Annotated in this window: 36 protein-coding genes; 25 read left to right on the top strand and 11 right to left on the bottom strand. The window is 72.6% G+C overall.

The genetic code is table 11. From position 1 onward, the window contains the following. A partial coding sequence (locus ACFV0T_RS25610; RefSeq protein WP_385783466.1) for a hypothetical protein occupies positions 1–781 on the top strand: 781 nt, incomplete at its 5' end. A 117-nt stretch (positions 782–898) separates the two neighbouring features. On the opposite strand, the gene ACFV0T_RS25605 is transcribed toward ACFV0T_RS25610, so the two are convergent. Both ACFV0T_RS25605 and ACFV0T_RS25600 read right to left on the bottom strand, forming a co-directional pair. Then, positions 899–1,219, bottom strand: coding sequence for a PqqD family protein (locus tag ACFV0T_RS25605; protein ID WP_385783463.1), 321 nt, complete (start codon positions 1,217–1,219; stop codon positions 899–901). Next, positions 1,216–2,001 carry a hypothetical protein gene (locus ACFV0T_RS25600; RefSeq protein WP_385783460.1) on the bottom strand — a complete coding sequence of 262 codons (786 nt, stop codon included), beginning with the start codon at positions 1,999–2,001 and terminating at the stop codon, positions 1,216–1,218. The genes ACFV0T_RS25605 and ACFV0T_RS25600 overlap by 4 nt, the downstream gene beginning before the upstream one ends. Before the next feature lie 1,118 nt (positions 2,002–3,119). Here ACFV0T_RS25600 and asnB point away from each other — a divergent pair. Genes asnB through ACFV0T_RS25585 form a run of 3 tightly spaced genes read left to right on the top strand, consistent with a single transcriptional unit; the run spans position 3,120 to position 7,749 of the window. After that, positions 3,120–5,288, top strand: a complete 2,169-nt coding sequence (asnB, locus tag ACFV0T_RS25595) for an asparagine synthase (glutamine-hydrolyzing) (RefSeq protein ID WP_385783458.1) — start codon at positions 3,120–3,122, stop codon at positions 5,286–5,288. Next, positions 5,285–6,508: a diiron oxygenase gene (locus ACFV0T_RS25590; protein ID WP_385783455.1), complete on the top strand. Its 1,224-nt coding sequence runs from the start codon at positions 5,285–5,287 to the stop codon at positions 6,506–6,508. Before asnB ends, ACFV0T_RS25590 begins: the two co-directional genes overlap by 4 nt. Then, complete coding sequence (locus tag ACFV0T_RS25585) at positions 6,505–7,749, top strand: MFS transporter (protein WP_385783452.1); 1,245 nt, start codon at positions 6,505–6,507, stop codon at positions 7,747–7,749. Before ACFV0T_RS25590 ends, ACFV0T_RS25585 begins: the two co-directional genes overlap by 4 nt. Before the next feature lie 113 nt (positions 7,750–7,862). On the opposite strand, the gene ACFV0T_RS25580 is transcribed toward ACFV0T_RS25585, so the two are convergent. Next, on the bottom strand, positions 7,863–9,497 hold the full coding sequence (locus ACFV0T_RS25580; protein WP_385783449.1) for a class I SAM-dependent methyltransferase: 1,635 nt from the start codon (positions 9,495–9,497) through the stop codon (positions 7,863–7,865). 525 nt (positions 9,498–10,022) lie between these two features. Between ACFV0T_RS25580 and ACFV0T_RS25575 the strand changes: the two genes are divergently transcribed. Further along, positions 10,023–10,772 carry a hypothetical protein gene (locus ACFV0T_RS25575; RefSeq protein WP_385783447.1) on the top strand — a complete coding sequence of 250 codons (750 nt, stop codon included), beginning with the start codon at positions 10,023–10,025 and terminating at the stop codon, positions 10,770–10,772. A 105-nt stretch (positions 10,773–10,877) separates the two neighbouring features. Here the strand turns inward: ACFV0T_RS25575 and ACFV0T_RS25570 are convergent, their stop codons facing one another. Continuing rightward, positions 10,878–11,405, bottom strand: a complete 528-nt coding sequence (locus ACFV0T_RS25570; protein WP_385783444.1) for a GNAT family N-acetyltransferase — start codon at positions 11,403–11,405, stop codon at positions 10,878–10,880. A 175-nt stretch (positions 11,406–11,580) separates the two neighbouring features. Between ACFV0T_RS25570 and ACFV0T_RS25565 the strand changes: the two genes are divergently transcribed. After that, positions 11,581–12,234, top strand: coding sequence for an O-methyltransferase (locus tag ACFV0T_RS25565; protein WP_385783441.1), 654 nt, complete (start codon positions 11,581–11,583; stop codon positions 12,232–12,234). A 64-nt stretch (positions 12,235–12,298) separates the two neighbouring features. Here the strand turns inward: ACFV0T_RS25565 and ACFV0T_RS25560 are convergent, their stop codons facing one another. Continuing rightward, positions 12,299–14,062, bottom strand: a complete 1,764-nt coding sequence (locus ACFV0T_RS25560) for an FAD-dependent monooxygenase (RefSeq protein ID WP_385783438.1) — start codon at positions 14,060–14,062, stop codon at positions 12,299–12,301. 822 nt (positions 14,063–14,884) lie between these two features. On the opposite strand from ACFV0T_RS25560, the gene ACFV0T_RS25555 reads away from it, so the two are divergent. The 14 genes from ACFV0T_RS25555 to ACFV0T_RS25490 all read left to right on the top strand — a co-directional run bounded on the left by ACFV0T_RS25555 (position 14,885) and on the right by ACFV0T_RS25490 (position 29,553). Continuing rightward, positions 14,885–16,435, top strand: a complete 1,551-nt coding sequence (locus ACFV0T_RS25555; protein WP_385783436.1) for an FAD-binding oxidoreductase — start codon at positions 14,885–14,887, stop codon at positions 16,433–16,435. Next, a complete protein-coding gene (locus ACFV0T_RS25550; RefSeq protein WP_385783433.1) occupies positions 16,419–17,558 on the top strand; it encodes an aspartate carbamoyltransferase in 1,140 nt (379 codons plus the stop codon). The genes ACFV0T_RS25555 and ACFV0T_RS25550 overlap by 17 nt, the downstream gene beginning before the upstream one ends. Before the next feature lie 17 nt (positions 17,559–17,575). Then, positions 17,576–18,844 carry an acyl-CoA dehydrogenase family protein gene (locus ACFV0T_RS25545; protein ID WP_385783430.1) on the top strand — a complete coding sequence of 423 codons (1,269 nt, stop codon included), beginning with the start codon at positions 17,576–17,578 and terminating at the stop codon, positions 18,842–18,844. 41 nt (positions 18,845–18,885) lie between these two features. Beyond that, positions 18,886–19,920, top strand: a complete 1,035-nt coding sequence (locus tag ACFV0T_RS25540) for a phosphotransferase family protein (RefSeq protein WP_385783427.1) — start codon at positions 18,886–18,888, stop codon at positions 19,918–19,920. Then, positions 19,910–20,848 carry a hypothetical protein gene (locus tag ACFV0T_RS25535; RefSeq protein WP_385783424.1) on the top strand — a complete coding sequence of 313 codons (939 nt, stop codon included), beginning with the start codon at positions 19,910–19,912 and terminating at the stop codon, positions 20,846–20,848. Before ACFV0T_RS25540 ends, ACFV0T_RS25535 begins: the two co-directional genes overlap by 11 nt. A 121-nt stretch (positions 20,849–20,969) precedes the next feature. After that, on the top strand, positions 20,970–21,248 hold the full coding sequence (locus tag ACFV0T_RS25530; protein ID WP_385783422.1) for a hypothetical protein: 279 nt from the start codon (positions 20,970–20,972) through the stop codon (positions 21,246–21,248). Between the two features lie 25 nt (positions 21,249–21,273). Then, positions 21,274–22,917, top strand: coding sequence for a carbamoyltransferase N-terminal domain-containing protein (locus ACFV0T_RS25525; protein WP_385783419.1), 1,644 nt, complete (start codon positions 21,274–21,276; stop codon positions 22,915–22,917). 24 nt (positions 22,918–22,941) lie between these two features. Further along, positions 22,942–24,000 carry a pyruvate kinase gene (locus ACFV0T_RS25520; RefSeq protein WP_385783417.1) on the top strand — a complete coding sequence of 353 codons (1,059 nt, stop codon included), beginning with the start codon at positions 22,942–22,944 and terminating at the stop codon, positions 23,998–24,000. A 235-nt stretch (positions 24,001–24,235) separates the two neighbouring features. Next, positions 24,236–25,315 carry a pyruvate kinase gene (locus ACFV0T_RS25515; RefSeq protein WP_385783414.1) on the top strand — a complete coding sequence of 360 codons (1,080 nt, stop codon included), beginning with the start codon at positions 24,236–24,238 and terminating at the stop codon, positions 25,313–25,315. 2 nt (positions 25,316–25,317) lie between these two features. Continuing rightward, positions 25,318–25,860, top strand: a complete 543-nt coding sequence (locus ACFV0T_RS25510; protein WP_385783411.1) for an NUDIX hydrolase — start codon at positions 25,318–25,320, stop codon at positions 25,858–25,860. Between the two features lie 80 nt (positions 25,861–25,940). Continuing rightward, positions 25,941–26,669, top strand: coding sequence for a hypothetical protein (locus ACFV0T_RS25505; RefSeq protein WP_385783408.1), 729 nt, complete (start codon positions 25,941–25,943; stop codon positions 26,667–26,669). After that, positions 26,654–28,012 carry a flavin-containing monooxygenase gene (locus ACFV0T_RS25500; protein WP_385783405.1) on the top strand — a complete coding sequence of 453 codons (1,359 nt, stop codon included), beginning with the start codon at positions 26,654–26,656 and terminating at the stop codon, positions 28,010–28,012. The genes ACFV0T_RS25505 and ACFV0T_RS25500 overlap by 16 nt, the downstream gene beginning before the upstream one ends. Positions 28,013–28,054: 42 nt before the next feature. Continuing rightward, positions 28,055–28,711 (top strand): hypothetical protein, encoded by a 657-nt coding sequence (locus ACFV0T_RS25495; RefSeq protein WP_385783402.1) that lies wholly within the window; start codon positions 28,055–28,057, stop codon positions 28,709–28,711. Next, entirely contained in the window at positions 28,708–29,553 is an 846-nt protein-coding gene (locus tag ACFV0T_RS25490; RefSeq protein WP_385783399.1) for an aldo/keto reductase, read from the top strand. Before ACFV0T_RS25495 ends, ACFV0T_RS25490 begins: the two co-directional genes overlap by 4 nt. 20 nt (positions 29,554–29,573) lie before the next feature. Here the strand turns inward: ACFV0T_RS25490 and ACFV0T_RS25485 are convergent, their stop codons facing one another. The 4 genes from ACFV0T_RS25485 to ACFV0T_RS25470 all read right to left on the bottom strand — a co-directional run bounded on the left by ACFV0T_RS25485 (position 29,574) and on the right by ACFV0T_RS25470 (position 33,624). Further along, on the bottom strand, positions 29,574–29,789 hold the full coding sequence (locus ACFV0T_RS25485; RefSeq protein ID WP_385783396.1) for a hypothetical protein: 216 nt from the start codon (positions 29,787–29,789) through the stop codon (positions 29,574–29,576). 232 nt (positions 29,790–30,021) lie between these two features. Next, positions 30,022–31,371 (bottom strand): lysine N(6)-hydroxylase/L-ornithine N(5)-oxygenase family protein, encoded by a 1,350-nt coding sequence (locus tag ACFV0T_RS25480; protein ID WP_385783393.1) that lies wholly within the window; start codon positions 31,369–31,371, stop codon positions 30,022–30,024. Positions 31,372–31,446: 75 nt separating this feature from the next. After that, positions 31,447–32,283: a dimethylargininase gene (gene ddaH / locus ACFV0T_RS25475; RefSeq protein ID WP_385783390.1), complete on the bottom strand. Its 837-nt coding sequence runs from the start codon at positions 32,281–32,283 to the stop codon at positions 31,447–31,449. Positions 32,284–32,388: 105 nt separating this feature from the next. Further along, positions 32,389–33,624: an arginine deiminase gene (locus tag ACFV0T_RS25470; protein ID WP_385783388.1), complete on the bottom strand. Its 1,236-nt coding sequence runs from the start codon at positions 33,622–33,624 to the stop codon at positions 32,389–32,391. A gap of 216 nt (positions 33,625–33,840) precedes the next feature. Here ACFV0T_RS25470 and ACFV0T_RS25465 point away from each other — a divergent pair, with 216 nt between their 5' ends. Continuing rightward, the gene (locus ACFV0T_RS25465) at positions 33,841–34,494 is read left to right on the top strand and encodes an FMN-binding negative transcriptional regulator (protein WP_385783387.1); all 654 of its coding nucleotides are present in this window, start codon (positions 33,841–33,843) and stop codon (positions 34,492–34,494) included. Positions 34,495–35,308: 814 nt separating this feature from the next. On the opposite strand, the gene ACFV0T_RS25460 is transcribed toward ACFV0T_RS25465, so the two are convergent. Both ACFV0T_RS25460 and ACFV0T_RS25455 read right to left on the bottom strand, forming a co-directional pair. Beyond that, the gene (locus ACFV0T_RS25460; RefSeq protein WP_385783384.1) at positions 35,309–36,490 is read right to left on the bottom strand and encodes a serine hydrolase domain-containing protein; all 1,182 of its coding nucleotides are present in this window, start codon (positions 36,488–36,490) and stop codon (positions 35,309–35,311) included. A gap of 688 nt (positions 36,491–37,178) precedes the next feature. Continuing rightward, the gene (locus ACFV0T_RS25455) at positions 37,179–37,922 is read right to left on the bottom strand and encodes a thioesterase II family protein (RefSeq protein WP_385783381.1); all 744 of its coding nucleotides are present in this window, start codon (positions 37,920–37,922) and stop codon (positions 37,179–37,181) included. A gap of 648 nt (positions 37,923–38,570) precedes the next feature. On the opposite strand from ACFV0T_RS25455, the gene ACFV0T_RS25450 reads away from it, so the two are divergent. The 4 genes from ACFV0T_RS25450 (at position 38,571) to ACFV0T_RS25435 (ending at position 42,054) form a co-directional block, all read left to right on the top strand. Continuing rightward, complete coding sequence (locus ACFV0T_RS25450; RefSeq protein ID WP_385783379.1) at positions 38,571–38,786, top strand: MbtH family protein; 216 nt, start codon at positions 38,571–38,573, stop codon at positions 38,784–38,786. 567 nt (positions 38,787–39,353) lie between these two features. Continuing rightward, a complete protein-coding gene (locus ACFV0T_RS25445; RefSeq protein WP_385783376.1) occupies positions 39,354–40,091 on the top strand; it encodes an LmbU family transcriptional regulator in 738 nt (245 codons plus the stop codon). A 111-nt stretch (positions 40,092–40,202) separates the two neighbouring features. Then, positions 40,203–41,789 (top strand): amino acid adenylation domain-containing protein, encoded by a 1,587-nt coding sequence (locus ACFV0T_RS25440; protein ID WP_385783373.1) that lies wholly within the window; start codon positions 40,203–40,205, stop codon positions 41,787–41,789. A gap of 34 nt (positions 41,790–41,823) precedes the next feature. Further along, positions 41,824–42,054 carry an acyl carrier protein gene (locus ACFV0T_RS25435; RefSeq protein WP_385783371.1) on the top strand — a complete coding sequence of 77 codons (231 nt, stop codon included), beginning with the start codon at positions 41,824–41,826 and terminating at the stop codon, positions 42,052–42,054. Positions 42,055–42,211 lie beyond the last annotated feature (157 nt).

Below are 42,211 nucleotides of genomic sequence, written 5' to 3'. Positions count from 1 at the left end.
GGTCTGCCCGCCCGGGATTGCTGCGCCCGTCCGCCGCGACCGCACCCTTGTCTCAGGCGGTCCTGAGCGGTGTGGCACCGTCACGGTCGACGGGGCGGCCGGCGGTGGGGGTGGGAACGTGGGGCTGTTCGGCTCGCGAAGCCGGCGCAAGGGGATACCGGACGAGCCGGCGCTGCTGGCTGAGGCTGCCGCGAATCCCGGCGGCAGCGTCGCCGAGATCGACCCGGCCTATGTCGGCGACCCGAACGGCTACGTACCGCCGGAGGCGGTCCGCGGCGCGTGGCTGGTGGACGGCAGCGGGAAACTGACGGGTGAGTACCAGGAGAATCCCCGCCACGGGGTGCCCCAGGACGACTTCGGCAAGCTCACCGGTCCTGATCACTGGCTCGGATGGCTCGGTGACGATCCCGCGGCCGCCGTCCGCAAGGGCATCGAGGAGTCCTTGCGCGCCCAGGTGGCGGATGCGGTGGTCGAGTGGGTGAAGATCCTCGAAACGCCCCGGTTCCTCACGGGCGGGCGCCGGGATTCCGGCGACGAAGAGCTCATGCTGGTCACCCGCGCGGCACTCGCCGCGCCGTTCGCGTTGTCCGTGCGCACCGCGCAGCACGGGCGTTCCGTTCTTTCGGGGGTGTTCTCCTGGGCGGCGGTGAACCTCTCGCCGCCCGCGGTCCGCAGGGACCGGCGCTGGTTCGACCTGGGCGTCGGGCTGGACTGGGCCGGTGAACGGCTTCAGGAGCGCATCTACGAGATCGACGGTGCCGGCGGCAACGCCGAGCCGTAGAGCGGCAACCCCACGCCATGCCACGTCACGTCATGCCGTGCCTGCGGCTGGAGCTGCCAGGTGACGCCGCGGACGCCCGTGGGCGGGCAGGAGCCGCGCCGTCCGGGCGGCCGGGCTTCATGCGGCCGTATGCCACTCGATGACCTTGCGGGCGGTCAGGTCGGCGAGGAACTCGGTGACGTCGTCGAGGGCTTCGCGCGGGTCGATGCCGTAGGTGTCCACCAGTACCCGTGCGACATCCGCGACGCTGCGGGTGCCGTCGGCGGCGGTGTAGACGAGGGCCGCGGCGCCGTCCAGGAGCAGGGCGCTGTCCTCGTAGCCGAGGAGCACGTCCTCACCCGAGCGCCGGACCCGGATGCCGAGCACACGGCGGGGCACGTCGTCGGGGGTCATCGCGCAGGGCATAGCCGGGGTTGTGTCGGGGGCGGTGTCGTTCACGGGGTCTCCACTCGCAGGCAGATGTCCTGGCACAGGGCGAGGACCTCTCTGATCCAGGGCTTGGGGTCGGTGTCGTCGTAGCCGCGCATGGTCTCCAGCGCCCAGTACCGCTCGAAGGGCAGGAATTGCGGTGCCACGATCCGCAGCCGGTTGGGCCGCCACTTGGGCATGTGGCTGCCGAACTCGCCGTGGCTCTCCAGCAGCGCGTCCACCGCGTGGCCGAAGGCACGCCGCGCGGACAGGGTCGCGCTGTGCGTGTTGCCGGACTCCAGCTGGCCCAGCGCGTCCTCGGCGGCGTCGTCGGCGAGGTTCAGCGACCGCACCACCAGCAGCGACTGGAAGGCGGAGTCCGCCAGGCGCCGGCGCCGCTCGGTGATCCAGTCCTCGCCCAGCAGGGTCAGGCAGTTCGCGATCCGCCCCAGTGACACCTCCTCGCGCGGGGTCAGCACCTCCCCGGCCGGCGCGCGTTCGTACTGCGCCCAGGACACCTTCGACAGCAGCTGCTCGATCTGCCCGTCCAGCCAGTACGTCACCTCCCAGCGTCGGCCGTCCTGGTGGAAGGTCTCGCTGCACACGCCGGGCGGGTCCAGCGGCACCGGGATCGGCCGGCTGGTGGGGGTGTCCCACCCGCGGGAGGTGATGACGTACACGTCGTGGTCGCTGCGCGTGTTGTTCCATCCCCGGGCGGATGATCCGACGACCAGTGCCGCCAGGCAGCCGTCCGGTATCAATTCCCGCTCACGCAGGGGCTCGAGCCATTCGTCGGTGGTGACCTGCTGCATCGGCGGACCTCTCCCGTTTCGGCATGGGTGTGGTGTCCCTTTCGCGGCGCCGGGCGCGCGGATTGCGGCGATCGTACTCAGCCGCCCGCGCTGATCGGAACCTTCGCCCGCCCCCGCCTCCCTTATGAAGACGGCCTGCCGGGCGTGTATTCGCACGTCACCGGGCGGCAACTGTGCGGTGCGGCGGGCGAATCCCGATCGATAACGGATCGAAAAGACGGGTCACTAGTTTCCTCATCACAGCCGGTGCTCACCGGAAAGCAACACCGAGCGAAGGAGATTCCCCGTGAAGAAGTACACGAAGCCGTCGGCGAAGAGCGTCAAGCAGACCGCCGTCCTCAAGGGCAACACCTGATCCGCCACCGTGACGCACGTCGTGCGACGGTGCTGAGCTGCCGCGCCCCCCGGCTGGTCCGGGGGCCGGCACAGGCACCCGGCACCGGCAGGCGGTGACGGCACCCGGAGACCCCGAGGTGACCGCACCCCTCGCCCGACCGGGCACGACCCGGACGCGACAGCCGTCACCCGGCTCCGGACACCCGCGGGGCGCGGCCGGCGAATCCCGGCCCGCACCCCGCCCAGAACACCCCTGACGGCCCGGCCCACCCACACCCGGCGCCCGCCGGAACCCCGACCCGCACCCCCGGGCCCCCGGCACCACCCGTCCCGGATCCCGCCGCGAGACCCGCGACCACCCAGCAACCGGCCCCGGCCCGGCAACAGCCCCGGCCGCCGGCCCCGACACCCGGCACCGACCCCGTTCCCGGACCCGCTGCGAAACCCGTCCCGGAAACCGTTTGGAAACTCCTCCCGGACACCGATCCGGAACCCGCCTCGGATTCCGTCCCGGATTTCACCGCGGACCCCACGGCCGGCCTTCTCACAGGCCCCCGCACCATCCACCCGGAAAACACGCCTGACATTTCGTCAAACGAAGGAGACATCCCATGAAGAAGTACACGAAGCCGTCGGCGAAGAACGTCAAGCAGGGCTCCGTCCTGAAGTCCCTCACCTGATTCCCCCTGCGGGTGGGCGGTCCTCTTTCGACGGGGATCGCCCACCCGCATTTGCTTTTTTGTCCACGTCTTGCGAACGAGCCGGCTGGCTGAGGAGATTCTATGTGTGGCATTGCGTGCGTGGCACGGCTCGACGGGCAGGATGCGGGCCCGCAGGCGGACCCGGTGCTCCATGAGATGGCGCAGATCCTGGACCACCGCGGTCCCGACGACCGGGAGGTGATGCGGGACGGGCCCGTCGGCATGGCCTTCACCCGGCTCGCCCTGGTCGGCCTGGAAAGCGGCCGCCAGCCACTGGTCAGCGACGACGGCAGCCTCGTCCTCATCGCCAACGGCGAGATCTACAACCACCGGGAACTCGCCGCCGGCCTGCCCTCGGGCACCCGGATGCGCACCGGCTCGGACTGCGAGGTGCTGCTGCACCTCTACCGGCGCCACGGACTGGACTTCCTGCGCGACGTGCGCGGCATGTTCGCCGTCATCCTGTGGGACCGCGCCCGCCGGCAACTGGTCCTGGCCCGCGACCGGTTCGGCATCAAACCCCTCTACTACCACCGCGACGCGCAGCGGATCGTGCTGTCGTCTGAGATCAAGGGCCTGTTCGCCGACCCGGACACCCCCCGCGGCCTGGACTGGGCGCGCTCGCTGTCGGTGGCGATGCTGCCGGCCTCACCGCGCTTCGCACCGCCGCGGATGTGCACCTGGTTCGAGGACATCGACAGCGTCCCCGCCGCCACCGTCATGCGCATCGACCTGCGCGACGGCGCCACCACCGAACACCCCTACTGGCAGCTGCCCGCCGAGAGCGACGAACACACCGACGCCGCGACGCTGACCGCCCGCTACGGCGAACTGCTGGAAGCCTCCGTCGCCGAATGCGCCACCGCCGACACGGAACTGGGACTGTTCCTCTCCGGCGGCATCGACTCCGGCGCCGTCCTCGCGCTGGCCGCGGGCCGCCTGGACCACCTGCACACCTTCACCGCCCTGACCGGCGGCACCCACGCCAACGGCGACGCCGAGAACGCCCAGTGGATCGCCGGCGAGTTCGGCGTCCCCAACCACCAGGTCCTCTTCCCGCGCGAGCACACACCCACGCCGCAGGAATGGCTGCGCCTGCTGTGGCTGACCGAGACACCGCTGTGCGGACCCGAGGCCTACTACAAACACGAACTGCACCGCTACGCCCGCCGCGAGCGCCCGCAGCTGCGCGGCATGCTGCTGGGCGCCGCCAGCGACGAGTTCAACGGCGGCTACTCACGCGACCTGCTCGGCGAGGGCGACTGGCAGTCCTTCCTGGACAGCCTCGCCTACCTCGACCACCACACCCGCCTGGAACACGATCCGGCCCTGGCCCGCTGGTTCTCCGACGGCGGCGAACCTCTCATCTCGCCGACCGCCCTGCACGACAGCGGCGCCGGCGCCGGCCATGACGTCTACCGCTCCTATGTGGAGTCGGAATACCGCAAGGTGCAGCAGTACAACGTCTGGCACGAGGACCGCACCGCCGCCGGCAGCGGCATCGAGGCCCGCGTCCCCTTCCTCGACCACCGGCTGGTCGAACTCTGCGCGAGCATCCCGCAGCGGCTGCGCCCGCGCCTGCTGTGGGACAAGCGCATCCTGCGCGAGGCGATGGCCCCCCGCATGCCCGCCCGCATCGCCCAGCGCCCCAAAGGCCCCTTCTTCTACGGCACCGGCACCCGCCACGCCTACCGCATGCTCGCCCGCCTGCTGCACGCCGACGACCGCCACCTCGTGAACCGCGCACTGTCGGCGCCCGGCGCGGACGCCTTCCTCGACGCCGGCGCCATCCACCGCCGCCTCGACGCCCTGGGCGACGGCGACACCGACTCCCCGCAGGTCGAGATCCTGCTGCGGGCCGTCAACCTCGGCCTGCTCGCCGAGATGGCGGCGAAACCACCCCGGCTGGAAGACCTCTCACCCGGCACCGTCCTGAATGCCCGCCCCGGCCCCGCCGCACACGCCGCACCCCTGTTCACCCTGGACCGCCCCCTCGACCCCGCCCGCGCCCTGCGCCTGGCCGAGAACACGATGCTGCTCACCGACACCGGCACCACCTGGTTCCTGCTGCGCGAAGGCCAGATCGAGTACGAATTCGACGACGGCACACCGATCCTGCGCCTGCTGCGCCACCTCCCGGACACGCCGTCGCTGCACGGCGCGCTGACCGCGGCCGGCACCCGCCTGGACGACGTCCGCGGCGAACTCGACGAACTCCTCACCCAGCACCTCATCGGATGGGCGGCATGAGCACCCCGCTGCCCGCCGGCAGCCCCCACCACCTCTTCGCCGTCCCCGACACCGCCCCCCAGCCCTTTGCCCTGCCCGCGGCCGGCGCAGGTGCCTTCGCCCCGCCCGGACAGGCGGCCGGCCCCTACCAGCAACTGGCCCGCGCCCGGCTGATGCCGGGCACCGCACCCGCCCGGCCCGTGGCCGCCACCTACGCCAGCCGCTTCGGCCGCTGGGACGACCTGGCCGCCGTACGCCGCAAACCGCGGCGCCACCTGAGCGAAGCGGCCGGCCTCTACTTCCCGCCCGAGCTGTACCCCGTGGTCGCCCACCCCCTGGTCGCCGCCCGCGGAACGGCCGCCGTGCGCACCCTGCTGCTGCACCGCCTCTACGACTACCTCGACTTCACCACCGAACTGGAGAACCTCGCCGTCATCCCGGTCGCCTCGAAGATCGCCCGCGGCACCTCCGGCCTGCTGCTGCCACGGCAGATGCAGGCCGACGCCTTCAAGATCGTCACAGACGAGGCGTGGCACGCCCAGTTCTCCTACGACTTCGTCCAGGAACTCGAACACGTCACCCAGGTGCCGCGCGCGGCGGCCGGCCTGCCGGTGTTCATCCGCCGCCTGGACGAGATCGCCGCCCTGCTCCCGTGCGAGGTCACGGGCCTTGAAGCCCTGGTCTTCGCGATCGTCAGCGAGACCCTGATCTCCGGCATCCTCTCCGACCTGCCGCGCGACGAACGCCTGCCGCAGCCCGTACGCGACCTGATCCGCGACCACGCCGAGGACGAGGGACGCCACCACGTCTACTTCCGCTCCGTCCTCAGACATTTGTGGCCGGCACTCAGCCCGCGCGAGCGGCGCGCCGTCGGACCCCACATCCCCGCGATCATCGAGGCGTTCCTCACCCCCGACCACACCCAGACGGCGCTGCGCCTGGCCGCGGCCGGCCTGTCCGACGACGAGATCGTCCAGGTCGTCACCGAATCCTGGCCCGCACACGGACTGCGGGCCGCGATCGCACAGTCGGCGGCCCCCGCCGTGCGCTACTTCACCGAAGTCGGAGCCCTCGACGACAGCCGCACCCGGCACGCCTTCCTCCAGGCCGGCCTGCTCACCCCCACCACCCCCGACACCGCCCCCGACGCCCCGGCCGGCCCCGACGCTTCCAGCACGGGCGGCCTGCTGCACCTGCCCGGCGCGCGGGAGACGAACGCACCGAGGAGCCCACGGACATGACCGATGTGATCACCCCGCCCGCGGCCCCGCCGGCATCCGCCCTGTTCTGGCGGTTCTGGGCGGCCAGCGCCGTCAGCGGCGCCGGCTCCGCCGTCACCCTGGTCGCCCTGCCGCTGGTCGCGGTGAGCGTCCTGCACGCCTCCGCCGCCCAGGTCGCCCTGCTCGCCGCGGCCGGACAGGCCGGCTGGCTCATCCTCGGACTGCCCGCCGGCGTCATCGTCCAGCGCCACCGGCTGCGCGCCCTGCAGGTCGCCTGCGACCTCATCCGCATGGCCGCCCTCGCCTCCCTGCCACTGGCCTGGTGGATGGGACACCTCACCTACACCCACCTCGTCGCCGCCGCCCTGAGCGTCGGCCTGGCGACGGTGGTCTTCGACGTCGGCAACGCCACCTTCCTGCCCGCCGTCATCGACAAGAAAGACCTCACCGCCCGCAACGGCCTGATGTCGGCGACCCTCGCCGTCACCCAGACCGGCGGCCCCTCCCTCGGCGGCCTGCTGGTACAGCTGACCGGACCGGTGGGCGCCCTGTGCGCCGACGCCGCCAGCTACCTCGCCTCCGCCCTGACCCTGCGCACCCTGCCCGACCTGCCGCCGGCGGCCCCGAAACCCGCCGGCGAACACGTGGGCATGACCAGGCAGATCCGCGAGGGATGGCAGTTCGTGACCCGCCACCCCGTCATGGCACCGTGCATGTGGTGGGCGACCGCCACCAACTTCGTCGCCGGCGCCCTCATCGCCCTGACCCCCACCTACCTGGTGCGCGAGGCACACCTGTCACCGCTGCTGGTCGGCGTCCTCATCGCCGCCGAGGGGATCGGCGCGCTCGCCGGCTCCCTGGCCGCGGCCCGCCTCGCCGCCCGCCACGGCACCGCCCGCACCCTGCTCGGCGCCTCACTGGCCGGCGCCGTCCTCGCCCTGGCCATGCCGCTGACCACAAACCTGGCGAGCGCCTGCTTCTTCGCCGCCGGCAACGCCGGCTTCGGCGCGGGCGTCGTCATCGGCAGCATCGTCACCCGCACCCACCGCCAGACCCAGTCACCCCCGCACCTGCTGGCACGGGTGATGGCCACCGTCCGCTTCGTGTCCTGGGGCGCCTCCCCGGTCGGCGCCGCACTCAGCGGCCTGATCGCCGCCACCGCCGGACTGCGCCCCGCCCTGTGGCTGGTATGCGCGTGCGCCTTCACCGCCCCGGCCGTCCTGCTCACCAGCCGCGTCCGAGACCTGCGCGACCTCGCATAGGGCTCCCTGCCAGCGACGGGCTCGGCCCGGGGGAGAGGGCCGGCGCAATCCGCCGCAGACGCAAGGCGACGGGCCCCGGCACGCAGCATGTGCCGCCCTCGGCGCCCTCCTTCTCAGCCGGGCCGCTTGGCCATGACGACCACGCCCGGCCCGCTCCACTCATCCGCGGGAAGCCGGAGCTCGGCCACCGGCTGCAGCCCGGCCTGCTCGACCAGGGCCACGAGCTGCTCCGGCTGCCACTTGTGCGTGGTCCAGCGCACCCGCACACCTCCGTAGGCCTCGGTGCGCACCGCGTCCTCGTCGCCGACGTGTGTGCCGGTGATGAAGTACCCGCCGGGCCTCAGGGCGTGCGCGAAATGAGCGAGGACCTGAGGAAGGACATCGCGGGGGAGGTGGAACAGCGACCACCACCCGAGCACGCCGCCGAGCGATGCCTCACCAAGGTCGAGCTCGGTGGCGGAGGCGACGCGAAAGCGGCAATCCGGATGAAGACGACGCGCGTTCTCGATTCCGAGCCGGTCGCGGAGCTTGCCTGTGGGGATCCCGGCGACCGTCCTGCGAAACCGTCTGCCTCGCGTGCCGGGGCCCATCGTCTCGCGGCCGGCAGCGCGTGCGTCCGTGAAGTTGAGGTCCTCGATCGCCATTGCACCCACGCTGGCGTCCGTCGCGATCCGGATGAGGGTGCTGATCGCGGCGCGCAGCCGCCCGTCGCGTTGCGAGGCCGGCAGGCCCTCGAGGTCCAGGCGCACCGTGTGCGCGGGACCGACGGGGTTGCCGGCGGGATCCAGGACCCGGCAGGCAAGATGCCCGTCGTTCATGTCGACCGCGAGTACACCCTGACCCACAGCCGTCTCGAGCGACGGAGTCTCTGGCACGTCGGTCCGCTTCCACGACGCATCCACGTAGACCCGGTCCTTGACCGGGTCGTACGAAAAGTCGTAGCGGACCGCACGCGAGTCCAGAACGCGCTCTCGCCACTCGTCGGTGTGCTGCGAGAACAGCGAGGTCAGCGGGATCTCGTATCGGCCGTGCTTCGCGTTCGCGAGGTTCTTCAGCGGGGTGGGGAGGCGCAGCGACAGTACCGACATCATAGGGTCGACGCGCAGGGTCTCGTTGCCGAGACTGCGGCCGCTTTCCCCATCGGCGGTCAGGAAAAGCCGCGCCGCCTGCCACCTCTGGCGCCACTGCTGCGCTGTCAGGCCGGCAGTTTGCAGGTGGTGCCGATTCCTCAGCAGCCCGCGGCCGCCAGACACCACGGACAGATTGCCGGTCTGGATCCGGGCATCGATGTTTTGCAGGCGGGCTTGGAGGATCTGCAGCCGCTGCTGCTTGGCGAACCTTTCGGTCTGGTCCCTGTACCCGCGAGCCTTTCCGGCACGCTGTCCGACCGGTGCGACAAGGCGCTGCTCGAGCGCCGCTATCGCACGCCGGGTCGAAGAACGGTGATCGTGCAGGGCCCGCCAGGAAAGGTTCCACTGGTCGTTCGACGTCCGCGTGACAGCGCCCGCCCACCTCGACGAGGACTCGGCAGTCAACCACTGCTTCCGTGACGCACGTTTGTCGTCAGCGGTTCTGCCCAGCCGCACCCGGGCCGCGAGATCCTTCCGCGACAGCGAGCCCAGGTGATCGCCGACCTGCAGCAACACATCCAGGTCTTCCTGTGAGGTGCGCAGCCGGGTGCGTATCCGCACACCCGACGGCTGCCCCACTACCTTCGGTGCGGCGACGACGCGCAGTTCCTTGCTCATGCCGGCACCTCCGGAGGCGACAACAGACAGATCGAGGGCAGGGCAACGTCGGCCCGCAGGCCGATCGTTGGGCAGCGCACCGAATCCCCTCCCTCGCCAAGAAGCACCGTCCTGTGAACCTACAACCCGGTACTGACAACACGATGTCCACCAGCCAGGCCTCACTGCGACAGTCAGCCGCAGGACGTGCTGGGCAATGACTCCCTCGTCAATAGATGTTCAGAGAACGGCACAGCTGTCAGGTGAGCCGCGAACAGTTGCGAACCCCTGGGCCCCGCACCCCCCTTGCCCCCGCCGCCCGGCCCGGCCGGGGGCCGAGGAAGACCGGCGCTCTTGAGGGCGGCGCGAAGGCGCCGGGCGAGAGCGGCCGGCCACGCGGCCCGTTCACCGCACCGCAGGCCCGACACAAGCCGGCGACAAGCCCGTACGGCGGCCGTGTGATGTGATGCCCGCGTGCCGCTTCGGGCGGCCGTGCGGGCACCACGCTCCGCACGCCGGAGACCACACAGCGGGACGGGGGACGCCATGCCGAGCGGACAGGAGCTGTTCGCAGCGGACTTCGCCACCAGGCCGTTGCCAGCCCGCGCCCTGGTCCGGGAAGCGGACCGGGCCCGGCAACTCCTGGCCGCCGGAAAGTGGCGGCCCACCCGGGCGGACGCCGACGCCGCCGCCCACATCCTGGCCCGCCTCACCGCCCCGCTGCCCGCCCGCGGCGACGGCAGCGCACGTACACGGGCCACGGACCGCGACCGGCGTTTGCAGCGGACCTGGCGTACCACCGTCCACCACCTCGACGCCGGCGCCGTCAGTGCGCCCGCCGCCGCCCTGGTGGCCGCCGTCGCCCGCGCCCTCCTGCCCTGGCACACCGTCCCCAGCCCGCCGCCCGCCGCGGCGGCCGCCCGCTACCCCCTGCCCCAGGACACCTTCGGCGGCCCGGCGCCGACCCCGACCGAGGCGGGCGAGGCCCTGCTGCCCGGCCTGGCCCGCCTGTTCACCGCGCTGGCCACCCCCACCCCGCCCGAGACCGCCGCCCTCACACCCCCGGCGGTGCCGTGGGAGGTCCGGCACACGGGCCGGTTCCGGCATTACGCCAGACCCGCCCCCGGCGTGTGGACGGCCGACACCTTCCGCTGCCCGGGCTGCGGACACGCCGGCGGCCCGTGGACCGTGAGCGGCGACTGGCGCCTGATCACGCTGGGCTGCGCCTGCGGACTGGCCACCGGTGAGCACGGCCTGACCTTCTCCGAGATCTGGCTCTGCCTGCCCGACTCCTGAGCGCCCGCCGGCCGGCCCGGGCAGAGCACGACGCTCCACCCAGCCCGCCCAACCCCGGCCGGCCGTGCGCCCGCTGGCCGTGAGCTTCGGCTGGGGGAGCGGTGGTCAGAGAGTGATCCAGTAGCGGCGTTTGAGTCCCAGGGCGGTGGCGCGTACGTCCTCCAGGACGCCGCCGTTGGCCTCGATGGTGCGCGCGGAGGGGGTGTTGCCGTCGTCGCACGTCAACAGGACGCGTTCCAGGCCGAGATCGCGCGCCACGGGCAGGACACGGCCCAGCGCCCAGGTGGCGTGCCCGCGTCGGCGGGCCGAAGGGCGCACGCTGTAGCCGATGTTGCCGCCGCCCTCCAGCAGCAGGGCGTTGAGGCGGTGGCGTACGTCGATCGCGCCGAGGTAGGTGCCGTCCTGGACGATCCACAGGTGCGTGGCGTGCACTCTGTCCTGCGGCAGCGCCAGCGACCGGTCGGCCTGCGCCCGCAGCCGCTCCACCCACGCCTCGAAACCCGCGGCGCTGTCCAGGTCCGGCCCGGCCAGCCGCAGCCCGCTGCCGTCCTGGTGCGCACCGGGCCCCCATTCCTGGCAGGCCTGCATCCAGGAGGCGCGGAACCGGACGGCGGGCTCGACGAGTTCGGGCATGCTGCGGAGATTAACACCCGCGTTCATTTCCCCGGCAGGCCGCCGGGGAGCGGGCCCTTGATAAGGCCCGGCGGAAAATGCAGTGTGGTGTGACGCCCGATCGCGGGCCGGACGGGGCCGAGTTCACCCCGCAAAAGGATTTCCCCCGCCTTCTTTCCGAGAGAGGCCCACACCCATGAGGCAGAGCACCCTTTTGATGCCCGCCGACCTGCACGCCTACATGACCGCGCACAGCGTCGCGCCCGACGCCGTCCAGGAACGCCTGGCCGAGCGGACCCGGCAGTTCGCCGACGTCGCCCACTGGCAGACCGCCCCGGAGCAGAGCCCGTTTCTGACGCTTCTGGTCCAGACACTGGGCGTGACCAGCGCGGTCGAGGTCGGCACGTTCACCGGCATGTCGGCGCTCGCCATCGCCCGCGGCCTTCAGCCCGGCGGCAGACTGCTGTGCTGCGACGTCGACGACACCTGGACCCCCCTCGCCCGGGAGGCCTGGCAGGCCGCCGGCGTCGAGGACCGCATCGAACTGCGGATCGCACCCGCCCTCGAGACCCTGCGTTCCCTGCCGAATACCGCAAGCGTCGATTTCTCGTTCGTGGACGCGGAGAAGACCGGCTACTGGGACTACTTCAGCGAACTCGTCGCCCGCACCCGACCGGGCGGTCTGCTGGTATTCGACAATGTCTTCCGCAAGGGGCGGGTCCTGCACCCTCGTGGTGAAGTCGACGCCGCCGTCGTCGAATTCAACGAACGGCTCGCCAAGGACGACCGGGTCGACGCCGTCATGCTGCCGATCGCCGACGGCATGACCGTCGCCCGCCGTAAACCCTGACCCCTGTGCAGGGGCCGGGACCAGCCGGCGGGGGACGGGGGAGAAGGGGCGGCGGGTGCGGGGGTCAGCGGTGCAGCAGCGCCGTCAGCGCCCCGCGCAGCGCGGCGGCGGCCCGGCCGGCATCGTCCACCGGCTGCCCGTGCCGCCAGGCCACCACACAGTCCGGGCGCACCAGCAGACAGCCGCGCTCGTCCAGGCCGCCACTGACGCGCTGCCAGGAGCCGTAGGCGTCCCGGGCCCCGTCCTCGTCGATCCGCACCGCCTTCAGCGCGATGCCGAACTCCGCCGCGCACCGGCGCGCCGCCCGCACCCAGGCCTCACCGGCCAGCCCCGTCACCAGCGTGAACTGCCCCCCGCCCACCAGGTCCAGGGTGGACAGGCGGTGCCCGCGGGCATCCACCAGCCACGCATGGGGCAGTTTGGCGCCGGGCCGGGCGGACGGCTGCGCGTACAGGTCACGGTCACGCGCCCACCGCTCGGCCGGCCGGCCGTCGGCCAGCACGGCCGAGGAGACGTACCGCTGGTTCATCTCCACCCCGTGCGCACTGAACTCGTAGTGCTTGAGCTGCATCGCCTCGGCCAGCTCCCGCCGGCGCCGGGCCCCCTCGGCGGTCGGCAGCCGGCCCCGGCGCACCCCGGCCGCAGCGTCCTCGGACGCCAGCCCGTCGCCCAGGCCCAGCGCCTTGAAGAGCGGCACGAACTCGCCGGTGCTGCGGTTGGCACGGGTGACGACCTGCTCGCCCACGGGGACACGCTCGGCGCCGTAGCTCTCCAGCAGCCCCGCACCCGCCTGCCCGCGCAGCACCAGCGCCAGCTTCCACGCCAGGTTGTAGGAGTCCTGCACCGACGTGTTCGACCCCAGCCCGTTGGACGGCGGATGCCGGTGCACGGCGTCACCGGCACACAGGACCCGCCCGCGCGCATACGACGTCGCATGCAGGTCGTTGACGCTCCACAGCGAGACCGACTCGATGCGCACGCCGATGTCCTCGTCACCCAGCAGGCTTCTGACGATGCGCAGCGCCTCGGCGCCGTCGGGCACCGGGCCGCTGTCGGGGTCGTAGCCCCACACCGCCATCCACTTCGTCCACGGCCGGACCATGCGCAGCGCGCCCATCCCGATCCCGCCGATCCCCTCACCGGGACGCACCACCCAGTACAGGACACCGGGACGGTGCTCGACGTGGCGGGTCAGGTCGGCCTCGAAGACGATGTTCATGCTGCCGCCCTTGCCCTCCTCGCCGGCGAAGGGCAGCCCGATCTGCTCGGCGACCCGGCTGCGGCCGCCGTCCGCGCCGATCAGATAGCGGGCGCGCAGGGTGAACTCGTCCCCGCGCAGCCGGTCGCGCAGCAGCGCCGTCACCCCGTCGGCATCCTGCTCCAGGGAGACGAACTCGGTGTCGAAGCGGACCTTCGCACCGCGCCGGGCGGCGTTGCCCAGCAGCACCGGCTCCAGATACGGCTGCGGCAGGTCGAGCATCGGGCAGGGACTCGCCGCCGCGTACTCCGACAGCCGCTCCTCCTCCGTGCCCCAGGTACGGATCCGGGCGATCTCCTCGCCCGCCAGGCTGGTGCAGAACACGCTCTCGCCCATCAGGTGCTGCGCGGTGCCCGCCGCCAGCGCCTCGCCCTCGACGCCGAGGTCGCGCAGCACCTCCATGGTCCGCTGGTTGGTGATGTGGGCGCGGGGACTGTCGGCGACCCAGCCGTACTTGCCGATGACGGTGACGGGCACGCCGTAGGTGGCCAGGGCCAGCGCGGCGGTCCCGCCGGCCGGACCGCCGCCCACGACCAGGACGTCCGTGTCGAACTCGCCCTCACTTCGCATGCGCTGCTCCCGTCGAGACGAAAAATGTGCGCCGCACACCGCGAAATAGCGTCGGCGTATGCTCGCACCCGCATTCCCGCGGTGAAAGAAACCGGAAATATATGCGCCCCGCGAATCATGTGAATCCCGCGAAACGCCCCGGGCGCCCCGGGCGCGGTGGCCGGCCGTGAAGCGTTTTGGCTCCCGCGCGGGGGCCGCAAAGGACCGCGCCGCGAGACGGGGTGCGAAGCATGCGCGGTCTCTTGATTTCATCCTGCACACACCTGCGTCGCGTCATCTTGCACGGACTCGCGTCGCGCCCAGACCGGCGGCGGGGTGCGGCGGAGCACCGCCCGCGCGCCCCGGGTCCTCCCCGCCCGGGCGCACGGCCCCGGCACACCCGCCGGGCGGTGTGCGCCGGTTGTATCACGGCGCCGGGCGGCATGGCAGACGCCCGCCGGGCCGCCCGGCCCGGCTGGAGCCGGCCCGGGCGGGCGTGTCCCGTCGACAGGACAGCCCCCGCCGCCCGCCCCGCCCGCGTGCCTGTGCCGACGCGGGCACGGGACGGGGAAAGAGCCGCCCCGGCCCCGCTCGCCGGAAAGCCGCCCCGAATCCATCTCGCGGTTCCGCAATTCCCGGCAGGCCGGTATGTTCAACAGCGGTCGGAACCCGGAAATGAAACACAGAAGGACGTTCCCATGCCACCTTCCCTGCCTCGCGAAAACGCGGCCGGCTCCCTGGGCGCTTTTGCCGTGGAGCGATCGGTACGTGAATGGCTGCGCACGGAATGCGGCGCTCCGCACACCACCGCTTGTGGTGGTCCGCTGCCGTCGGCGCCGGCCCATGGACACTGAGACCATCAGCCCCGCCCCCACCGTCCCGGCTGCGGCTGCGGCTGCGGCTGCGGCTGCGGTGTCGGGGCCGGACGAGGCGGTCCTGGCGCGGTGCCTGCGGGCGGCCGGCCCCGGCCGGTGCCGCGTCATCACCCCGCGGCACGGGGACGGCATGGCCGGCAGCGGGGCGTTCCGGGACAGAGGCCCCTATATCGCGGTGTCGCCGGGGTCCGTCGACGAGGTCCGCGCGCTGCTGCGCGCGCTGGCCGCCGACGCCCCCCGCCATGGCGCGGTCCGGGTGCAGCCCTGCAGTACGGGGCTCAACTGGGGCTTCGGAGCGGACCGGCCGGCCGACGACGGCGCCGTACTGCTGCACCTGGGCGGCCTCGACACGGTCCGCGACCTCGATCTGGACCACGGCATCGCGGTCGTCGAACCCGGCGTCAGCCAGGGCGCGCTGGCCCGGCGGCTGGAGAACAGCCCCTACCTGCTCAACGTCACCGCCTCCTCCTCGCGCACCAGCGTTGTCGGCAACGCCCTGGACCGCGGCGTCGGCCTGCACCGCCAGCGCACCGAGGACATCCTGGGACTCGAAGTGGTCCTGGCCGACGGCACGATCGCGCACGTCGGGCGCTGGCCCCGGCCGCACCTGGCCCCCGCCCCCTACCCGCACCCGGTCGGCCCCGGACTGGCGGACCTGTTCGTCCAGTCGGGCCTGGGCGTGGTCACCGCGGCGGCCGTGCGGCTGCTGCCGCGCCCGCAGACCCACCGCGTGGTGCGCCTGGCGTTCGCCGCCGGCGATCTGCCCGCCGCGGTGGAAGCGCTGGCCGGCATCCAGGCGGACCGGCTGTGCGACGGCGTCGTCAAGGTCTTCAGCGCCCAGGCCGCCACCGCCTACGGCGGCACCGCGCAGGCCGGCTACCTGGCCTACGTCCACGTCGGCGGAGCCGCCCGGCTGGTCGACTGCGCCGTCGAGGTGCTGACCGAACGGGCCGCGGCGGCCGGGGTGTTCGGCCGGCCCCGCGTCTTCGGGCCGCACGAGCACGGCACGACCGTCGCCGAACACGCCACCCTGCGCGCCTACGCGGGCGACCCGTCGGCCAACGACGCGATGGTCCACGACATCTTCCGCGTTCCCGCCGACCGCACCGAACTGCAGGGCAGCGCGGGCTGGCTGTTCTTCACCCCGGTCCTGCCCCTGGACGGCGCGTCGGCCGGCCGGGCGGCCGGCCTGCTGGCCGGCGCCGTCGCCCGCCACGGCGCCGGGATGACCGCCGGCCACACCCTCAACCTGATGCCCGGCGGCTGGGTCGACCTGGTCGTCTCCCTGCGCTTCGAGCGCGACAGGGCCACCTCACGGCGCGCCCAGGCCCTGCTGGACACCCTGCACGACGCGTTCGCCGGCGCCGGGTTCACGCCCTACCGCCTCGACATCGACCACGCCGGCACCGCCGCCGCGCTGCGCGGCGAGCCCGGGGCGGAAGACCTCCTCGCCCGGCTCGAAAGCCTCCTTGACCCCCACCACCAGATATCCCGGGGACGCTATGCAGCCCACCGATGACCTCTCCCGCGCCGTCACCGCCACCCTCCCCGGCCGCCTCGACGGCGACGGCGACGGCGGCCCGCGCGCACACCGCACCACCACTGCCACCGACACCTCCCGCGCTGACCGCGACGGCGGTGACGGGAGTGGTGGCGGGAACGCCGGTTTCCCCGGTCATCTCGTCGCCGCCGCCGACCTGGACGGCCCGCAGGTCGAGGAGTTGCTGCGGCAGGCCGCCCGGCTGCGCGAGATGCCCGCCCGCCAGGCGCGCACCCTGCTGGACGGCGCGATCGTGGCCACCTTGTTCTTCCAGCCCAGCACCCGCACCCGGCTCGGTTTCGAGGCGGCCGCGCTGCGCCTGGGCGCCCGCGTGACGGGCTTCGCCGACCCCAGCACCTCCCGCTCGGTCGACTACATCGGCGAGAGCCTGGAGGACACCGCCCGGGTCGTCTCCGAACTCAGCGACGCCCTCGTGCTGCGCCACTACGTCACCGGCGCCGCCCGCCGCGCCGCGCAGGCGTCCCTGTGCCCCGTCATCAACGGCGGCGACGGCTCCAACGAACACCCCACCCAGGCACTGAGCGACATCTGGACCATGACCCGCCGCCTGGGCGGCCTGGCCGGCACGGTCGTCGCCCTGGTAGGCGACCCCGGCACCCGGGTGCTGCGCTCGCTGGTGCACCTGCTGGCCCGGATGGACCTCAAACGGCTGCTGTTCCTCGTTCCGCCCGCCGCCCCCCTGGACATGACGGGCCTCGACGCGGTCACCCACACCACCCTGCCCGCCGACCTCGCGGTCCTCCTGCACGACTCGGGCACCCCCTACGAGTTCCGCAGCGACGTCAGTGAACTCCTCGCCGAGGCCGACGTCGTGGAGATGATGCCCGTCGACGTGCCCTCCCTGGAGTCGCACCCCGCCGCTCTGAGCTCCCACGTGTACGTGACGCCGGAGCGCTACCGGATCACCGCCGCCAAGATCCGGGCGGTCGGCTCCAAAGCCCTCGTCCTGCACCCGGGACCACGCAAGGACGAACTGCACCCGGACGTCGACGACACCCCGGGCGGCCTGTACTTCGAACAGGTCAAGGACTCCCTGTACCTGCGGATGGCGGTGCTCACGCAGTGGGTGGCGCCCCGGTGAAGACTGCGAGGACCGACATGAGCGCACCCGCGCCCGCCCTGACCGGCCCGGCCCCCACCCCCTTTGACCCAGCCCCCGCCCCTGCCTCCGCCCCCGACCCGTCGGGCGGGCCCGCCGCGTCCGGGCAGGGCGGCGGCCGGCTCGGCCTGGAGGAGATCCTGCGCCGGGTACGGGAGCTGGCGCCGCGGATCTCCGCCCGCGCACGCGAGATCGAGGACGCCCGCCGCCTGCCCCGCGACCTGGTGGAGGAACTGCGCCGGTGCGGCGTCTTCCGCGCGACGATGCCCGCCGAGTGGGGCGGTCCCGAGCTGACGTCGATGCAGCAGATCACGCTCATCGAGGAGATCTCGGCCGCCGACGCCGCCACCGGATGGTGCGTCATGATCGGCATGGACTCGGGCATCTACGCCGGACACCTGGCCCCCGACGCCGCCGCCGAGCTCTACCCCCGCCTCGACCTCGTCACCGCCGGCTGGGTCGCCCCGGCCGGAGTGGCCCACGAGACGCCGGGCGGCTACCTCGTCGACGGGCACTGGCGCTTCGGCAGCGGCTGCACCCACGCCGACGTCATCGCCGGCGGCTGCACCGTCCACCGCGACGGCCGCCCGCTCCTGGACGACGCCGGCCGCCCGGTCACCCGGATCGTGCTGGCCCCCGCCGCCTCCTACACGATCGAGGACACCTGGCACACCACCGGCCTGGCCGGCACCGGCAGCTGCGACTACACCGCCCGCCGGCTGTTCGTGCCGGCCGAGCACACCCTCGTCCTGGGCGACGCGCACCGCGACGCACCCATGTACCGGCGCTCTGACACCCTCGTGCGCAAGATGCCCGGCGTGCCGCTGGGGCTGGCCCGGGCCGCGATCGACCACGTCCACCACCTCGCCGGCTCGCGCACCGAGGCGGCCGGGATGCCCTGGCGCACCTCACGCCACGTCCAGGCGGTGCTGGCCGAGTGCGAGATGCAGCTCAGCGCGGCCCGCACGGCCGTCTACGCGAGCGTCGAGGCGCTCTGGGACTGTCTCGCGGCCGGCGCCCAGCCCACCCGCAGGCAGCGCGCCGACGCCGCGCTGGCCCGCTACCACGCCTTCCACAGCGCCCGCACCATCGCCGCCGCGCTCTACGACCTCGTGGGCGCCGACGCCACGCTCCGTTCGAGAACGCCCCTGGACCGGGCGGTCCGCGACAGCATCACCGCCTGCCAGCACGTGGTGGGCCAGCGCCGGATCCTCGAATGGAGCGGCCAGCTCCTCCTCGGAGACGAACCCGCGGCGGCGTTCGTCTGACCGAGCCGACCGCCCGCGCCCGACCAGACGTAAGGACAGCCGTGTCCCAGGACCGCAGACTGGCACCGATCGCGCACGCCCTGAACCCGGGCGCGACGCCCCTGACCGAGCCCTTCCCCGAAACCCCCACCGCGTGGGCCCAGGCCTACGCCCTGAGCTGGCCCGGCCACCCGGAGCAGTACGTGGTCCGCCTGATCGACGCCGGCGCCTACGAACGCGAGGCCGTCGCCGTCGAGTTCGCCGCCGCCCGGCTGCTGGGCGACCAGGGCATCGCGCCGGCCGTCCGGCACGCCGACCCCGAGAGCGGCGTACTCGTCATGGACCGCGTCCAGGGACATTCCGTGCGCCCGGCCGGCCCCGCCCAGGCCCTGTCGGTGGCCGGCCTGCTGGCCCGCCTGCACACCCTGCCCTGGGACAGCCCCGTCAGGCTCTACGCCCGAAAACGCCGGGAGGCCGGCGAGAGCGTGGCCCGCCTGGCCGGCAGCCGTCCCGAACTCGCCCTGTTCGGCGAGGCGTTGCGCGCCTTCGACCGTCTGCGGGCCGCCCTGGCGACCCTCCACACCGAGCACACCCTCTGCCACAACGACCTCAACCCCGGCAACATGCTCTTCGACGGCGACCGCGCCTGGCTGATCGACTTCGACCACGTCGGCCCCGGCGACCCCCTCTTCGACGTCGCCACCGCCGCCGACGCGCTCGGCCTGAGCCCGGCCGGCACCGACGCCTTCCTGGCCCGCTACTTCGGCCGCCCGCCCACCGACGACGAGAGCGCCCGCCTGGAACTGCTGGGCTGCCTGGCCCTGCTGCGCTACGCGGTCAGCGCGCTGTCCCTGGTCCCCGAGGACCTGCACCCCGCCCTCGCCGCCTGGACACCCCAGGACGTCGGCCAGGCCTGGGTGTTCCAGCCGGATCGCGAACAGACACCCGGACACGCCGTCTTCCGCCTCGCCCTCGGCTTCGCCACCGCCGGCCTTGCCCGGCTCAGCCGCACCCCGGCCACCCGCGCCCTGCGCACCCTCCACCTCACCCCCGCCCGCCCCACGCCCGCACCGGTAGGGGCAGGCCATGCACGCTGACGAGGCGGACGCGACAACGCAGACCCTGCACGGCGGCGAGGCGGACGCGACAACGCAGACCCTGCGCGGCGGCGAGGCGAACATGACGGCGCATACCCTGCGCGGCGGTGAGGCGAAAGTGACGGCGCAGCACATCGCCCCCCTGATCAGGCCCTCCGACGTGCTGCTCGCCGTCGGCCCCGCCGTCGACGGACGCGACCCCCACGCCCCGCCCCAGCTGCTGCTCATCGGCCCCGGCCGGCCGCCGCGCGGCATCACCGCCACCGTCGGCGCCATGCGCTGGGGCACCTACCGCGTCGGCGGCAACGCCCCGGTCCGCCTGGGCTTTTGGACCAGCCAGGAACTGACCGCGATCGCCGAGACGGTCTCCCACCTCGCCCTGGCGCTGCGGCTGCCCGCCGTCCACGCCCACCTGCCCCGCCTCGACATCGGCACCCGCAAACTCCTGCACGACCTGCGCGGCGCGGACGTCCTGGCCGGTGCCTCCGAGGCACAGCTGTGGCGCGAACGCCTGGACCTGGACCACCTGCACCACCACCTCGCCGCCATCCACCTGCGCCGCTACACCGCCCGCCGCCGCCACACCGACAGCCTGCTGGAGCGCGGCGACAGCGAGGACGCCGCGTGGATGCTCGGCGCCTGCGCCCGCGAACTGCTGGCCGCGCTGCTCGCCACGGCCGGCGAGACCAACCCCCGCGGCCACTGGCACCCGCGGCTGCTGCGCCTGCACCAGGAACACATCGGCGCACCCGACAGCACCCGCGCGCTGGCCCTGCTGAGCGCCCCGTGCGCGGCCGCCGGCCGCGACCGCCTGCACGCCGCCCTGCGCGACGCCGACCGCCTGCACGCCGCGATCCTGCGGCGCTGCCCCGCCCTGGAGCGCACCGCCCGGGCGGCCCCCTCCGGCCGCTGCGACACCGTCGCCTGACCCCCGCCCCCCCACACCTCCCCGCAAAAAGAAGAGGGGGCACCACCGCCCCGCCCCGCCCGCCTGCCCGAAGGGGGCCGGGACCGCGCGCCGCCCCGGCATTCGACGACAAGGAGACGCCATGCCCGCCATCGAGTTCATCGGCTACAGCCGCGACGAGGCCGTCGAACGGATGGAGCGCTACATCCCGCTCTTCGCCCACCTCGACTGGGCCGACGACTTCATCTTCCAGATCGAGCCGGACAACAAGGTCATCGGCCTCAACCGCATCGAGCAGCCGCTGGTACGGGTGCGCTCCCGCTTCCCCGAGCGCATCGAGATCACCCGGGACATCCTCCGCGACCACGAGGACGTCGAAAGCTTCGTGATCGACTTCCGCGCCCGCCGCGTACAGGACTGACCAGGAACCCGGAAGGAGAGCACCGATGCTGATCTGCGGCGTCAAGACGACGCACGACGGCGGCGTCGCCCTCATCGAGGACGGCCGCCTTGTCTTCTCCACCGAGATGGAGAAGCTCGGCAACAACCAGCGCTACGCCAAGATCAAGGACTTCGCCACGGTCTTCGAGCTGCTGGCCGAACACGGCTACCGGCCCGAGGACATCGACCACTTCGTCCTGGACGGCTGGTACAAGACCCACAAGATCCAGTCGTGGCACGGCCAGGAGTTCGAGACGGTCCTGGCCCCCTACCGGCGCGGCCTGCTCGACGACGACCTGCTGCGCGCCTACCCCCACCGCATCCAGGACCTGCCCTACCTGAGCTTCACCCACTACGCCGGCCACGTCGCCTCCGGCTACTGCGCCAGCCCCTTCGCCCGCGCCGGGCAGGGCTCGTACGTCCTGAGCTGGGACGGCTGGATGTTCCCCTTCCTCTACTACGTCGACGGCGCCACCCGCCACGTCACCAGCTGCGGCCCGCTCATGCCGGTCATCGGCGACTCCTACCTGCAACTGGGCCAGCTGTTCGCGCCGTTCGACGAGCCGATCGAGTACCCGCACATCCTGGGCCTGGCCGGCAAGATCATGGCCTACATCGCGCTGGGCGAGGTCCGCCCCGACGCCGTCGAGCACATCGACCGCACCATCGACACCGCGTTTTCCGAGGTGCTGGCAGGCCGCCCCGACGACGACCGCTTCTACCAGGTCGGCAACGGCATCGAGATCCTGAAGAAGATCAAGAAGAAGGTGGCGCTGGAGGGGGTGGAGCCCGCGGACATGCTCGCCTCCCTGCACCACGCCCTCAGCCAGAGGCTGGTTGCGGGGGTGCGGGAGAAGACCCGCGCGGCCGGCTTCGCCGACCGCAACCTGGTGGTCGTCGGCGGCTGCGGACTGAACATCAAGTGGAACAGCGCCCTGCGCGACAGCGCGGTCTTCGACAGCGTGTGGGTGCCGCCCTTCCCCAACGACTCCGGCAGCTCCATCGGGACCGCCTGCGCCGCGATGCTCACCCGCGGCGGGCCGGCGGCCCTGGAGTGGGACGTGTACTCGGGGCCGGCCCTGAAGGACTCCACCGCGCTGCCGGGCTGGCGCGAGGAGAGCTGCGACGTACGCGAACTGGCCCGGCTGCTGCACGAGAACAACGAACCGGTCGTCTTCCTCAACGGGCGCGCCGAGATCGGCCCGCGGGCCCTGGGCAACCGCAGCATCCTCGCCCCCGCCGGCCTGCCGAAGATGAAGGACCTCCTCAACGAGGTCAAGGACCGCGAGTTCTACCGGCCCGTCGCCCCGATCTGCCTGGAGGAGTTCGCCCCCGGCGTCTTCTCGCCCGGCACCCCCGACCCGTACATGCTCTTCGACCACCAGGTCCGCGACGCCTGGAAGGACCGCATCCCGGCGGTGTGCCACCTGGACGGCACCGCCCGCCTGCAGACCGTCAACCGCGGCCAGAACGAGACCGTCTTCGACCTCCTGACGCACTACCACGAGCTGAGCGGCATCCCGCTGCTGTGCAACACCAGCGCGAACTTCAAGGGCTCCGGCTTCTTCCCCGACGTCCGCTCGGCCATGGAATGGGGCCGCATCCGCCTCATCTGGTCTGATGGAAAACTCTTCACACGCGCCCACTGACGGCCGGCAAGGACACCTGACGACATGACAAGCCTGATCGCCACCATGGGCCCGGCCATCCTCTCCCCGCGGACCCTGCACGACGCCATCGCCCGCGGCGTGAGCGCCCTGCGGTTCTCCGCGTCGAAGTTCTCCGCCGGCGAACTCGCCGCCCAGGCGCAGCGCACGGCCGGGATCGGGGCGGCGCTGGGCCGCCCCCTGGACCTGCTGCTGGACCTGCCGGGCGCCAAGACCCGGCTGACCAACGAGGACTTCTTCCCCCTGGCCGGGGTGGAACGCCTGCACGTCCTGTTCCATCCCGCCCCCGCCCGCCCCGAGTTGCCGGTGGCGCAGATCGGCACGACCGGCATGGCGATCGCCCCCTACATCGAGCCCGGCGACATCCTGGTGCTCGGCGACGGGGAGAACGCGCTGCGTGTCGAGTCGCGCACCGCCGACGGCTGCATGACCCGCCCGCTCACCCACGGCGACGTGGGACGGCACAAAGGCATCAGCCTGCACGGCAAGCCGCAGGCCTACCAGGCGCTCGGCGACGCCGAGGCCATCGCCCTGAAGGGGCTGGGCGAGAGCGTCTTCTCCGGCGTCATCGTCTCCTTCGTCGAAGACCCGGACACACTGGAGCAGGCCCGGTCCCTGATCGGGGACACCCCGCACGACGGCCGTCCGGCCCCCGCGCTCATCGCGAAGATCGAGACCCGGGCCGGCGCCGAGCGGGCCGCCGAGCTGGCGCGCGCCGCCGACGGCGTGCTGCTCGGGCGCGGCGACCTCCTCCTGGACGCCGGCGAACTGGACTTCTACGACCTGGGCAAGACCGTCATGAAGGAGACCCAGAAGGCCGGCCGGCCCCTCATGGTCGGCACCCAGCTCCTTGCGAGCCTGTCCGAGGGCTGGCTGCCCAACCGCTCCGAACTGGCCTACCTCTCCCACCTCGTGGAGAAGGAGGTGGACGGCCTGATGCTGGCCACCGAGACCACGGTGGGCAGCGCCCCGCTGCGCACCGTCGAACTGGTCACCGCCCTGATCGAGCGGTACGGAACCGGCGCCGCGCCGGCGCCGCTCTTCCCCAGCCGCAGCGCCGCCTAAGGGCTGTCCCGTAACCCCCGGCGGGCGCACGACGACAGCTACGGCACCTCGCCGCGTTGTCGGATCGCCCGAATACGCCCAGTATGCGGACGGCCCTCCGCCGTGCGATGCACCGCATCCGACGCCGCGCGCTGATCCACCGGGGATCACGGGACAGCCCTTGGCCGCCCGCAGCGGGGGGCGGCGTCCAGCCCCTTCTCGCCCCCTTCCACCCCCCGGTACGCAGAGAGGCCCCATGTCCAGAATCGTCGTCACCCTCGGTCCCGCGACCGCGCCCCCCGAGGTCCTCGAACAGGTCGTCAAGGCAGGCGCGGACTCCTTCCGCTTCCCGGCGTCGAAGGCGTCGGTCGCCTCCCTCGCCGCCCTGGCCTCGCGGGTGTCCTCGGTCGCCGCCGGGCTCGGCCGCAGCCCGGACCTGCTGCTGGACCTGCCGGGCGCCAAGACCCGCTTCACCAACGACGACCAGTTCTCCCTGGCGGGCCTCTCCCACCTCCAGGTCCACTTCGGGCCCGTGCCCTCCGACGTCCACCGCGACGTGCCCGTCCTGGGGCTCACCGGCTCGGACATCTCCGCACTCGTCGGCCCCGGCGACATCATCCTCATCGGCGACGGCGAGGACGCCCTGCGCGTGGAGCGGGTCGAAGCCGACCACTGCGTCGCCACCCCGCTCAGCGCCGGGTTCCTCGGCAAACGCCGGGGCGTGGCCCTGCCGGGCAAGAGCGTCCCGCCGTCCGGGCTCACCGACACCGACCGGGCCGCCCTGCAGACACTGCCCGGATCGCTCTTCAGCGCCGTCATCATCTCCTTCGTCGAGTCGGCGGACAGCGTGCGCGAGGCCCGCGCCGTCATGGCGGCCGCCGCCCAGGGCCGCCACGCCGTCCCGCCGGTGATCGCCAAGGTGGAGACGCAGGCCGGCGCGGCCGCCGTGCGGGAGATCGCCGCCTGCGCCGACGCGGTACTGCTGGGCCGGGGCGATCTGCTGCTGGACTGCGGCCCGATCGAGTTCTTCGACCTGTGCGAGAACGTGCGCGCCGCCACCGCCGAGGCCGGCTGCCCGCTCATCGTCGGCACCCAGCTGCTGACCAGCCTGTCCGCCGGCTGGATGCCGCACCGCTCCGAACTCGCCTACGTCAGCGGCCTGCTGCGCGAGAACACCGCCGGGCTGATGCTCGCCGACGAGACGGCCGCCGGCACCGCCCCCGTGCGCACCGTCGAACTGCTGCGCGAACTGCGCGAGCGCTACTGCGCGTCCCCCGACCCCGCCCCCCTGTTTTCCGCCCGCGCCGGCGCCGCGGCCGGCCGCGGGGGAGTGTGAGCGTGGCCGCGCACATCCGGCTGCCGCGGGCACTGCCCGACCTGGCGGCCGCCGCCCAAGCCGCGCACCGCGACCCCTACGGCGCCCGCGACCTGCTGACCACGTCCGCGCACGGCGCTCCCGGACCCGACGGCGACGTCATCGTCGCCGGCTGGGTCTACTCCCACGACCTCCGGCACACGCTCCTGGTCGCCCACCCCCGCTTCGGCTGGCTCAGCCCCGGCGGACGCCTGGAGGACGGCGAGTCCCCGCTGCAGGGCGCCTGCCGCGAAGTCGCCGAAGAAACCGGCCTGCGGCTGCGCCCGCTGCTGCCCGACCCGGTAGCGGTGCTCGGCAACCGCGAGCGCACCGAACGCCGCTACGGACTGGCCTACGCCTTCGCCGCCGACCCGGCCGGCCCGCTCACCCCGGAAACCGGGCAGCCCGCGGCCTGGTTCACCCTCGCGGACATGCCGCCCTGCCCGGCGTTCCCCCTCGACCACGAGGTGCTGGCGCACACCGCCCGCGACCTCGCCCGCGGGCCGCGCGAGCCGTCCCGGCCCTAGACACCCCGCCCGCCCAGGCGCCCGCCCAGGTGCCCGCCCCGGCGCCGGGGCGGCACACCGCGATCCACGCTGGAGTCGACATGGACACACCGCCCGTGCCCGGCATTCTCATAGAGGGTCACGAGTACAGCGGGAAAAGCACTCTGGCCCGCCAGGTCAGCGACGGTCTGCGCCGGCGCGCACCGACCGTGCGCGCCGCGCACGCGACCCTCAGCGGCGACCCGCTCGTGCGCTCGCTGCTGGACGAGGCACTGAGCGTCTTCGACGGCGCCGAACACCACGACTTTCGCCACCCGCCCACCTGGCGCCGCTTCAACAGCCGCCGCTCGGCCCAGCTCATCCTGGACACCGACCTGTTCGGCCGGCGCCGGCCCGTGCCCGGCGAGATCCTCGTCCAGGACCGCTACTGGCTCGCCCAGTACGCCTTCAACCAGTACTTCACTCCCGCCGAGGGCTACCTCAGCCCGGCCTGGATCGCCTCGTGCGTGCCGAGGTTCGCCGTGCAGGTCTACCTGACCTGCGACGCCGCGACCCGGCGCCGCCGGGCCGCGGCCCGCGACGGCGCCAAGGCCAAGCACCCGCTCAACGCGTTCCTGCGCCGCCACCTCGACGACGTCGCCCGCCTGGAGACGTTCACCACCACGCTCGTCCACGACAGCCCGCACTGGCTGGTGCTGGCCTCCGACCGGCTCTCGCCGCAGGAGATGACCGACGCCGTCCTCGAGCGCTTCGACGCCGCTACGGGCCGCCCGCCCGCCCAGACGCCGGCCGCCGCCGGCACCCTGGCGGATCGGTGGCCGGTCAGGTGACAGCGCCGCTGAGCGGGCCGGCCGGCCCCGACGACCGCACCGACCGCTGGTGCATCATCGGCGCGGGCCCGGCCGGGCTGGCCACCGCCAAGAACTTCCGCGACGCCGGCCTGCCCTTCGAGATCGTGGAACGCCACGACAGCCTGGGCGGGATCTGGCGCTACGGCCGGCCCGGCAGCGCCGTCTACCGCTCCACCTGCATGATCTCCTCCAAGCGGCTCAGCGCCTTTCGCGGCTTCCCGATGCCGGCCGCGGCCCAGGACTTCCTCGGCCACCGCGAGGCGCTCGCCTACCTCACCGACTACGCGCACGCCCACCAGCTGCCCGAGCACATCCGCTACGCCCGCGCGGTGCGACAGGTCCAGCGCCGGGGCGAGGCATGGTCGGTGACGTTCGAGGACGGCGCCACCTGCCTGTACCGGGGCGTCGTCGTCGCCTCCGGACACCACTGGGATCCCCGCCCGGCCCGCTTCCCCGGACACTTCGACGGCCGGGTCCTGCACTCCAGCGAGTACCGCACCCCCGGCGTGCTGCAGGGCAAACGCGTCCTGATCGTGGGAACCGGGAACTCCGGGACCGACATCGCGGTGGAGTCCTCACGCGTCGCCGCCCGCACCCTGCACTCGGTCCGCCAGGGCTGCCACTACCTGCCCAAGTACTTCCTGGGGCGGCCGATGGACGAGGTCATGGAGTGGTTCGTGCGCGTACGCGCCCCGCGCTTCGTGCACCGCTGGATCCGGCGGGCGGCGATCTGGTGCGTCTTCGGCGATCCCGCCAGATTCGGGCTGCCGCGCCCGTCCCGGCGCATCATGGACGGGCGGCTCATCCTCAACTCCGAACTGGTGCACCACGTCGCCCACGGCGCCGTCGTCTCCAAGCCCGACGTGGCCGAACTGCGCGGTGACCGGGTCCGGTTCACCGACGGCTCGGAGGAGGAGGTCGACGTCATCGTCCACGCCACCGGCTTTCACGCCTCCCTTCCCTTCCTGTCCGCCGACGACCTGCCCCAGCGGGAGTCGGGCCGCTACCCCGACCTCGCACTGCACCTCTTCCACCCCGCACACGACGGCCTCTTCGTCGTCGGCATGATCCAGCCCGACAGCGGCGCCTGGTGGCTCTTCGACGACCAGGCCGCGACGGTGACCGCCTACATCGGCGCCGTCAGCGGCGGCGGCCGAGCCACCCGCAAGGCCCGCGCCCTCGTGGGCGGCCACGCCGCCCGCAGATACCAGCCGCCGGGAACGCCCGGCCCCCACGCGTCACTGCGCGTCGAGCACGACCGCTACACCAGGATCCTGCGACGGCTTCGCCGGGACCTGATCTCAGCCGCCGGCAGAGCGTGAGGAGCGATGATGGACGGTGCGCGCAGGGCGACACTCAGGGGCGTGCTCCTGGAAGGGCTCAACTTCGCCGGCAAGTCGACGACGGCGAGCCGCCTCACCGCGCTGCTGCGGGCCCGGGGCAGCGAGGTCCACTCACGCCACTGCTACGTCTGCGACAGCGACGCCACCCAGGCGCTGCAGCTGCGGGCGAAGCGCGCCGTCGGCGCGAGCGGCGGCCGCCCCTTCCCCGACCCGGACCTGCTGCGCCCGTTCAACGCCCTCAAGTCCGCCCAGATGCTGATCGACAGCGAACTCGCCACCGACTGCGCCTACACCGGGCGCCAGGGCCCCGTCCTCATCCAGGACCGGCACTGGTTCACCCAGTACTGCAACAACGCCTTCTTCACCCCCGGCGAGGGATACCTCAGCGACACCTGGGCCCGCACCTGTGCGCCCCGCTTCACCGTCCAGGTGTATCTGACCTGCTCGCCGGCCGAACGCGAACGCCGGGCCGGACGCAGAAACGGCGACGCCCACGGACTCAACGCCTACCTGCGCGCCCACCCGCACGGCATCGCCGCCCTCGACACGTTCTGCATCGAGCAGATCGCCGACGACCCGGCCTGGACCGTCCTGGCCACCGACGGCCTGTCCCAGGACGACACCGCCGCCCGCCTCCTGGACCTCTTCGACGCCCGCCACCCCGCGGTTTCCGCATGACGGCCCACGACCCGGCGCGCCCCGGCACACCCGCAGCGAGCGCAACAGCACCCGCCCGCCACAGCCTGCCCGGCGGGCCGCTCCGGCTGGCCGGGCGGATCGTCTCCCGCCTCGGCCTGGGCACGATGCGCCTGGCCGGCCCGGGCAACTGGGGAGCACCCGCCGACAGCGCCGCAGCCGTCAGGCTCCTGCGCACCGCCGTCGGCGAGAGCGGCGTCAGCCACCTCGACACCGCCGACTCCTACGGCCCGCACACCGTCGAAGAGCTCGTCCGCCGGGCACTGCACCCCTACCCGGACGACCTGCTGGTGGCCACCAAGGTCGGACTGGTGCGGCCCGGCCCCGGCGTGTACGAGCCGCTGGGCCGCCCCGCCTACCTGCGCCACGCCGTCGAGGCGTCCCTGCGCCGGCTGGGATGCGAGCGGCTGTCCCTGTGCTACCTGCACCGCGTGGATACGGCAGTCCCCTTCAGCGACCAGCTGGGCACCCTCGCCGACCTGCGCCACGAAGGGAAGATCGCCGCCATCGGACTGTCCCGCGTCGGCGTCGGGGAGATCGACCGCGCGCGCGGCATCACCCCGATCGCCGCGGTCCAGAACCCGATGAACCTGCTCCAGGGCCACGACCCGGCCCTGGAGCACTGCCGCGCCCTGGGCATCACCTACGTCGCCTACCGCCCGCTGGGCAAAGGGCGGCTCATCGGCGACGACCTGCCCGCCGTCCTGGGCCGGCTGTTCGGCCTCGGCCCCCATGTCGCCGTCATCCCCGGCACCACACGCCCCGACCACCTGCGCCAGCTGGTCGCCGCAGCACAGGCGGCCCCGCCCCCGCCCCCCACCTGAGCCGTCGGCGCCGGCGGGTGTCAGTCCACGCCTTCGAGGAGCTGCTGCAGCGCTCCCACCCGCCGGCACAGCTCGGCCAGTTCGGCCCGCAACGCCTCCTGCTGCGCCGCGGCCCGCTCCGCTCCGCGCCGCTGCCGCCTCCAGCTCGACGAGACCCAGACCAGCCCCGTGGCCAGCAGCGCCGTCGTGCTCAGCATCACCGAGCCGGCGACCGCCGCGCCTGCCATGGAATCCATCGTGACGCCTCCCTCTGGGCCCTAGCGACCCCTGTGACATGTGCGGGGCAGTACCGCAGACGCGCGGCCGCGGGCACACCCGCCGGGCCGCGGATCCTTTGTGCCCGGCCGTCTGCCTGCGCCACGCCCTGCCTGTGCGGGTCCTTCACATTCCCGGCAGGCCCGCACGTCCCGGGACGAACGCCCGGGACCCGCGGAACAGCCACCCTGGAACGCTCTTCCTCGTCCGCGGTCAGGCCGACTTGTCGGCGCTCTGCAGGACCGCGGACCCTGCCGCAGCCAGATGGCGCTCGGTGCGCTCCTTGATGACGGCATCGGCTATCTCGCCGCTGCGCACGGCGATGTTCGAAAGCAGCGACGACGTCAGGCCGTGCGTGTGCTCCGTACCGCCCTGCAGATAGATCCCGCAGGGCAGTTCCGGCGTGGTGACCAGCCGGTAGCCGCGGGTCACCCGGTGGCGTCCCGACGCGTCGCGCAGGCAGTAGCGGTCGAGGTCGCCGAGCAGGCTCGTGGGGTCCATGGTGGCGTAGCCGGTCGCGAAGACGATCGCGTCGACGCCCAGTTCGCGCTGTGCGCCGTCCAGCCGCCGCAGCAGCACCCGTGCCCCGGGCCCGTCCCGCACGACGGAGGCCACCTTCGTCTGGTTGTGGAAGTGCAGCCGCTTGGTGCCGCAGACGTCCTCGTCGTAGGCGATCTGGTAGAGCGCCCTGATGTCGGCGTCGTCCACCACCCCGTAGTTGGTGTTGCGGTGGTAGCGCCAGAACGCCTCACGGGTCGGCTCGTTGCCGTAGTAGTAGTCGTCGACCGCTTCGGCGTCGAAGACCTGGTTGGCGAAGGGCGTGTCGTCGGCGATGGAGTAGCCGTAGGACGGGAAGACGGCGTGCACCTGCGCGTGCGGCAGCTGCGCGTGCAAGAACTTGGTGATCTCCGCCGCGCTCTGCCCGGCGCCCACCACCGCGACGCTTTTGAGCTGTGCGGGGTCGGCCAGACGGTACTGCGCCAAGAACTCCGAGCTGTGCCAGACCCGTTCGTCGCGCACCACACCGTCCGGCATACGCGGTTGCAGGCCCGTGGAGATGACGACGTTGTGCGCGTTCACCCGCCGGAGGCTTCCGTCGGCGGTGTCGCGGACCTCGATCTGCACCTGGCAGGCCGAGCTCGCGTCATCGGGCGGCGGCCGGCGGATCGCGGTGACGGCCGAGTTGTAGGTGACCACGTTGGTCATGCCCGACTCCGCCCATTCCAGGTACTGGTGGAACTCCTGGCGGGTCGGGAAGAAGTCCTTGCGGTTCACGAACTGGGCGAGCCGGCCCTGCGCGTGCAGGAACGACACGAAGCTGAACCGCGAGACCGGATTGCGGAAGGTGACCAGGTCCTTCAGGAAAGAGATCTGCATCGTCGCCGACGGCAGCAGCATGTTGCGGTGCCAGCCGAACTGCGGCTGACGCTCGAAGAAGGCGGAGGTCACCGGGTTGGTCAGCACATTGGCGTGATGCTCCTCCAGGGAGATGGCGAGCGACAGATTGGACGGGCCGAATCCGATGCCAACCACATCGTAGGTGTCAATTGCACGCGTATTCATGGACAGTCTCCCGCTGGCGTTGCCGCGACGTGGACCGGGCTCGGCGCCCTCGTCGACCGCGTCGATGGGTGGGGGTCAGGCGTGGGCCTGGTGGCGGATCTCCAACGTGCAGCACTTCACGCTGCCGCCCGCCTTGAGCAGTTCGGACAGATCCACCCCGACCGGCTCGAAGCCGCGCCGGCGCAGCCGCGCGGCCAGTCCGGTCGCGGTGTCGGGCAGGAACACGTGCCGCCCGTCGGACACCGCGTTCAGGCCGAAGGCCTCCGCGTCGGCCCTTGCGGCCACGACCGCGTCGGGGAACAGCTCGCGCAGGGTGGCGAGACTGTCCGGCGAGAACGCGTCCGGGTAGTACATGACGTCGGTGTCGGAGAGCACGGCGAGCGCCGTGTCCAGGTGGTAGAACCGCGGGTCGGTCAGCGTGAGGGTGACCACCGGGCAGCCCAGCGCCTCACGCAGCTCGGCATGGGCGCGCGGGTCGGTACGAAACCCGGTGCCCGCCAGGACCGTGCGGCCCACCACCATGTAGTCGCCCTCGGCCTCGTTGACATACGTGGCCGAGTGGACCTCACGGTAGCCGCGGGAGGTGAACCACTCCTGGTGGGCCGGGGCCTCCGCGGCCCGCTGCGGATGGCGGAAGCGGGCGATGAGGACCCGGTCGTCCACGACGGTCGCCCCGTTGGCGGAGAAGACCATGTCGGGCAGCCCCGCCACGGGTTCGAGGAGATCGACCGTGTGCCCGTACTCCTCATAGAGCCGTCTCAGGCCCTCCCACTGCTCGATCGCCAGATCGGTGTCGACCGGCTTGCCGGGATCCATCCAGGGGTTGATCGCGTAGGTGACGTCGAAGTGCGTGGGACGGCACATCAGGTAGTGGCGGTGTGTGGCCTGACGGACGGCCGGCCTCTGGGACATCGCTCTTCCTCTCGGTCAGGGGGGACTCGGGTCGTGCCGTGAGCCGCGGCGCTCGCGCCTGCCGCCGCTCTCACCGGCGCGCAGCCGGGCGCCGCGCGGGCGGACTCAGACGGCGTCGCGTTCGAGGGGGCAGCTCATGCAGCGCGGGCCGCCGCGGCCCCGGCCGAGCTGGTCGCCCCGGATCCGCAGCACCTCGATGCCGTTCTCCTCGAGCATCCGGTTGCTGTGTTCGTTGACCTCGTAGGCGATGACGGTGCCGGGAGCGACGGCCAGGAGGTTGCAGCCGTCGTTCCACTGCTCGCGCTCGGCACTGAACGCGTCCTGCTCGCTCTGCAGGACGCGGACCGTGTCCAGGTCCAGCGCGCCGGCGAGCGCGGCGAACAGATCGGCGTTCTCGCTGACGTCGGGGACCGGGCCGGCCGAGGGGGTCAGCGTCCAGGACCGCAGCCTGGCCCGGTCGAGGCCGGTGAAGAGGGTGAAGGCGTCCTTGTCCACCATGGTCATCACCGTGTCCAGGTGCATGAACGCGCGGGCCTTGGGCAGCTCCACGGCGATCACCCGCCGGGCCGAACCGGCCGCGAAGAGGCGCCGGGCCAAAAGCTCCACACCGGCGGGCGTGGTGCGCTCACCGAGACCGACCAGGACGGTGCCGTTGCCGATCACCTCGACGTCGCCGCCCTCGATCGCGGCCGGCGCCATCGCCTCGCCGTCGATCCAGCGCCGCGCGCCGGCGTCCGCGAACATCGGGTGGAAGGCGTAGATCGCCTCGTAGTTGACCGTCTCGCGCTTGCGCCCGGCCTTGCGCATCGGGTTGACCGAGACCCCGTCGTAGACCCAGCAGCTGGTGTCGCGGGTGAACAGCGAGTTGGGCAGCGGCGCCAGGACGAAGTCGTCGTCGGCCAGCAGGTCGAGACCGAACGAGCGGACCCCGCCACGGCGCTCTCCCAGCGCCTCCAGCAGCTCACGCTTGCTCAGGCCGCCCAGCAGGTGCGTGGCCAGATCACCGGGCCCCATCGCGGTCAGCGCCTGCCGCGCCGCCCGGGCCAGCGACGCACCCAGGTGCGGCTGGCGCTCGTCCAGGACGCGGCCCAGGATGAACGCCACCGCCTCCTCGGCCTTGACCGTCTCGGCGAGCAGCTCGTGCAGGAGATGGACCGTGACTCCCCGCTCACGCAGAAGCTGCTGGAAAGCCCGGTGCTCCTCCTTCGCCCGGGAGACCCAGACGACGTCGTCGAAGAGCAGCTCGTCCTTGTTGTCCGGGGTCAGCCGCTCGAAGTCCAGACCGGGCTCGTGCAGGACGACTTGCTTCAGCGCACCGACCTCAGAATTTACATGGAACATACTCTCGCCTCACTCCGATCCCGGGCAGTTACCGCGCTTCCAACAAAGTTATCCGCGCGGGTTTCCCTTTCGTTATCGAACCTATTTCGGCCAACCGTGCTCCCTTTCCCGGGAGTTCAGCCGGCGAAGTCCGATCGATAACGGCCCGAAAGAAGGCATGGCTAGTTTCCTCGCCGACAAAGCAAAGCCACGCCGAATCCGAAGGGGCGGTATGAGATGTTCGTTCCCCCGCCGTACCGGGAACCGGACGGTTCCTGGACGGCCGACCTGATCCGCGGCAACCCGCTGGCGCTCCTGGTGAGCAACGGCACCGATGCCGACGGCCCGTTCGCCACCCACCTGCCCGTCATCCCGGACCCCCGGGCGAGCGGCGAGTGGGCCGCCGACCTGTCGGGCGCCGTCCTGCTCGGCCACATGAACAGGGCCAATCCGCACTGGGCCGCACTCGGGTCGGGGGCCACCGCGGTCCTGGCCTTCACCGGACCGCACGCCTACGTCTCACCCACCGTGTACGAGGTGACGCCGGCGGCTCCCACCTGGAACTTCACCTCGGTGCATGTGCGCGGCACGATCGAGAGGATCGACGAGGACGTCTCGGCCGAGGAGGCACTGCAGGTGGTGCAGTCCACCGTGCGCGCCTTCGAGGGCCTGTTCGGCACGGGCTGGGACATGTCCGAGTCCGTCGACTACTTCCGCGGGATCCTGCCGGCCGTGGGCGCCTTCCGGTTCACCGTCACCGGCGCCGACGGCATGTTCAAACTCAGCCAGGAGCAGGCCCCCCACGTCCGCGACCGCGTACAGCAGTCCTTCAGCCGGCGCACGTGCAGCCGCCATCGCGCCACCGCCGCACTGATGGAGAAACTGCCCTGATGCCCGTTCACCCGGAACCGCGGACCCGCGAGGCGCCCTGACCCGCGGCCCGAATCCTTTTTCCGTTCCCCTGCACCGGACATGCCGGTGCGCTCCCGAAAAGACAAGGAGGACACCACCCCGCCGGCGGACTGCCGCGCATTCCCTCCACACGGATCCCGGGAGAAGAAACACGGCTCAACCGGGATACGTCCGCGAGAACACGACCCTGCGGCGACGACAGGGGACACTCCCTGACCCGGGCCTGGCCACACGGCCACGCCCGGGTCGACGAGTGCGCACGCCGACAGCCGTGCGCAAGACCTCCTGGGCGTCCTGGCCCGCAGGACGCCCGGCCGGCGCTCAGTGCCGCGCTGTCCGCCGCGGCGCACCCCGTGCTGCACGGCGTGCAGGCAGCCCCTCAGCGCCGGCATCGTCCCCGCAGCCGACTCCGGCAGCGCGGGGTGCGCCGCGCCCGCTGTCGAGGAGAGCCCGCACGACCCCGGCGTCGACGCGGGCGGCTCGCCGACGCGGCCGACGACCACGGACGTGCCCCGCTGCGCGCCTGGCGGTCAAGGGCGCTCAGCAGGCGGGTGTCCGCACCCGTCATGCCCACCGCGTGCGGGAGGCCGCGGGCGGCATCCATGCACTGGACGATGCTGCCCGCGGCGTCGGCAAGCAGCAGCAGGGTGAGGTGGTCGACGGCACTGATCGCATCCCTGGCCGGCCGCCGGGCCGGGAGCCGGCCCGGCTCCGCACGCCGCGGTCGGACACGGCGGGGGTGCGGGCCGGCGTCCTGGTGCCGCGGCCGCGGAAAAGGCGGGGTGCGGCTGCCTCAGCGTGAGGCGGAAGGCGTCTGGCAGAACTCGGCGTTCAGAATGGGAAGGAGGGTCTCCGCTCCCCAGTTGCTGTTGTAGTTGAACGCGAGTTGGTGGCGGCCGTCCTCGGTGAAAGCGGCCAGGGTGAGCCACCCCACCGTGCCCCCGTCGTGATACCAGACGGTGGTGCCGCAGCCCAGCGTCAGCCGCTCGATGCCCAGTCCGTAGGACGAGCCCGGGAAGTCGGGGTTGTCGACGGTCGTCTTCATCTCCTTCAGCTGCCGCGCCGGCAGCAGCTTCCCGCGCATCAGGGCCCCGTAGAAGCGGTCCAGGTCGCCCGCGCTGGAGATGATGTCGCCGTTGCCCCAGACCTGTGACGCGTTCACCTCGGTGACGTCGTCGATCCGCTCGGGCTGCACGTAGAAGAGCTTGGAGTAGCCGCGGCTGCTCGGCCGGGGCAGGCCGGCGCTGGTGCCGGGGTTGGACGTCGCCTTGAGCCCCAGGGGTTCGATGATGCGCGCGCGCACCTCGTCCTCGTACGGCCTGCCGCCGACCTTCTCGACGATCAGCGCGGCCAGGATGTCGTTGGTGTTGGAGAACCAGTGCCGGGCACCGGGCGCGAACAGCGGCGCGTGCGAGAGCGCCACCGCCACGCGCTGCTGGGGCGTCTGGGTGTCGTAGCGGTGCTGGAGGTAGCCGTCGCCCGCCAGGTAGGTCTGGCCGTACTCCGGGTCGGCGAGGTAGTCGAACAGACCGCTGGTGTGGTTGAGGAGCTGGCGTACGGTGATGGCGCGGCCGTCGTTGCCGTGGCCCGTCACCAGGCCCGGCAGATGGCGCTCGACGCTGTCGTCGAGGCTGAGCTTCTTCTCCGCCGCCATCTGCAGCAGGACCGTCGCCACGAACGTGTTGGTGATGTTGCCGATGCGGAACCGGTCGTTCTTGCCGCGCGGCGCACCCGTCTCCAGGTTGCCCACGCCCGCCGCGGACTTCCATATTCCGCCGGCGTCGCGCACTTGGGCGGTGACGCCGGGGACACCGGCGGCGACGGCCGCGTCGATCGCGCTCTGCGTCGCCTGGTGGTCGGCCGCCGTGGGTGCCGTGTCCCGGGATGCCTGGGCGGGACTTGTTAAGGCGGTGGCCGTGATCACGGCCGCCGCCACACCGATCACGCCGGCCCTTGGTCTCTTCGCTCGCGTCATTCCCCGCTCCTGAGAGTCGTCCGCACTTGGCTGATGACGTACTTGTGCGGTCCGTCGGCTGCAGAGTAGGTCACCCGTGTCGGGCGCGGGTAGCTTGCGCGGCAAGACCGCGGACGGCGACGCGGTGGCCGAGCGCGGCGCCCGGGTGCACGAGCAGGCCGGCGGCCGGCGCGGCGGATACGGGGACACCGGTGCCCACCAGCCACAAGGCGTGCACGGCACCGCAGTTGACCAGGAACGCGCCGGGATCCCGCCCGCGAGGAGCGGTCCTCGCCGCGCGTGCGTGCGGGACGCTCGGCACCGGCGCGGCGGGCGCGGCGGGCTGCCGGATGCGGCGACGGCGCGACGGTGACGCCGGTCCGCGGGTGCCCTCGGGACCCGGCGAGGGGCGCCTGTCATCTCCCGGGCATACAGGCGGTGTTCCTCGAACCGGGCCGTTTCGAGCGCACAGATTGCGACACGGGTGGGCCGCAGGGTGTCGCCGCGCGGGGCGGGCCCGATCCACGGGCGCCGTGCGGGCCGTGCCTGTTGTCCAACGTGCCGGTGACGGCGGCGCTTCAGGCCGGCCGGCAGCCGTCGCGGCCCGCACGGTCCGGCATCCCGGCCGCTCGCGGCCGTCGCACGGCCCGCGTGCCGGCGGCCACGCGGCCGTTCCGGAGCGGGCCGCGCCCGCTGCGTCGGGGCAGGTTCAGGAACGGGTGGCGCCCGCCGCGTCGAGCGCCGTGCTCACGTCCTGCTCGATCTGCCGCAGCAGCGGTCCGGGATCGTCCTGGAAGTAGAAGTGACCGCCGTCGAAGACCCGCAGGCCCAGGAAGCGCTCGGTGTGCTCCTCCCAGCCGGTCATCCGCTGCGGTGAAGCGGAGTGGTCCGCGCCGCCCGCGTAGGCGGACAGCGCCACCGGCAGGGCGGCGGCGTCGGGAGCGGGGCGCCAGGTCTCCACCAGCCGCAGGTCGGCCCGGATGATCGGCGCGAACAGGTCCCACAGGTCGGGGTTGTCGAAGATGTCGTCGGGCGTGCCGCCGAGCAGCTTCAGACGCGTGCGCAGCTCGGCGTCGGGCAGCTCGTGGTAGCGGTTGCCCCGCCCGGCCAGCTGGGGCGCCGTCCGTGCGGAGACACCGACCCACACCGGCAGCGGCAGGCCCCGGTCGGCGACCCGCCGGGTGATCTCGTACGTCACCAGGGCGCCCATGCTGTGCCCGAAGAGGGCGTAGGGGCAGGTCAGTTCGGGCTCGATGCTGCCCAGCAGGTAGTCGGCGAGACGGCCGGCGTCGGTGATCTGCGGCAGGTCGAAGAGGAGGCCGTGGCCCGGCGCGTCGAGCAGCCGCACGTCCCAGGTGTCCGGCAGCCCGTCCGGCCAGCGGCGGTACGGCAGGTGCGAGCCCCCCGCGTGGTGCAGGACGAACAGGCGCAGGGCAGGTGGTGTGCTGTCCATCGCTCTCCCTCGGATCGGGCCGCGCGTCTTCGGGCCGGGGGACGGTGTCCGGCCGGCAGGGCGCGGGCCGTCGCCGCCGAGCCGCCCGCCGTCCGCGCCGTCGGCTGACGGACGTGCGCTCCCCGGTCTCAGGGCTCTCTCCAGTGGGACTCCACGCGATCCAGCCATGCGGTGCAGGAGGCTCACGTTACAGCGGCAGGCAGGCAACTCCCCGCCCATGAGGGGGAGCGGGTCACCCGGGTGGACGCCGCTGCGAAACGGTCGCTGACCGGAACCCGGCGGACATCCCGCGCGGGCGCCGCACGGACGCCGGGGGCGTGACGCCGCGGCGGCCGGGCGATCCGGGGGCGCCACCGGTGGTCCGCGGGCCCCGCTGTGAGCCCGCAGGATCCCGGCGGGGCGCGGGTGCGGGCGGGCGCCGGGAGGGCCGGTGCGCGTGCCGCCCTTGTAGCACTGACGGTCGAGTCCTTACGGTGACGTGGCAACGCCGGGGTCGCCGCCGATGCCGGGTGTCCTGTCGACCGGACGCCCGGGTGTCCTGTCGACCGGACAGTGCCCGTCGGCTCACCTGCGCCCGGTGCTGTCCCGCACCCGGACCGGCGATGCCCCATTCCGAGTCACCCCATGACGGTTAAAGGACGGTGCCCGTTGAGCACGAACCCCTTCGATGACGAGGACGGCCGCTTCTTTGTTGTGGTCAACGACGAGGACCAGCACTCGCTGTGGCCGGTGTTCGCCGACGTGCCCGCGGGCTGGCGGGTGGTCTTCGGTGAGGCGGCCAGGGCCGAGTGCCTGGAGTACGTCGAGCAGAACTGGACCGACCTGCGCCCCCGCAGCCTGCGCGAGGCCATGGCGGCGGACTGAACGCCGCCCGCACACAGCCGGGTCGAGGGCGGCGCAGCCCGTCGGTACCGTCCGTGACCGACGGCGGTGACGCGGAAAAGGGGCCGTACGGCACGCACCTGCGGCCTTTCGCAGACGCGGCTGCCGGCCGCCGGGCCCGCGGACCCCGCGACACCGTCCGCTCACCTCGACCGCACCCGCCGGCGCAACACACCGCGGCCCGCGACACCAGTGGCACCCGCGACACCAGCGGCGCCCACGATGCCCGCGACGTCCGCGGCACCGACGACGTCCGCGACGCGAAACGACGTACACCGACGACGTCTGCGGCATCGAACGACGTACACCTGCGACGTCTGTGACACCGACGGCGCACACACCGACGGCGCACACACCTACGGCGTCCGCGACGCCCGCGGTGCTCGGCCCCGCGGGCCGGCCCGCGCACCCATGTCCCGCCGGCCCTCGCGCAGCACGGGAGCGGACCGGCCGAAGCGCATACGACAGTCGACGTGACCGCCGCCCGGGTGCCCGGCCGAGTGATCGGCTGACGCCCAGGCAGACACTTTGAGTGGGGAGTTGAAGGGTGTGAGCGGCGCTGTGAGGACCGCGAGCAGACACAAGGCGGGGCCGGCGGCCGGCAGCGGTGAGCCCGCGCAGCGCGATGTGGTCCTGCCCTTCGTGGGGTCACAAGCCAAGGTGCAGAAGTCGGGGATGACCTTCCCGCAGAACCTGTCGGAGCGGTCCTGGGAGCAGATCGGGGCCGGCCTGCGCGAACTCGTGGACTCCTCCGCGTGGTGGCTCGCCGACTGGCTGCTCTACGGGGAGTCCACCTACGGCTGGCGGCGATACAAGGAGGCGGTCGAGCGGACCGGGCTCGACTACCAGACCCTGCGCAACTACGCGTGGGTGGCCCGCCGGTTCGAGCACCACCGCAGGCGCGACAGCCTCAGCTTCGCCCATCACGCGGAGGTGACCCGCCTCTCGCCGCCGGAACAGGACTACTGGCTGCGCAAGGCCGAACAGCAGAAGTGGTCGCGCAACGAACTGCGCAGGGCGGTCCGTGCCAGCCTGGCCGCGCAGAGCGACACGGCCGAGATCGCTGCGGGCAGCGGCGACGAGCAGCGGGAACTGCCGCGGCCGGCCGAGCCGGCGGCCGCCGACAAGCGCCCGCAGAAGGTCACCACGCTCACCATCGAACTGTCCGCCGGCCAGCTGGAGTACTACTCGAAGGCCGCCGCCGCGCACGGTCTGCCCGTCGACAAGTGGGTGGCGCAGATGCTCGAAAACGCCGACCGGCGCACCGCCCCACAGCGCACCGCCTAGCAGCGCACCGCCCCACAGCGCACCGCCTAGCAGCGCACCTCCCTCAGGGCGCCGGCCGGCCCCGTTGCCCGTGGCGCGCCGGCCGGACATCTCTCACATCGGAGCCACTCAATGATCCTTCAGGGAAAGCGGGTCGCCCTGCCCCCGGCGCCCGTGGTCCACCGGCAGTTCGAGGCGCACGCGGCAGCGACGCCCGACGCCGTCGCCGTGTTCTGGGCCGGCCGGCAGGTGACGTACGCCGAACTGGACGTGCGGGCCAACCGGTTCGCGCACTTCCTCGCCGCGCGTGGACACGGCCGAGGTGCGAAGGTCGGCGTCTGTCTCGACTACTCCATCGACATGCTCGTCGCCATCCTCGGCACGCTGAAGGCGGGCGCGGCCTACGTGCCGTTCGACCCCGCCTACCCGCAGGCGCGGCTCCAGCTGCTGCTGGGCCAGGTGCCCGATCTCGCCCTGATCGTGGCCTCCCCGGCGACGGCCCCGATGGTCGAGTCGGCGGCCGCCGACGTCATCGACCTGCAGCAGCTCGCCGGGCACCTCGCCGGCCTGCCGGCCACCGCTCCAGGCGTCACGGTCACCGGGGACGACCTGTGTTACGCGGTCTTCACGTCCGGTTCGACCGGGACGCCGAAGCTGACCGCGGTGCGGCACGAGGGCTGGTTCAACCTGATGAACTGGCTCCGGCTCGAATACGGCCTGCACCAGGGCTCGAACAACCTGGTCGTCAGCGCGTTCGGCTTCGACCTCTCCCAGCGCGCCCTGATGACACCGCTGTTCTGCGGCGCCACCCAGTATCTGATGGCGAGCCGCAACTTCGACGCCATGCTGGCCTACCGCATGCTGAGCGAGCACGACATACGCGTCGTGCACTGCGCCTCCAGCACCCTGTACCTGCTGGTGGACTGGGAGAACGCACGCGGCGGCGACGCGCTCACCCAACTGGACTACGTACTGTTCGGCGGCGAGCCGCTGAAGACCGAACGCCTCACCGGCTGGGCCCGGCGCGAGGGCAACACCTGCACCCTGCTGCACCAGTACGGCGTCGCCGAGTGCACGGACGTCGCCACCTCCTACGACCTCGCCGCCTACCGGCCCGGCGAACAGGACATCGCCCCCGTCGGCCGGCCGGCCTACAACACCGACATCCACCTCCTCGACGAGCAGCTGCGCGCGGTCGGGGCGGGGGAGTACGGCGAGATCTGCATCTCCGGGGCCAGCGTCGGCGCGGGCTACCTGGGCGGCGCGGGCCCCGAGAACGAGAAGTTCACGACGCTCGAGGTCGACGGCGCGCCGCGCCGGCTGTACCGCACGGGCGACCGCGGCCATGTGAACGAGGCCGGCGAACTCGTCGTCGCCGGCCGGATGGACGCCCAGGTGAAGGTGCGCGGCATGCGCATCGACCCCACCGACATCGAGCGCGCGCTCGGCCGGCTGGACGGCATCCGGGAGGCCGCCGTGGTGGTCACCCACACCGACGCCGGCGAGGCCGAACTGAGCGCGTTCATCGTCCCGGCCGGGGACGACCTCGCCGAGGACGACGTGCGCGCCCGCCTCCTGACGACGCTGCCGCGCACCATGGTGCCCGCCCGGTTCACGAACATCGCGCGGATTCCGCTGAGCCCGCACGGGAAAGTGGACCGCGCGGCGCTGGCCGGCGCCTGCCGGAACCAGTTCGCCGGCAGCGCCACCACGGCATAGTCGACGGACCTTGACGACAACCGAGAGGACTGTGATGACTGCCGATATCGTGCGCGCCATCTGGTGCCGTGAATTCCAGCGCGATGACATAGCGGTCGACGATGATTTCTTCGCCCTCGGCGGCCATTCCGTGATCATGGTCGGGATTCAGGGCGCCTTTATGGAGGAGTTGGGCGTCGAGGTCCCGATGGACCAGATGTTCCTCAATCCGACCGTGGCGTCGATCTCCGCGTACATCGATTCCCTGAGTGCGGTCGCCCCGTAGCGTCAGCCACGGTTGATGCCGTGTCGTGTGTGGCCGGCGGGGCCCCCCCCCGCCGCGGCCGGCCGCGGGGGGGGGGCCCCCCGGGGGCGGCGGGGCCCCCCCCCCCTCCTCCTGCCGCAGCAGAATCCCGGGCGTCTCGCCCCCGACCTTCATCTGA

Origin of the sequence: Streptomyces sp. NPDC059582, assembly GCF_042735715.1 — a bacterium.
GTDB lineage: Bacteria > Actinomycetota > Actinomycetes > Streptomycetales > Streptomycetaceae > Streptomyces.
The sequence above is the reverse complement of the archived record's forward strand: the minus strand, read 5'-3'. Positions and strand labels throughout refer to the sequence as shown.

What these genes read in the sequence shown, in the direction of transcription:
- ACFV0T_RS25600 (WP_385783460.1), bottom strand. Translation starts at nt 2,001, where the DNA reads ATGCAGCAGGTCACCACCGACGAATGGCTCGAGCCCCTGCGTGAGCGG.
- asnB (WP_385783458.1), top strand. Translation starts at nt 3,120, where the DNA reads ATGTGTGGCATTGCGTGCGTGGCACGGCTCGACGGGCAGGATGCGGGC.
- ACFV0T_RS25590 (WP_385783455.1), top strand. Translation starts at nt 5,285, where the DNA reads ATGAGCACCCCGCTGCCCGCCGGCAGCCCCCACCACCTCTTCGCCGTC.
- ACFV0T_RS25585 (WP_385783452.1), top strand. Translation starts at nt 6,505, where the DNA reads ATGACCGATGTGATCACCCCGCCCGCGGCCCCGCCGGCATCCGCCCTG.
- ACFV0T_RS25580 (WP_385783449.1), bottom strand. Translation starts at nt 9,497, where the DNA reads ATGAGCAAGGAACTGCGCGTCGTCGCCGCACCGAAGGTAGTGGGGCAG.
- ACFV0T_RS25575 (WP_385783447.1), top strand. Translation starts at nt 10,023, where the DNA reads ATGCCGAGCGGACAGGAGCTGTTCGCAGCGGACTTCGCCACCAGGCCG.
- ACFV0T_RS25570 (WP_385783444.1), bottom strand. Translation starts at nt 11,405, where the DNA reads ATGCCCGAACTCGTCGAGCCCGCCGTCCGGTTCCGCGCCTCCTGGATG.
- ACFV0T_RS25565 (WP_385783441.1), top strand. Translation starts at nt 11,581, where the DNA reads ATGAGGCAGAGCACCCTTTTGATGCCCGCCGACCTGCACGCCTACATG.
- ACFV0T_RS25560 (WP_385783438.1), bottom strand. Translation starts at nt 14,062, where the DNA reads ATGCGAAGTGAGGGCGAGTTCGACACGGACGTCCTGGTCGTGGGCGGC.
- ACFV0T_RS25555 (WP_385783436.1), top strand. Translation starts at nt 14,885, where the DNA reads ATGGACACTGAGACCATCAGCCCCGCCCCCACCGTCCCGGCTGCGGCT.
- ACFV0T_RS25550 (WP_385783433.1), top strand. Translation starts at nt 16,419, where the DNA reads ATGCAGCCCACCGATGACCTCTCCCGCGCCGTCACCGCCACCCTCCCC.
- ACFV0T_RS25545 (WP_385783430.1), top strand. Translation starts at nt 17,576, where the DNA reads ATGAGCGCACCCGCGCCCGCCCTGACCGGCCCGGCCCCCACCCCCTTT.
- ACFV0T_RS25535 (WP_385783424.1), top strand. Translation starts at nt 19,910, where the DNA reads ATGCACGCTGACGAGGCGGACGCGACAACGCAGACCCTGCACGGCGGC.
- ACFV0T_RS25530 (WP_385783422.1), top strand. Translation starts at nt 20,970, where the DNA reads ATGCCCGCCATCGAGTTCATCGGCTACAGCCGCGACGAGGCCGTCGAA.
- ACFV0T_RS25525 (WP_385783419.1), top strand. Translation starts at nt 21,274, where the DNA reads ATGCTGATCTGCGGCGTCAAGACGACGCACGACGGCGGCGTCGCCCTC.
- ACFV0T_RS25520 (WP_385783417.1), top strand. Translation starts at nt 22,942, where the DNA reads ATGACAAGCCTGATCGCCACCATGGGCCCGGCCATCCTCTCCCCGCGG.
- ACFV0T_RS25515 (WP_385783414.1), top strand. Translation starts at nt 24,236, where the DNA reads ATGTCCAGAATCGTCGTCACCCTCGGTCCCGCGACCGCGCCCCCCGAG.
- ACFV0T_RS25505 (WP_385783408.1), top strand. Translation starts at nt 25,941, where the DNA reads ATGGACACACCGCCCGTGCCCGGCATTCTCATAGAGGGTCACGAGTAC.
- ACFV0T_RS25490 (WP_385783399.1), top strand. Translation starts at nt 28,708, where the DNA reads ATGACGGCCCACGACCCGGCGCGCCCCGGCACACCCGCAGCGAGCGCA.
- ACFV0T_RS25485 (WP_385783396.1), bottom strand. Translation starts at nt 29,789, where the DNA reads ATGGATTCCATGGCAGGCGCGGCGGTCGCCGGCTCGGTGATGCTGAGC.
- ACFV0T_RS25480 (WP_385783393.1), bottom strand. Translation starts at nt 31,371, where the DNA reads ATGAATACGCGTGCAATTGACACCTACGATGTGGTTGGCATCGGATTC.
- ddaH (WP_385783390.1), bottom strand. Translation starts at nt 32,283, where the DNA reads ATGTCCCAGAGGCCGGCCGTCCGTCAGGCCACACACCGCCACTACCTG.
- ACFV0T_RS25470 (WP_385783388.1), bottom strand. Translation starts at nt 33,624, where the DNA reads ATGTTCCATGTAAATTCTGAGGTCGGTGCGCTGAAGCAAGTCGTCCTG.
- ACFV0T_RS25465 (WP_385783387.1), top strand. Translation starts at nt 33,841, where the DNA reads ATGTTCGTTCCCCCGCCGTACCGGGAACCGGACGGTTCCTGGACGGCC.
- ACFV0T_RS25460 (WP_385783384.1), bottom strand. Translation starts at nt 36,490, where the DNA reads ATGACGCGAGCGAAGAGACCAAGGGCCGGCGTGATCGGTGTGGCGGCG.
- ACFV0T_RS25455 (WP_385783381.1), bottom strand. Translation starts at nt 37,922, where the DNA reads ATGGACAGCACACCACCTGCCCTGCGCCTGTTCGTCCTGCACCACGCG.
- ACFV0T_RS25440 (WP_385783373.1), top strand. Translation starts at nt 40,203, where the DNA reads ATGATCCTTCAGGGAAAGCGGGTCGCCCTGCCCCCGGCGCCCGTGGTC.
- ACFV0T_RS25435 (WP_385783371.1), top strand. Translation starts at nt 41,824, where the DNA reads ATGACTGCCGATATCGTGCGCGCCATCTGGTGCCGTGAATTCCAGCGC.